This window comes from Dietzia sp. Alg238-R159, from assembly GCF_900537145.1.
Lineage (GTDB): Bacteria > Actinomycetota > Actinomycetes > Mycobacteriales > Mycobacteriaceae > Dietzia > Dietzia kunjamensis.
On the sequence record NZ_UNRI01000010.1, the window covers coordinates 1 to 53,736 of the forward strand.

Consider the following 53,736-nt stretch of genomic DNA (forward strand, 5'->3'; position numbering starts at 1 on the left):
CGGCGGGGCCGGGTGGGCCGGGCGGGCCAGGCGGACAGCAGCCTCGCCGCTCACAGCCGCGCCGCTCACAGCCGCGCCCCAACGTGGCGTCTCGCGCGCACCGCGGGGTGGGCGAGACGCCACGGCCAGGAGCGGCTGGTGAGACCCCGTGCATTTCCGGGAGCGAGACGCCATGCCAGGGGGCGGCTGCGCCGAGATGGGAGCACTGCGGCGAACGCGAGAAGCCAACCCCGAACGCGAGAAGCCAACCCCGAACGCGAGACGCCAGGCGCGGGAGCAGATGCCAGGCGTGCCGGGAGCCCAGGCGCGGGAGCCCAGGAGCCCAGGAGGCCCGGACGCGGGCCAGCTCAGGCCACTCGTCTGGCCGGGCCCGTCACCACCCGTCGTACCCCGGCGCCACGGTGGCCCACGGCGCGGCCGCCTCGAGCTGCCCCGACAGCCGCAGCAGCAGGTCCTCGCGCCCGTAGTCGGCGACCAGCTGCAGGCCCACGGGCAACCCGCGGTCGTCCGCGGCCAGCGGCAGGGAGATGGCCGGCTGCCCGGAGAGGTTGAACATGCTCGTGCACACCGAGAACGCCGAGGACCGCGTCCACATCGCCTCCGGGTCGGTCGGGTCGAGGTAACCCAGCTCCGGGGTGGTGGAGGGCAGCGTCGGCAGCATCAGCACGTCCACGCCACCTGGCCCGAACAGTTCCGCCACGCGCCAGCCGGTCCGGGTGGCGGTCTGCAGGGCCCGCGCGACGTCGGGGGCCGAGTGGGTCATGGCGTTGTCGAGGATCACCCGGGTCCAGGGCTCGATGTCGTCGTCGTCGAGGTCTCTTCCCAGTGCGGCGAGGCGCGCGTCGATGGTCGCCCGCAGCTGGGCGCCCATGATGGCGCCGACGGCCGACATCCCCTCCAGCACGTCGACGTCCAACTCCACCTCGCGCACGTCGTGGCCGAGCCCGGCGAGCAGCTCGGCGGTGTGATCGACCGCGGCGCTGCAGGCGGGGTCGGTGGGGAACGGTCCGGGCGCGACGCACAGCAGCCCGATGCGCAGGCGGCCGGGGTCGGCGCCGACCTCCTCGAGGAACGGGCGCGGCGGGGTGGGCGCACCGTAGGAGTCGCCGGGGCGGTGGCCGGCGACGGCATCGAGCAGGGCGGCGCTGTCGCGGACGGTCGTGGTCAGGGCGTGGTGGTAGGACAGTGGCGACGAGAGGGCGTCGGGGTGCGGCCACGTCGGCACACGCCCGCGGCTGGTCTTGAGCCCCACCAGTCCGCACATCGCGGCGGGAATGCGGATGGAGCCGCCGCCGTCGGTGCCGTGCGCGACCGGCACCATGCCCGAGGCGACGGCCGCCGCCGATCCGCCGCTCGACCCGCCCGTCGAGTACCCGGTGTCCCAGGGGTTGCGGCACGGGCCGTGCAGCAGCGACTCGGTGGTGGTGGACTTGCCCATCTCGGGCACGTTGGTCGTGCCGAGCACCACCATCCCGGCCGCCTTGTAGCGCTGCACGGCGGTGCTGTCCACGGTCGCCACGACGTCGGCGAGCAGCCGGGAGCCGTCGGCGGCGGGCAGCCCGGCGACGTCGGTGCCGAGCGCCTTGATGACGATCGGTACCCCGCGCAGCGGGCCTTCGGGCAGGCCGGCCTCCACCTCGGCGCGCGCGACGTCGAACCGGGTGGAGACCATCGCGTTGAGCTCGGGGTCGAGCCGCTCGATACGGGCGATCGCGGTCTCGAGCACCTCGGCGGCGCTGGTGGCACCGGCGCGGATGTCGGCGGCCAGGGCGAGCGCGTCGCGGGTCGGGGTGGGGGTGACGGTCACGGGGTGGCCTCTCGTGGGCGTGGGGATGGTGGGACGACGGTGATGACAGTGACGACGGGGACGACGACGGTGATGATGGTGACGACGGCGACGACGACGAGGTCAGCCCCAGCGGGACTGGCCGCCGTCCAACGGGATGGTCGCACCGCTCAGATACGAGGCCTCGCCGGAGCACAGCCAGGCGACGGGGCGGCCGATGTCGGCGAGGGGGTCGCCCACCCGGCCAGCGGGGATGCCGGCGACGAACTCGGCGGCCTCCTCCGGGTTGTTCTCCATCCACCAGTCGAGCCCGGGGCTGTGGGCGTGCGGGGCCACGTTGAGCGCGCGGATCCCCTCGGCGGCCCACTCGTAGGCGGCGGCGCGGGTGAGGGCGCGGACGGCTTCCTTCACTGCGGAATAGATGCCGTAGTTGGCGGCGTCCCAGCGCACGGCGGCGGAGGTGACGAGGTTGATGATCGTGCCGCCCCCGCGCTTGGCCATCTCGGGCCGGGCGAGCTTCATCAGGGTCAGCGAGACCCGGGGGCCGCCCTCGAAGGCCTTGCGGAAGTCGTCGTCGGGGTAGTCGGACAGCGGCAGGGGCATGGCCATGTTGGCGTTGTTGACGAGGATGTCCACCCCGCCGAGGCGCTCTACGGCTGTGGCGATGATCTGCTCCGGTGCGCCGTCGGTGACGATGTCGGCGGCGAGGCACTCGGCGGTGCCACCGGCGGAGCGGATCTCCTCGGCGACGCGTTCGAGCTTGTGCATCCTGCGACCGACCAGCAGGACCGCCGCGCCGGATTCGGCGAGGCCGAGCGAGATGCCGCGGCCGACGCCCTGTCCTCCGCCCGTGACGATCGCGACCTTGCCGGCCAGGCGGTTGTCGCGGTCGGCGCCGGGCCGTGCGGCCGCGCCCGGCTGGTCGGTGCCCGCCCCGGGCGTGTTCTGGGTGTTCTCGGTCATGGGGTCCTCCGTGGTTGATCGGGATCTCGGTGGGCGGCGATCACGCCGTGATGATGGTGACGAGGCCGGCGACCACCACGAGGGCGATCACCGACGAGCGGAACACGTGGGTCGGCAGGCGTGTGGCGATCGCGATGCCGAGCTGGTTGAACGCCACTCCGACGACGACGCAGGCCGCGAGCAAGGTGCTCTTCGGGCAGCATGCTCACGGTCTGCACGCCCAGCCAGGCACCCGGGAGGCTCGCCCCGCCGAGGATGGCGACGCGTCGCCACTCGATGTGCTGGCGGAGTTGGTAGGTGACGCCCACCCTCGTCACCAACGCCACCACGAGATTGACCACGACCGTCTCGGTCAGGCCGATGCCCGCCATGAGCATGAACGGGGTCGCCATGAGCGACGTGCCGAATCCGGTCATCCCTCCTATGACCGAGGCCACTGCCACGCACACGGCCGCGACCCAGATCAACTCCATGACGGTCCGTCCGACCTCCTACCGGTGCCCGGTGCTGCTAGTCGGCGCTCGACGGTGCGAGGTGGTTGTCGTTGAGCTGGAAGCTGGGCACGTCCTTGAGGTTGATCATCGCCTCGTAGGTGCGCTTGTAGCCGGTCTTCGTGATCATCCAGCGCCCGTCGATGCGGGCGTAGGTGTCGGAGTAGAACGCGCTGCCGAAGATCATCGTGTCGAAGGCGGGGACGATCACCCGGTCCTGCAGGTACCAGCGGCCGGTGGCGGTGTCGCCGTCGACCTCGATCTCGGGGTGGTGGGCCTGGTGCTCGGTGATGACGTCGTTCGTCATCTGACCCTGCAGTCCGGAGACCACCTCGTCGCGGCCGGTGTAGGACAGGCGCTTACCGTAGGACGCGGTGACATCGGGCGCGAGCGTCTGGGCGAGCTCGTCCCACAGCCGCAGGTCGACGCAGCGGAGGTAGCGGTACTTGAGTGACTTGATGGCGTCGATGTCGTCGCGGCGGTCGGGAGTGCTCATCGCTGGCCTTTCGCAGGGGGTCGGGGCGCGCGTGTCGCGCGCACAGCAGCGACTGTAGTCAATTGTGTACAGTTCGGGAATGGAAACCGGGAAGAATGCCGTCGGAGGCGCGCCAGGCGCCCCGAACGGGGACGGCAGCCGTGGCGACGACGACAACGCGGGCAGCCCGTCCCCCACACGCCCGACCGGCCGCGACGAGGTCCGCTCGGCGGTCATGCGGGAGGCCCGCAGATTGCTGTCCGATCGCGGTCCGAACGTCCCGCTGCGCGATATCGCCGACGCGGCGCAGGTCAATCTCGGCCTGATCCACCGGCACATCGGGCGCAAGGACGCGCTGCTCACCGAGGTGATGCAGGATGCGGTGCGTTACGGTGCCGCCCGCCTGGAGGACCTCGACGACGCCGGTGAGGCCGCGCGCGGGATGCTGCTCGGGGCCTCGTCGCACCCGGAGATCAGCCGGCTGCTCGCGTGGCTGGCCCTGGACCGCGAGGCGGCGTTCCCGCCGATGCTCGACCCGTCGCAGCGTCCGGCGGCCGCGTTGCGGCGGATGACCTCTCCCCCGCCCGCCGGCGACGTCGAGCTGCTGCTGGTCTTCACCGCCGTGTACGCCTGGCCCGTTCTCCGGGGCGCGCTGCTCGACGCGCTGGACATCCCCGAGGCCGATCGCGAGGGCATCGACGAGCGGCTGGCGGATCTGCTGGCCCGCGTCATCACCGGCGACCGCTGAGGCCCCCGCCCGGCCCCTCAGCGGTCGGCAGGCCCGTAGGGTGTGGCGTACTCGGCGGGTGTGGCCTGCTCGGCGGCGGGTGCCGGTTCGGTCGGCCCCTGGTCGAGGCGGAACGGCGGGTACTCGTCGCGCAGCAGCAGAACGTACGACGCGACCCGGTAGACCCAGCGGTTGAGGCCGACGTTCAGTGCGAACAGGCCCGGTAGGTAGCGCCCGGTGAACAGCAGGCCGATCGCGGCGATCAGCACCAGGAGTCCCAGCAGGGTGAACCCGGCGCTGGTGCCGTCGTTGTCGGTCGAGGCGTCGACCGCCGCCGCGCCACTGCCGGTGATGATGCCGACGATCAGCAGGTGCGGGATCACCAGTAGCCACCACTTGACCAGCACGAGACCCCGCGACAGACGTTCGGGGTAGACGACGTCCAGATCGGCGGGGTAGTCCGCCCGGCCCAGCGCGAAGGGCGGGTACCGGTCGGTGCCCAGGGCGGCGTAGGCGTAGAAGCCGACCCGCCAGTGCCACCGCATCGCGCCCACGATGAAGGAGAACCACGAGCGCGGGTAGCGGCCGGTGAACAGGATCGCCAGGCCCGCGGCCACCGTGACCACGACCGCGGCTAAGCCCAGGACCGCCAGCACGATGTAGTGCGGAATGGCCAGCGCCCACTTGATCAGCCACAGTGCGCGGGAGACGCCCGGATCCAGATGGCCGGTCAGCCGCAGCGGATCGGGGCCGGTCAACCGGCCCGTGACATCAGCGCCCGGGACGCCCGCGGTTCGGCGTTCGACGTCGCGCCCCAGCCCGGCGGCGCCGAGCAGGATCAGCGGGATCCCCAGCACCAGACCGACGATCCCGGCGATCAGCGTGGCCGGGTTCGCGAATCCGAACAATTCGGTGTGGGCCCCCGCCTGCACGTCCACCCACACCGGGCGGCTGCCGTCGCTGTTCATCACGACGATCGCCCAGTTCCCGGACCGGAGGTCCACATTGAGGGTCTGCTGGGTGGAGCCGGTGACGGAACGCTCCCAGAACCGCTCGTCGGCGGGAGGGCCCGGCACCCGCGTCCCGGGGACCTCGTCGACATCGCCGTTCTCATCCGAGCGGGTCGACCAGTCCGTCGCGTCCATGCCGTAGCCGTCGGCCCACGGGTCGGTGCCGAACACGGCGTGGGGCACATCCCGGAGATACTCGTCGACGGCATCGGCGGGCGCCATGCCGAGGAACACCCGTTGTCCCGGGACGACGGGGGTGGCGCGGACCCGGACGCTGATCAGGTCCTCGAGATCGAACGCACCCGAGGAGGCAGCCTGGTCCTCGTCCAGGTTGAGGGTGAACGGGGCCGTGATGATCGCGTTGCCGACCGAGCGGAACTGCTCGGTCTCGGTGTACGCATACCGCCCGTCCCGCTGTGAGGCCTCTGCTGCGGCGAGCAGGATGCCGGCCGCCGTGAGTCCCAGGCCCAGCGCCGTGAGCAGCACCCCGGCGACGAGCATGATCCAGTTGAGTGGACGGGTCCCCTGCCCGGATCTGGGCGTGGCCGTCGAGCCGGGGTTCGGATCGGAGTGGGACGGAGCGGGTTGCGGAGCACCCATAGCGGTTCCTCAGGAGTAGGTGTCACGACACTCGTCTGGATCGACGATGCCGTCGTAAAGATGACTATATCGTTATATTCGCAGTGTAACTGCGTCGATTGTGTGTTGATTTCCCGTCCGGCCTCGACCCCCTCCGCCGCACCCGGCGGTGGCCTAGGGTGACGGGGTGATCCGCCGCCTCGTCTCCCGCGCCTTCTGGTTCTTCAGCCGTTGGGAGTTGTCGACCCGACCGGCTCCGGATCGACCGACGGTGTTGCTGGGTGCACCGCACACGTCCAACTGGGATTTCGTGTTCATGCTCGGTATCGCCTGGCGACTGGGCATCGACATGCACTGGCTCGGCAAGGCCAGCCTCTTCACCGGGTGGCGCGGGCCGATCATGCGGGCGCTCGGTGGGGTTCCGGTCGATCGGGCGAACCCCGCCCGGGTCGTCGAGGACGTGGTCGGGCAGGTCCACGCGGGCGAGACGTTCGGCCTGGTCGTCGCCCCGGACGGCACCCGCGGCGGGCACACGCACTGGAAGTCGGGTTTCTACCGGATCGCCCGCGAAACCGGCATGCCGGTGACGCTGGGCTACGTCGATCGCAGCACCATGACGACCGGGCTCGGCCCGACGATCGATCTGACCGGCGACGTGGCCGCGGACATGGACACGATCCGTGCCTTCTACGCGGACAAGGCCGGGTTCCATCCCTCAAAGCGGGTCGAGCCCCGTCTGGTCGACGAGCGCCGGGCGGCGGGCACGGATGCCGACCTGCCGCAGGAGCAGCTCGACTGACGTCCGGACTGCTGTCGGGTTCCCGGCCGCGCTCGTCGGTGCGGGATACTGGCTCCATGGACGGCCTGCGCGTGACTCCGGGGCCCGGCGCGCCCCGTGGCCTCACGGTGCCGGCGGGAGACCTGGTCGAGCGCTTCTCGAGGTCGTCGGGCCCCGGCGGCCAGCACGTCAACACCGCCGATTCGCGCGTGCAGCTGAGCATCGACCTGGGCACCACGACGGCGTTGGACGAGGTCCAGCGCGAACGGGCCCTGCGCACCCTCGCCCCGAAACTGTCCGGCACGGTCCTCACCGTCAGCGTCGAGGAGAACAGGTCGCAGCGGCGCAACCGGGCGACGGCACGCCGGCGCCTCGAGGAGCTGTTGCGCGAAGCGGTGGCGCCGCCGGTCGCCAGGCGTGCGACCCGACCCACCCGCGGTTCGCAGCGGCGACGTGTCCAGCATGAACGCCGCCGGGCCGAGATCAAGCGCAATCGGAGGCGCCCCGAACACGACTGATGCCCAGCCGTAGGTTAGGTCAGGTCAGGCCAGGCCCGTCGCGGGGAGCGAGACGAACCCCCGGGTGAACGGCGAGAGCGCCCGAACCGCCGAGTCCCGGTCGACCCCGACCGTCGGGTGCGCGGCGTAGAGCTCCTCCACCGCGATGCGTGCCTGGAGCCGCGCGAAGTGCGAGCCGATGCAGAAGTGCGGGCCGCGGGCGAACCCGAGGTGCCCGCTGATCTCGCGCGTGATGTCGAGCTGCCCGGCGGTCGGACCGAACTCGCGCTCGTCGCGGTTGGCCGAGCCGTAGAGCATCATCACCTTCTCCCCCGCCGGGATCGTCGTCCCGCCGACGGTCACCTCGCGGGTGGTCGTCCGCGCGAGCGCCTGCACGCTCGACTCGAAGCGCAGGCACTCCGAGAGCGCGCCGGGGATCAGCCCCGGGTCGGCCGCGAGCATCTCGCGCTGCCGCGGATGGGAGTCGAGCAGCGCGACGGTGTGCGAGATGAGGTTGCCGGTGGTGTCGTTGCCGCCGGCGACGATGACGAAGCAGAAGCCGAGGATGTCCCAGTCGTCCAGCCGCTCGCCCTCGATCTCGGCCTGAGCCAGAGCGGAGATGAGATCGTCACCCGGGTGGGCCCTCCGCTCGGCGATGAGTTCACCGAAGTAGGCGAACATCTCCGCCACCGCGTCCACCGCCCCGCCCTCGAGACCGGCCGGGCGGAATCCCTCCTCCTGCAGGGTCGTCAGCGCACTGACCCACGGGCCGAACAGCGGGCGGTCCGCTGTCGGCAGGTCGAACAGGTGGGCCAGCACGAATGTCGGGATCTGCGCACTGAAGTCGCGGTGGAGATCGACCACCTCGTCGTCGTCGTACCTCTCGGCCATCTCCGCCAGCCGCCCACGGACGAAGTCGCGGATCCGCGGCTCGGTGGCGGCGACGCGCTTCGGGGAGAACGCCTTGGCCAGCAGCCGCCGCTTCCCGGAGTGCTCGGGCGGGTCCATCATGACGATGGTCGGGGCCAGCCCCAGCTTCTCGATCTCGTCGCGGTAGAAGGTCAGCCCGCTGGCGGAGGAGAACGTCCCGGGATCGCACACGGCGGCGTCGACGTCGGCGTAGCGGGACAGCGCCCAGAAGTCGGGGTGGGCGGTGGTGCCGTCGCCGCGGTGATGGTGCACCGGATCGGTCTCGCGCAGCAGCCGGTAGCCCGGGTAGGGGTCGGCGAGGTGCGCGGGGTCGAACGGGTTGAACGTGGGGGCCGTCGCGGGCTGCTGCATCATGGCGCCATTTAACATGGACTGTTAAACAATGGGAAGGGCCCCTCTAGACTCGAGCGCGTGCCCCGCCCCACCACCCCGCGCTCCACTACCCCCCGCCCCACCACACCCCGCGCCACCGCCACCCGGGACGCCCTCTACCTCGCCGGGCTGCGCCGCTTCGCCTTGGACGGCTGGCGGACGGCACGGGTCCGCGACATCGTCGCCGATGCCGGCCAGGGCAACGACTCCGCGATCAACTACCACTTCGGCGGCCGCGCGGGACTGCTCCGGGAGGTCCTGGACCGCGGCGTCCTGCGGATGGAGGCCGAGCGACGCGCGGACCTGCGAACGTGGGTGTCGTCGCCTCCCGACCTCGCCGAGATCGTGCGGGCGGTGGTGTCCCCGTTGGCGGACCTGTTGGACGACGACGAGGGCCGCTGGACGCTCCGGGTGATCGGCCAGCTGGGAGCGCTCGCGGAGGTGGGCCGGACGGTCAGCACCGGTCCGGTCGCGGACACCGCACTGCAGGATCAGCTGGAGATGCTGGTCGCGGCCGCGACGGCGGCGTGCGGCCCGGACCTGGCCCGCCACCGGGTCCGGCAGTTCATCGTCATGCTCACCGCCGAACTCGCGGCGCGGGCCTGCGATCCGCCGGAGGTCGGTCCCCCGCACGGCACCTATGTGGCGGACCTGATCGACGGGTTCGCGCGAGGGCTCGCGCGGCCTGCGCCCCGCCCCTGAAGGACACCTCCGAGCCCCCCACCAGGCGTTATATCGTCTTGATCTCAGACCTTGCGCCACCGGGCGGGATCAGTAGCGTGGGGGTATGAGCACTTCCGAGATGATCACGTCCCATCCGAATCCGACCGACGGCCTCGACGTGGACCTGCTCGCCGAGGCCATCGACGCGGCCGCGTCCTGCGCCACCACCTGCACGTCGTGCGCCGACGCGTGCCTCGCCGAGGAGTCCGTCGCCGACCTGCGCGACTGCATCCGCACCGACCTCGACTGCGCGGATGTCTGCGCCGCCACCGCCGCCCTGCTGAGCCGCCGAACCGGCAGCAACCTCGAGGTCGTCAAGGCGCAGCTGACGGCGTGCCGGACGGCCTGCGCCGCCTGCGCCGACGACTGCGAGCAGCACGCCGAGATGCACGAGCACTGCAAGCACTGCGCCCGGGCCTGCCGGCGCTGCGAGAAGGCCTGCGCCGACCTGCTCGCCGCGATCGGCTGAGCCCCCGGTGGCAGCCGGGCGAGCCGTCTGGACCGGCGGTCACTTCCGGCCTCCCAGTTCGTAGGCCGATTCATCCAAGTGCGTGAAGTAACGCTTACCAAACTTCCGGCGATGTTACTCCTGGGAGAAGGGGTGGTGAGTGTCTCCCGCAGTCGCACTGAGCCGATCCGCGGCGGTGCCTTGCCGAGGGAGACACGATGGTCGGTTTCAGGCGGTCCAGACACAGAGATCGCCGCCCTGTCGGAGACGACGCCGCCACACGACAGGCCCCTTCCCCGGCTCACGGCACCACTGAACGCGCTCCGCGCCCGGGCTCCCCTCCGGGGCTCGGCTGGGCCGTCCTGGGTGTGGCGCTCCTCCTCGGCCTGTTCTTCCTGGTGCCGCTGGGCCTGGAGCGATCGGCTGCGGTCGTCCCGACCACATCCGCCGACCCCGTCCCGCAGACTCCCGGTCCGCAGACCTGGGTCCTGTCGTCGACCGTCGCCGATCCGGGCCCGAACGCCGGTGACTCCGAGGCCGAGCGCGACCCGAAGGGCGCCCGCGCCACCGGAGAAGACAGGGGCGGCGTCGGCGACAGCGACGATTCGGCGTCCGTGATCATCCGGGCCCCCGCCGCCGGCCCGACCCCTGAACCCGGCGCCGTTTCGGCGACCACCACGGCGCATTCCGCCGCGCCGCCGGGCGGGTCCTCGCTGACGTCCGCGACCGTGCCGACGATGTCGACGTGTCCGCAGCCCACCCCGACCGGGCTCGCGCCGAGGCTCGCGGAGAAGCTGGGTGCGGATCTCGGTTCGACCTCCGGCACCGGCGACGGCACCGCCGGGGCGTGCGCGGGCTGACCTGCGGCGAACTAGAGCCCGTACTCGATCAGCGGCTTGCCCTGGGCGTCGACGAGCACGGTGAGCCCGCCCCCGCTCCCACCGGCCGAGCGCCACAGGTAGCAGACGCCGGTGCGGGTGTCGCGCAGGATCTCCGCGGTCCCGCCGAACCCCATCGACTCGGAGTGGATCTTCTCGAACCGCTTGTCCTTTTTCGCCATACGCCCATCGTGGCACCGGCGGGGTGTGCCGGACAAAGGTACGACGACGACGAGGTCAACCCGCCCCGGGATCCGATTCAGGAGTCGATGTGGCGGAACAGTCCGCGGGTGGCCTCGGCGACGGCCCGGTCCGGAGCACGGAGTTCGAACGGGATGGCGGGGTGGGTCTCGTTGTCGCGGGTGCGCACCCGGGCCTCGGTGGTCTGCGGGCGTCTGCGACCGCCGATCAGGTGAACGGCGACGACCATTCCCGCGAACACCATGACGGTGAACAGGGCGGGCAGCATCCAGGTGGTGCGGGACATCAGTGCGGCTCCGGCGGCGAGTTCGGCGGATGCGACGGCGGTGTTCAACGACGACCCGATCGTCAGCAGGCCTGTCCCCAGCGCGAGGGTCGCGGCGGTGAGGCCGAGTCCGACGAGGGCGGCCGTCGTGATCGTGCTGCGGCGACGTGCGGGGACCGTGCTCATGATGGATCTCCTGTCTGGGCGTCTATACAGGATTCGGAGGCCCCCGCATTCCGGATGGGTGGCGGACCGGAATGTTCCCGAGATTCACACTGCCGCCCCCCGGATCCGCACCGCGGCCCCTCAGGGTGACCCGGATTCGACCTTGAGATCGGCCCTGACCGGTGTCAACGGGGCGGTGTCGGGGGTTATGTTGGAGGGCGTCCCATCCCGCCAGCGACCCCTCGAATCGAGCCAGCATGAACGAGCAGCACGCGCGGCGACCGGACGGGCCGTGGTCCGAGGACTGGCTCGACCGGTCCGAGACGCCGGGGCAGGCCAACCCCACCGAGCAGTTCCCCACGGCGCAGTTCCCGCCCGCCGAGCAGCCTGAGCCCCAGCGCTACGAACCCCAGCGCTTCGCCCACCCGCACCAGCCGGCCCAGCCGTACGCGCGACCGCCCGAGCCGCTGGCCCACGAGGGTGGGTTCCCGTACGGCATGCCGCCCGCCGCGCCCTACGGTCCGACCGCCCCGTATGGCCCCGGCCAGCAGTTCGGGTACGCCGATCAGTACATCCCGCAGCACCTGCACGTGGCGCCGCACCAGTTCCCTCAGGGCCCCTACCCGCCCCAGTTCGGTTATCCGCCGATGCAGCAGACGGTGTACGTGCACGGCGGGCAGGTCAGGCGCGTCAACCACGCCCTGCACCTGATCCTCACGCTGCTGACCTTCGGGTTGTGGCTGCCGGTCTGGATCATCCTGGCGATCGCGGGTTCCTGACCGGCTCCCGCCTCAGCCGTCGGCCTGCCACCGCCCGGTGATGAGCGCGGTCAGCTCTTCGACCCACTCGTCGTCCAGCGCGGCGTCAGGGCTCACCAGCAGCCGGAAGATCGCCGCACCCGCGACGACCTCCGCCAGCACGGGCAGGTGGTCGTCGCTCCGGCGGGCCCGACCGAAGCGCGATTCGAAGGCTGGCAGGTTTCCGGCGAGCCGGGCGATCATCCGGGCGTGCAGGTCGGGATCGGCCACGGTGTCGGCGATGAGGCCGGGCAGGGCCACGCGCACCTCGGGCCGGTCGAACAGCACGCGGACGGTCTCCACCAGCGCGCGGATGTCGGCCTGCGGATCCCCGACAGCGGCACCAGCCCCGCCGGCGCTGCTCGCCCCGCCGCCCGCGCCGTCGGGTGGCTCGAACGCCGGGATCACCTCCGCCTCGAGCACCGCCTCGTGGACGAGCTGCGCCTTGCTCGACCAGCGGCGATACAGCGCGGCGGTGGTCGTGCCGGCGCGCGCCGCGATGGCGGACAGCGTCAGCGCCGGGTAGCCCGTCTCGAGGATGAGTTCGCGGGTGGCGGTGATGATCGCGGCGTCGATCCGGCCGTCGCGCGGCCGCCCGGGCGCGGACTTCGCTGATCCGCCACGCGCGGTGTCGCCGTCTGCTGTCATGGTCTCACCCTAGTTCCGATACGCCGAACATCGTATTCCCGCCGCCGACGCGAGACCGCGAGACGCCGCCACCCAGCACCTCAGGGAGAGCCCCGTGCATCTGAGCCCGCTCGACGAGTTCCCCATCCACCAGACGCCCGCGCCGCTGACGTGGCCGGCCACCTCGGACCGCAACTTCTACGACCGCTCCTACTTCAACGTGCTGGACCGCGAGGGCCGCTTCATGGTGCTCACCGGGATCGGCTACTACCCGCGCCTGGGCGTGAAGGACGCGTACTTCGTGGTCCGCCGCGGCGACACGCAGACCGCGGTGCGGATGAGCGACGCCATCGACGATGACCGCCTCAACCCCCACGTCGGCGGGTACCGGCTGGAGGTGATCGAGCCGCTGCGGGAGATCCGGCTGACCCTCGAGCGCACGGAGGGCATCGCCGCGGACCTCACGTGGCGCGGCCTGTTCCCCGCCGCACTGGAGGACCCGCACTCCATGCTCACCGACCGGCGGGTGACGCTCCAGGCCAGCCGGTTCGCGCAGGTCGGCTCGTGGGAGGGGTGGATCGAGGTCGACGACGACAAGATGGAGGTCACCCACTCCTCGTCGGTCGCCGCCCGGGACCGCTCGTGGGGTATCCGCCCGGTGGGCGAGGCCGAACCGGCCGGCAGGCCCGACACGGCCTTCCGGGGCATGTGGTGGTTGTATCTCCCGCTGGCGTTCGACGACTTCCAGCTGTTCCTCATCCTGCAGGAGGACCCCGACGGCCACCGCAGCCTCTACGACTGCACCCGCCGCTGGGCCGACGGCCGGGTCGAGCAGCTCGACGGCGTGCGCGTGGCGGTCGAGTACACGCCCGGCACCCGAATCCCGACGGGCGTGCGGGTGGAGTTCATGAACCGCGCGGGTGAGCGGATCCGGCTCGAGGTGGAGTCCCGGCTGTACGCCCCGATCGCGTTCGGCTCCGGCTATGGCGGCGACTCCACGTTTGCCCACGGCAGCTGGAAGGGCGAGAACTTCACCGACCGCGTGACCTTCGACCTGACGGACCCGCAGGTCATGGCCGGGGCGGCGTTCAGCCTCATCGACCACGTGGGCCACGCCGTCTGCACCGAGGCCGACGGCACCCGACGCGAGGGTGCGGGCCTGTTCGAGCACGGGGTGATCGGCCCGCATCACCCGTCGGGGTTCTCGGACTGGACGGATGTGGCGAAGTGAAGGTCATGACGGCACTGTTCTCCCCGACCGACGCGGTCCGGCGCGCCGAGGAGCTCAGGGAGGCGGGCGCGTCCGGGGTGTTCACCTTCGAGGGCCCGCACGACGTGTTCACCCCGCTCGTGTTGGCCTCGCAGGTCGGCGGCCTGGACCTGATGTCCAACGTGGCGATCGCCTTCCCCCGCAACCCCATCCAGCTCGCGCACCAGGCGCACGACCTGCAGACGCTCAGCGAGGGACGGTTCGTCCTGGGCCTGGGCACGCAGATCCGGGCGCAGATCGAGAAGCGCTACGGCACCGAATTCGACCGGCCCGTCGAGCGGATGAAGGACCTCGTGGGCGCCCTGCGGGCGATCTTCCATACATGGGCCACGGGCGAGCGACTGGACTTCCGCGGCGAGTTCTACCGCCACACCCTCATGACCCCCACGTTCGTGCCGCCGCCCACCCCGTACGGCCCGCCGCCCATCTACCTCGGTGCGCTCGGCCCGCGACTGACGCGCGCGGCCGCCGAGGTCGCCGACGGGCTGCTCGTGATGCCGTTCGGCACCACCCGGTTCCTCCACGAGCACACGATGCCAAGGGTTCGGGCGGGCCTGGCGGCCGCCGGGCGGAGCGAGGAGGAGTTCGAGGTGGTGCCCGAGGTGATCGTGTCGGTGACGGACGGACAGAACGACGACGAGCACATGTCCACCCGCCGCCTGTTGGCGTTCTACGGCTCGACGCCCGCCTACCGACCCGTGTTGGACGCCCACGGCTGGGGCGATCTGCAGCCCGAGCTGAACGCCATGAGCAAGCAGGGGCGGTGGCAGGAGATGACCTCGCTCATCAGCGACGAGATCCTGCACACGATCGCCGCGTGCGGTTCCCCGGCCGAGGTCGCCGCCCACGTCCGTGACCGCGTGAACGGCGTCGGCGACCGCGTGTGCCTGTACCAGACCGGGCCGATCGCCACCGATGCGCTCGCGCAGATCGTCGACGAGTTGGCGGGCCGGCCATGAACACCGTCGAGTTCGAGCAGGTCACCGACGACAGCTACGGCGGTAAAGCCGCAGGTCTGGCCGAGCTCATCCGACTGGGCCTGGACGTACCGCCGGGGTTCGTCATCGCCGACGCGGGGGCCGACCTCGTCGTCGTCGACACTCAGTCCGACACCACCGTCCCAGCCCACACCACCGTCCCAGCCGACACCACCGCCCGGTGGTACCGCCGCATGGCCGAGGCGGGCGCGATCCCGGTCGCGGTGCGGTCCTCGGCGGCCGGGGAGGACGGCGCGCAACAGTCCTTCGCCGGGCAGTACGACACCGTGCTGGGCGTGGACTCGGCCGAGGCGCTGGCCGAGGCGGTGCGGACGTGCGTGGCGTCGGCGGCATCGGGGCGCGCGACGGCCTACCGCGGCGCCGGGCCCGACTCCCCTGCCACCGACTCCCCCGCCACCGACTCCCCCGCCACAATGCACCTGGTGGTCCAGCAGATGGTCGACGCGCGGGCGGCCGGCGTGGTGTTCACCGCCGACCCCACCACGGGGCGGCGCGACCTCGTGGTGATCGACGCCGTCGCCGGGCTGGGCGAGTCCCTGGTCGACGGCACCGCCTCCCCCGACCACCTGGTCCTCGACGCCGCCGGCACCGTGGCGGTGAGCGAGGTCGGCGAGCGCCCGGTGCTCCTCGGCGAGGACATCGAGGCGATCCGGTCCGACGCGCTGACCGCCGAGCGGCACTGGGACCGGCCGATGGATCTGGAGTGGGCGATCGACCGGGAAGGGCGGCTGTGGTGGCTGCAGGCGCGGCCCGTCACCACGCTGCCCGCGGACCTGGGCGGGATGGATTCGACACTCGCCGGCAGCGACCACGTGTACACGCGCTGCAACATCGGCGAGATGATGCCGGGGGCGTACTGCCCGCTCACCGCGTCGGTGTCGGGGTACGCGATCGACCACGCCATGCAGTTGATCCAGGTGGTCGCCCGCGCGCAGCCGAGTTATGAGCAACCGTGGCTGCAGGTGGGCTACTTCTCCGGGCACATGTTCCTCAACCTCACCGAGGGCACCGCGCTGAGCTCGGGACTGCTGGGCAATTCGCTGGAGCAGTTCTCCACGTCGATCTGCGGGCGGGTGGTCGACGAGCTCGTGCCCAAGCCGCCGCAGCCGTTCCCGCGGCGACTCGGTAATACGGTTCGACTGTCGACGTTCGCCCTCACCGCGGGCCCGGCCGTGCGGGGTCTGGGCGAGCAGATCGGCGCGTTCGAGGTCCCCACCGGCTGTGACCCTCTACGGATGTGGCGGCAGCTCGAGGACGGGATGCGGCTGTACTGCGAGCTGACGTTGACGCACGTGCGGTCCTCGTCCCGGGCGGCGGTCGCGGCCAACGTGCTCGAGAGCACGCTCGTACGGCAGGCCGTGGCCGCGGGTGGCAGCGAGGACGACGGCCGCGCCGAGGCCTCCCGGCTCATGGCCGGCGCCGCGGATGTGGAGAGTGCGCTCATGCTGGCCGAACTCGACGCCGTGGTGCGCGCGTTGGCCGCGGACCCCGGCGCCGCCGAGCGGTTTGTCGGCGCGGATCCCGGCGCGGCGGTGGAGGCGGTGCTCGCCTCGGCCGACGGGTGGGGTGTCGCGCTGCGGCGGTTCCTGTTACGCCATGGTCATCGCGGGTATCGCGAGCTGTGCATGCGAGACGCGTCGTGGGCCGACGATCCCGAGGGGTTGGGCGCGATCATGCAGGTCATGGTGCGGTCCACGCTGGAGCGAGGTGGGCAGGCCCCGGCGACCGCGGCGGTCCCGGAGCCGGAGTCACGCGCGATCCGCCAGCTGGCGCGGTGGGCCCGGGCCGGTGCGCGGGGCCGCGAGGAGACCAAGTCCAAGATGGCACTGATGGCGCACTCCTTGAAGCGCGGTTATGGGCATCTGGGCGAGGTGCTCTCGGCGTCCGGGCGGCTGCCCGATGCGGATCTGGTGTTCTTCTTCGACCGGCCCGAGCTGGCGCGGATCGTCGGCGCGCCGGGTCCGGTGACCGGTGGACTCGGGAGTCACGGCTCGGACGGCAGCGTGTCGGCCTCCCCGGAGGAGCTGGTCGCGCAGGCTGTCGAGCGCCGGGAGGCGCTGGCGTTCCAGGACGCGCTCGAGTTCCCGGACGTGTCGGTGGGCCGGCCGACTGCGTTGATCGCCCGGCCGCCGCGCGAGGCTGAGGACGGCGAGATCGTGGGCCGTCCGGCGAGCCGCGGAACGGTGGAGGGCGTGGTGCGGGTGGCCCGCTCGATCGTCGATGCCCGCGAGGTGCAGCCCGGCGAGATCCTGGTTGCGCCCGTGACGGATGTGGGCTGGACGCCGTATTTCACTGTGATCGCGGCGCTGGTCACTGACATCGGCAGTTCTGTCTCTCACGGCGCGGTGGTCGCCCGCGAGTACGGCCTGCCATGCGTGGTCAACACCATCGACGCCACCCGAACGCTGCGCACCGGCGACCGCGTCCGAGTGGACGGCGACCGCGGCGTGGTAACGCGACTGGAGGGGTGAGGGTCCGGCGCTCCACTACTGCGCCGCAAACTGCGCGGTCAGGTCAGAACGGTGGTGGGTCGATGAGTTCGTCGAGGCGTTCGTGGAGTAGGGCGCGGATGCCTTTTTCGATGTCGCTGTGGTGGGGTTTGTTGCGGGCCCACCAGCGGCTGGCGCTCTCGGGGGTGGCGCTGGCGGGGGTGGCTTTCTCGGGCGTGGTGTCGGTGGCCGCGCCGGTGCTGGAGCTGGAGGCGCCCGTCCCGGTGCCGGAGGCGGGTGGGGCGGGGTCAAAGGTGCGGGCGCGTTCGGCGTTGCGGCGTTCGGTGCGGTGGCGCGCGGCGCGGCGCGACCAGAACGTCGGCTCCGCGTCGGCCTKCTCGTCACCGGTGGGCCCGGGGCTGCGGCGTTGCTGCCGGGTCCACGCCTCGGTCTCGGCGCGGGCCTGTTCACGCCGGTACTCGGCCAGTGGGCCGGAGGGTCGGGTGAGCATGGTCGARCCGTCCGGGGTGCGCACCAGCAGGGTGCCGTCGGGCTGYAGGTCGTAGATCCAGTCSGAGAAGGTCTTGAACCGGTGATGGCGCCGGCACATTGCGGCGAGGTTKSCCTCGATGGTGTGCCCGCCCCGCTGGGGGTCGGCGTGATCGAACGGCACCACATGGTCCAGATCACAGGCCTCGGCCGGGATCGCACAGCCGGGGTGGCGACAGGTGCCATCGCGCAGCCGGATCCGGCGGGCCAACTGGGCGCTGGGCCGGTATTTAAGGGCGGTGCGGGCGTCATCGGCGGCGCCGATGCGCGGGTCGATGGGTTCGAAGGTGGCTCCGTCGCTGGTGGCGAGCATGTCGAGCAGGGCCTGCAGGGCGGCCTGGCCGGTGCGGGTGAACTCCACTCGGGCGCCGCCGGCGTCGCGGGCGGTGTTGCCGGTGGCGATGACGGTGACCTTCGGCCGCAACGCCACCCCGGCACCCGGCGCGCCGGGACGGCCGGGGCGGGCGGGGGTGCCGGCTAGGCCGGGATCGCCGCACACCAGGGACATCAGGGCGTCGGCGCGACGCTCGGCGATCGAGTAATCCTCGACCTCGCCAGAGCCGCCGGTGCCGGTGTCGGTGTCGGGGTCGGCGGTGTCGGCTTGGATGTTGGCGGCGGCTTGGGCGTCGGCGTACTTGTGGTCTTTCACGCGTTGGTCGAGGGCCTCGGCCAGGACGGCGGCTTCCTCGGTGGCCAGGATCGCCGAGACACTGGACATGCCGTCGACGCCCTTGTGGAACCGCACCCCGCGGGTGCGGGCCGCTTCCTGACGGCGCAAGCGGATGCCGTTGGCGTCGTAGCGGGCGATGATCGCATCGACGTTGCCGCGGATGGCTTTCTCGCCCATGCGCACCCCGCCCTCGATCGCGGCGAGATACTCCTCGACGACCTGCCGCTGCACCGCCTCGAGCACATCGACGTGGACGGTGGCCATCTGCGAGGCCAGTATATTCGCAGCCTGCAGATCCAGCCGCCCCTGCGCCATCGCGGAGAGGATCGCCGGATACCGCAGGTGCAGATCGAGGGCGAAGGTGATCATCCGTTCGGCCCGGCCCGTCGAGATCGCCATCGCCGACACCACATACCCGGCCGCGACATCGATCGGATCGAGCACCGCATGACCGGGCCGACACTCACCGCCGCCCGCCCCGGACTCCTCCCGACGCTGGCATTCGACAAACAACTCGTAACAGGCCACGAACCGGCGCGCCGCCGCACGATTCTCGCCCATCCACCCCTCCCGCGCCGCCGCCCGCAGTTCCGACATTGCAGTGGGCGCGGAGGGCGAGACAAAGGGGGAGGAGTCGCCGGACGGGGACGGGCCACCGGCCGCGGTGTCTGCGTTTCCGCCCATGTGCTCCACCCCCTGACCGCCTGGCTACCTGGTATCGAATCTGTGTTCTATACTACGCACACCCATTCGAACACGCAAGGGTCGAATCACTACACTTCGCCACCCGGGGCCCATCCCTCTCGACTGGCGCAGAAGAACCCAGCCAGCAGGGTGGACTCGTCGCAATAGGCTGCCTCCATGCTGCCGGTCACCCCTCGGAGCATCGACCACAACAGCCTCACGACCCGGGACGATGCCAGCGAGACGATCTTTCGTTGCCGCCGCCCCTGGCGCCGCCCGCGGGAGGCTGCTAGAGGTGGAGGCACACGCCCCTGCGCCAGGAGGAGGACGAGATGATCGCCGAGGACCGTATCGACCCGGACGAGTACACCCCGGGCCCGGATTCAGTCACCGCACCCGAGGAGTACGAGCCCGAGGTGACCGTCGAGGACCCCTTCCGCGAGGCAAATCCGGCCGACGTTGCCGAGCAGGCCATCGAGCTCCCCGCCGACGACGGCGACGGCGAAGCGGTGGGTGACGACGACGAGGTCGCCTGACCCTGCGCTCCGCGCCTGAGCCGGGCGCGGAGCGTGCCGAACCGGCAAGGGGTGCAGCCAAGGTGACGAATCCGCCGTTGCGCCGCCCTGCCGGTGCCGCTAACCTTGCAGCACCAGAAGGGGAGTATCCCTCACACGCGTCGTCGTCATTCCGGCCCTCGGGCCCGGCGGCGCGGGCCGACCAGGCCGGGAGAGACCTTCGATCACCCACTGATCGAAAGGTCCCCGATAATGCACACCCCTCTCTGGCTCTGGCTCGCGGTCATCGCCTTCATCGTCGTGATGCTGGCCATAGACCTCGTCGCCCACCGCAAAGCACATGTCATCGGCGTCAGGGAAGCCGCGGTGTGGTCTGCCGTCTGGATCGCCCTCGGCGTCGGCTTCGGCGCGATCGTCTGGGCGGTCTGGGGCGCGGACTTAGGCCAGCAGTACTTCGCCGGGTATCTCATAGAGAAGTCCCTGGCAGTGGACAATGTCTTCGTCTGGGCGATCATCTTCGCCCACTTCGCGGTGCCCGCCCAGTTCCAGCACCGGGTCCTGTTCCTCGGCGTCCTGGGCGCGCTGGTATTCCGCGGCATCTTCATCGCCGGCGGCGCGCTGCTCATCCAGAACTTCTCCTGGATCCTGTACATTTTCGCCGCATTCCTGCTGTACACGGGCTTTCGCATGATCCGCCAGCGCGACGAGCACCTCAACCCGGACCAGTCCCGCATTCTCGCGGCCTTCCGCCGGCTGGTGCCCATGACGGACACGTTCCACGGTCAGCGGCTGCTGGTCCGTAAGGGCGGGCTGATCATGGCCACTCCCCTGTTGGCTGTGCTGGTGCTGGTCGAGACGACCGATGTGGTCTTCGCCGTCGACTCCATTCCCGCCATCTTCGCGGTCACCGACGAGGTGTTCCTGGTCTTCACGGCCAACGCGTTCGCGATCCTGGGCCTGCGCGCGATGTACTTCCTGCTGGCGGATCTGGTCCACCGGTTCGTCTACCTCAAGATCGGGCTGGCACTGGTGCTGATGTGGGTCGGCGCGAAGATGCTGCTCAAGATCGACGTCTTCTACATTCCGACCCCCATCTCGCTGGCCGTGATCGCGACCATCCTCACCGTGTCGGTCGTGGCGAGCCTGCGGGCCACGCGTGGTCACGAGCGCCAGAGCCCGCCGACACCGGCCGAGCCTCCGTTCCGCATCGCCACCGCCGAGGAGGACGCGCAGCTCGAGCCGCTGTTCCGTCGCGGGCGGACGCGCGGCGTGTCAGAGGACTCCCCCGCCGCGACACCACGCTGACCGTTGCCGAAGAGCGTCCCGCGCACACCCCGCGACAAGCGGGTGCGCGGGACCCTCTCGAGCCCCAGCCCGGGTACGCGTGACGCCTTATGACTTCCGGTTTTCGGGAGTAGGGTCGGCAACAACGCCGGTGATCCTCGTCACTAGCACGGGCCGCACCGGCACCTCTACGAAAGGGCCGGTCATGAGTGTCAACAGTTTCGGTTCGAGGGATTCGCTGGCAGTCGGGGGCGTGGACTACGAGGTCTACCGACTCGATCAGGTCTCCACCGCGGTCCCGCTCCCCTACAGCCTCAAGGTCCTGCTGGAGAATCTCCTGCGCAACGAGGACGGCCGAGTGGTGACGGCCGAGCAGGTCGAGGCACTGCGGGAGTGGACTCCCCAGTCCCCGCCGGAGCGGGAGATCCAGTACACGCCCGCCCGGGTGCTGATGCAGGACTTCACCGGGGTGCCGTGCGTGGTGGATCTGGTCGCGATGCGCGATGCCATCACCGACCTCGGCGGCGACCCCAAGAAGATCAATCCGCTCATCCCCGGCGAGCTCGTGATCGACCACTCGATCATCGCGGACGTATTCGGCCGCCCGGATGCGTTCGAGGTCAATGCCGAGCTGGAGTTCGGCCGCAACCAGGAGCGCTACCAGCTGCTCCGGTGGGCGCAGGAGTCGTTCGCCGACTTCGTGGTGGTCCCGCCGAACACCGGCATCTGCCACCAGGTCAACCTCGAATACCTGTCCCGGGTCGTCTTCACGCGCGAGGGGACCGACGGTATGACCCAGGCCTACCCGGACACGCTCGTCGGTACCGACTCCCACACGCCGATGGTCAACGGTCTCGGCGTGCTGGGCTGGGGCGTCGGCGGCATCGAGGCGGAGGCCGCGTTGCTCGGCCAGCCGATGAGCATGCTGATCCCGCAGGTCATCGGGCTCAAGCTGACCGGCGAGTTGCGGGAGGGCACCACGGCCACCGATCTCGTCCTCACCGTCGCGGAGCTGCTGCGCCAGACCGGCGTGGTGGGCAAGTTCGTGGAGTTCTTCGGCCCGGGCGTCGCGGCGGTCCCGCTGGCCAACCGGGCGACACTGGGCAACATGAGCCCCGAGTTCGGCTCGACGTGCGCCATCTTCCCGGTAGACGACGAGACGCTGGACTACCTGCGGCTGACGGGTCGGTCGGAACAGCAGATCGAGCTGGTCGAGGTCTACGCCAAGGAGCAGGGCCTGTGGCACGACCCGGACAACCCGGCCGAGTACAGCGAGGTCATCGAGCTGGACCTGGGGACGGTGGTCCCGTCGATCGCCGGGCCCAAGCGGCCGCAGGACCGCATCGCGCTGGGCGATGCGCCGGCCGTGGTGCTGGGCAATCTCGACGAGGAGAAGAACCGGTCGGAGAAGGACGACGGGAGTCTGGATGACGCCTCGGCGGACTCCTTCCCCGCCAGCGACCCGGTCTCCCCCGGTTCCACTACGGCGAAGAACGAGCCTCCCCGCCACTACTCCGAGGAGCAGCTGACCGCCAACGCCGAGCTCGGGTGGCCGAGCGATCCGGCGGAGATCATGATCGACGGCGACGAGTCGCCGGTGATCTTCGACCACGCGGACGTGGTCATCGCGGCGATCACCTCGTGCACCAACACGTCCAACCCCTCGGTGATGATCGGAGCGGCGCTGCTGGCCAAGAAGGCCGTGGAGCGTGGTCTGAAGCCCAAGCCGTGGGTCAAGACGACGTTGGCCCCCGGGTCTCGGGTCGTCACCGACTACTACGACCGGTCCGGCCTCACCCCGTACCTGGAGGAGCTCGGGTTCGATCTGGTCGGCTACGGCTGCACGACGTGTATCGGCAACTCCGGGCCGCTGACCCCGGCGGTGAGCAAGGCGGTCAATGACAAGGACCTCAACGTCGCCGCGGTCCTGTCGGGCAACCGCAACTTCGAGGGCCGCATCCACCCCGAGGTCAAGATGAACTTCCTGGCGTCCCCGCCGCTGGTCATCGCCTATGCGCTGGCCGGGACGATGCGCAAGAACCTTCTTGAGGACCCGCTCGGAACGGGCTCTGATGGCGAGCCGGTCTACCTCCGTGATGTGTGGCCCAGCTCGGCGGAGATCAAGGAGGTCGTGGACGCCAATCTCGAGGCAGACATGTTCACCAAGGGCTACGCCGACGTCTTCGACGGGGACGACAACTGGCGCGGCATGGACGTGCCGGGGGGTGACAAGTTCGACTGGATCGAGGACTCCACCTACATCCGCCGGCCGCCGTACTTCGACGGAATGGCGGTCGAGCCCGAGCCGATGCGGGACATCACCGACGCCCGCGTCCTGGCGCTGCTGGGCGATTCTGTGACCACGGACCACATCTCACCGGCCGGGGCGATCAAGCCCAGTTCGCCCGCGGGCGAGTACCTGCAGCAGCAGGGGGTCGAGCCGGCGGACTTCAATTCGTACGGGTCGAGGCGCGGCAATCACGAGGTGATGATCCGTGGCACGTTCGCCAACGTCCGGCTGCGGAATCTGTTGGCGCCCGGCACCGAGGGCGGGGTCACCACCCATTTCCCCAGCGGTGAGCAGACCAGCATCTATGACGCCTCGAACCGCTACGCCGAGGAGGGCGTGCCGTTGGTGGTGATCGCCGGGGCCGAGTACGGGTCCGGGTCGTCGCGGGACTGGGCGGCCAAGGGTACGTCCCTGCTGGGGGTACGGGCGGTGATCGCGCAGTCGTACGAGCGGATCCACCGCTCGAACCTCATCGGGATGGGCGTCCTGCCCCTGCAGTTCCCCGAGGGCGAGTCCGCCGAGAGTCTCGGCCTCAAGGGCGACGAGTTGTTCTCCATCACCGGGCTCGAGGGCCGGGACAGCGTTCCGGAGGAGGTGACGGTCCGGGCCGGCGAGGGCGACTCGGCAGTCGAGTTCACGGCGAAGGTCCGCATCGACACCCCGGCGGAGGAGGCGTACTACGAGCACGGCGGCATCCTGCCGTACATGCTCCGGCAGATGCTCTGATCCCACGCCCCACCCCACGCCCCGCGACCCAGCCCACCGTCGCGAAGAGCGTTGGGGCCGCCCCGGCACCGGAAGTCTCGACGACAACGACAACGACGACGACGAGGTGGGCGACCGCCGACGACCCGCAGTTGCGGAGAGAGCCGAACCGGCCCACGCCGCCCGCGACAAGATGTGGTCGATCCGGCCAGCGCCGCTGCTCGGCGCAGGTAACGTCCGACATCGTGCAGCCCTCGCCGGATCAGGCTTCCGAGAACCCGCCCGACCAGCCCGAGGTCATCCTCGATCGCCACGGCGAGATCGCCGTGATCCGACTCAACCGCCCGGCCAGGCTCAACGCGGCGACCTACGAGAACCTGACGGACATCATCACCGCGTTGGACAACTGCGATGCGGACGACGATGTGCGTGCTGTGGTCCTCACCGGCACGGGCCGGGCGTTCTGCGCGGGGGCCGATATCTCGGGCGGGGGCGACGCGTTCGCGGCTGATCCCGATGTCGACACCGGCGGGGCCCCGCCGGACACCGGCGGTCAGGTCGCGCTGCGCATCTTCCGCATGACCAAGCCGGTCATCTCGGCGATCAACGGGTCGGCCGCGGGGGTCGGGGTGACCATGACCCTGCCGACGGACGTACGCATCGCCGCGGACACCGCCAAGTTCGGGTTCGTGTTCACGCGCCGAGGCCTGGTCCCGGAGGCGTGCTCGACGTGGTTCCTACCCCGCATCGTGGGGATCTCCACCGCGATCGAATGGGCTGTGGGCGGCAAAACGATCCTCGCCGCCGAGGCCTTGGAGAAAGGGCTGGTGAGCGAGGTGCTGCCCGCCGATGAGGTTCTCCCGCGCGCCTTCGAGGTCGCGCGCGAGATGACGCGGGGCACGTCGCCGGTGTCGGCCGCACTGACCCGCCAGCTGCTGTGGCGCATGCTCGGCGCGCCCGGTCCGGAGGTCGCCCACCGCGCCGAGTCGATCGGCATCTACACCCGTGGTAAGTCCGCCGATGTGCGCGCCGGCGTCACCGCGTTCCTCGCCAAAGAGCAGCCGGAGTTCCCGGACCGCGTGTCCGACGGCCTGCCCGACCTCTTCTCCTGACCCCGGCCGCTCTCGGGCCCACAACCGATAGGACCCCACCATGACTGCTGACGACCTCACGGGTCGCGTCGCGATCGTCACCGGATCGACGGCCGGACTCGGTGCCAGGTTCGCGCACGTACTCGCAGGCGCGGGCGCGACTGTGGTCGTCACCGGGCGGCGGGCCGAGCGGATCCGGGAGGTCGTCGAGTCCATCGGCCGGAGCGGGGGCAAGGCACACGGCGTCCGGCTCGACGTCACCGATCCCGCCTCGATCGAGGACTGCCTCACCGGAGTCACCGAGCAGATCGGCCTCCCGCAGATCCTCGTCAACAACGCCGGCATCCCGGACGCGCAGCGTGCGCACAAGATGTCGTTGGAGCTGGTCGACGCCGTGCTGGACACCAATGTCCGCGGCCCGTGGCTCATGGCGACCGGTGTGGCGCGCCGCCTGATCGAGGCCGGGGTGCCGGGGCGGATCGTCAACATCACGTCGATGAGCGCCTACCAGTACGACGGCAACGGAGCAGCGCTCTACTCCACCACCAAGGCCGCGGTCAGTCGGATGACGGAGGCCCTGGCCGTGGAGTGGTCGCGCAGGTTCATCAACGTCAATGCGATCGCCCCGGGGGTCTTCGCCTCGGAGATGACCGACGGCATGCTCGCCCGCGTGGGCGACATCGCGCCCGGGCTCCCCCGTCAGCGCCTCGGCCAGCCCGAGCAGATCGATTCGACGCTGCTCTACCTGGTGTCCGACGCGTCGGAGGCGGTCACCGGGACCGTCATCAAGATCGACGACGGGCAGCTCCCCCGCTGACCCCCGCTGACCCCTCAGCCGACGAGCAGGCCGCTCACGCCTCACACTTCGTCAGATCCGTCTCCAGGAGTTCCTGTCCGACCGGGGTCACGTAGGTCGCCATCAGGACCACGTCCTCCGTACCGTGATTCCGGCTTTCATAGATCGAGCCCGCTTCCTCGATGTTCGAGTCCCCGACGCGGTAGATGCGGGAGCCGCCGGGGTGGCCATCGGAGTAGTGCGTGAGTTCGCCCTGCTTGACGACCGCGATCAGAGATCCGTGGTGGCAGTGTTCGCCGGTGCTCGCCCCCGGCTCGATCGTGATCTCGCGGAAGGTCACCGATACGCCGTCGTCGCCCCCGTCCACCTGGAGGTCGACGGGGCGGGACTGCCGGCCCTGCACGATGTCGACGGCCAGGAAGGGCTGCGACCCCGCGATCGTCGAGGCGGGCGGGAGCGGCTCGGTCGGGTTCACGGTCCTCACCTCGGGCGTCTCCGCCGTCGGGTCGTCGGGACTGCACGCGGCCGTGGCGAGGACGCAGACACCGGTGAGTATCGAGATGGACGATCTGGTCAGTCTGTGGGGCATACCTGCTGATCCCTGAGTCTGCTCGGACCGAAGGGGGATTCGGTCAGCTGAACAAACGCTATCAGCGAACGGGCCCCGAGTTCGGCCATCATCGTTCTTCTACCGAGGTCGGGGCCGAGCGGGCGTCGATCGCGACGGCCTGTAGGCGACGGCCTGAACGACGACGACGACGAAGTCAGCCCCTCAGCGAACCGCCGCCGGCTCGTGGAAGGCCGAACCGGTCGCGCGACCCCGCTGCTAGCGTGGGTTCTCACTCTCACCGACCCAGGAGTTGCCGTGCCCCTGCCCCACTTCGCGTGTCGGAGTCTCGGCCTCGCGGTCGCCCTGATCGGCGCGGTGAGCGCGCTCGGCACCGCCACTGCTGCCGCCGATCCGGACGCCGCGGGACTGCCCGCCGCGGCGCCTCCGGTGCCCCGCGGGATGCCGCAGGTCGTCAGCGACGTGCTCGGGCCGGAGGACCCGGCGTTCTGGAACCCGGCGATCCCGGGGACGAGGGTCCTGACCCCGCTCGAGCCGCGCGCCGAGGTGATCTGTGCGACGGGTTTCGTGCCGGTCATCTCGTGTTCGACCATCAACAGGTGGGACTTCGACTCGAGGCAGCGTTCGCTGGAGTTCGTGGACGTGCCCGCGATCGGTGGGCCGCCCCTACGGGTGTGGTTCGACGTGCCCCGCCTGGGCGACGGGTCCACGCGCGAGCCGGTGAACCGCGCCGTGACCTGGTGGCTGACGGATCGCACGCTCTCGTAGCCCGTTCACCTAGCCCACGCCCCGAGCGGCCCACTGACGGGGCCGGGCCTCAGTCCTCGCCGACCGAGACGGTCACCTCGATGTTGCCCCGCGTGGCCCGGGAGTACGGGCACAGCTCGTGGGCCAGCTTCGCGAGTTCGTCGGCCTTCTCGGCCTCGACGCCGGGGATGATGACCTCGAGGTCCACGGCGATGTCGATGCTCTCCTCGCCCGAGCGCACCAGTGACACCCGCGCGCCCACGGACGAGCCGTCGATCGTGACCTTCTCCGCCCGCGCCGCGCTCTGCAGGGCGGAGTGGAAGCAGGCGGCGAACCCGGCGGCGAACAGCTGCTCGGGATTGTTGCCCTCGCCCGAGCCGCCGAGTTCCTTCGGCGGAGCCATCTCCAGGTCCACGGCCTTGTCGGCGGTGGCGACGTGCCCGTCCCGGCCTCCGCCGGTGGAGAGGGCTTCGACGGTGTAGAGCGCATCGGACATTCAGGGATCTCCTCGGTTGGGGGCGTGTAGGTGTGGCCCAACGTACGCCCCCGGCGGCTACTCGGCTCTCCCTGCGGGTCGGTATACCCGGCCGAAGCTGCGGGGGCTGTCGGAGTAGATCTCCACGAGTTCCCAGTCGATCCGCCTGCCTCCGGGCACGTCGAAAATGCGGATCCCGTCGCCCAGGAACACCGGCGCCACGAACACCTGCAGTTCGTCGATGAGGTCGTGCTCGAGTGCCTGCCGGGCGATGTCGGCGCTGATGATCTGGATGTTCCGGTCCCCGGCGATCTCCTGCGCTCGGCTGATCACCTCGGTGATGTGGCAGTCCAGAGCCACCACACTCGGGTCGTCCGCCAGTTCCTCGGGCCGGTGGGTGAGGATGAACTCGGTTCCGGACCACGCCCCTCCGTACGCCTCGCTGGTGAGATCGTCTCGCTCGTCACGCTGGGCGCGGGCGGCGTCGTACCCGTCCCGGCCGGCGATGATCACCGCGACGTCGGCGGCCATGCGCTCGACGGTGCCCTCGGCGAGCGGCTCGGCGGCCTCCATCCAGCTCATGTCGTGCCCCGGCCCGGCGATGAACCCATCGATCGAACAGGTGAAGCCCCACGCGACGACGCCCATCACGTCACCGTCCTCAGAGTCCCGCCGCGGCCGCGTACCCCGCTGCGAGCTGCCGCAGGGTGGCGTGGTCCTGTCCGAGCAACCCCGTGGGTGAGCGGCGGTCCGGCAGCGAGTCGGCCGGCGCTGTCCACCACGCGGTGGCGGCCTCGGGGTAGTGGCCGGCGTCGAGCATCCGGTTGATCATGGCGACGATGTTGTCCGGGTCGCGCGGGTCGAAGTGGTCGAGCTGGAACCGCGGGTAGACCCAGCGTCGGTCGCCGCGGAGCACGATGAGCCGGCCGTCCCTCGCGAAGGTCCGCAGCGCATCTGCGGGTGTGGAGCCGGGGACCACGCCCCGCTCGATGAGGATCTCGCATGCCTCGGTGGAGCAGGCGTGGGGTACCTGCAGCACGGCGCTGTGCACTGCGGAGGCGATCATCGCCCGACGGGCGGCAGCGGCGGGGTCGGCGGGCGGCCGGAACGGATCCCCTATCGGGAAGCGCGCTGCCCGGAGGGCTCCGTCGACCTGGTCGGCCACCCTGGCGAACGTCCTGCGCCGCCTCAATTCCCGCAGCATGACCTCGGTGAAGTGTCGGTCGTCGAGATCCCGCAGGGCACGCTCCGCGGTGTCCTCGGACACGGATCTCCGTGACGTCGTCCGGTTTTGAAGAGTCATCGCGGGCACCTCGCCTTCTCCAGCGAATTCTAGGCCGCGGGGTCGCCCGCAGCGAGGGGGTGGGCCGACTCGAAACATGCTGGAAACGTGGCCGCCGGTACGGGTCTCAGGACTCCGCCCGCCGCAGCTCGGCTGCCTTGCGGGCCAGGTACCGGCGCTCGGCCACCGACGTCGCCTCGGTGGCGGCGACGCCGTACAGCGCGGCGGCCCCGCCGGTGTCCCCGGCCAGTTCGTGGAGGTACGCCTGCGCGGCGGTGCGCCGGGGCAGCGACTCCGGCAGGTCGACCAGCGCCGCCAGGCCGGCGTGCGGGCCGACGGCGTGGCCCACCGCGGCGGCCCGCCCGAGCCGCGCCACGGGGTTGTCGCGCAGGGCGAGTAGCTCGTCGTACCACTCGACGATCTGGACCCAGTCGGTCTCGGCGGTGCTCGCGGCGTCGGCGTGCAGAGCGGCGATCGCGGCCTGCGCCTGGTACTCCCCCAGCTGGTCGCGTGCGAGCGCTGCCTGCAGGATCGCGACACCTTCCGCGATCGCTCGCGCGTCCCATCGGGTGCGGTCCTGCTCGGCGAGGGGGATGAGCTCGTCGTCGTCGTCGCCGCCGTCGTTGCTGTCACGGCCGGCCCCGCCGCTCCTGAACCGCGCGGCGCGGCGCGCGTGGTGCAGCAGCATCAACGCGAGCAGGCCCCGCACCTCGGGGTGGTCGATGGCCGCCGACAGCTGCCGGGTCAGGCGCAGGGCCTCCTCGGCGAGGTCGACCTCGCCGGTGTAGCCCTCGTTGAACACCAGGTACAGCACCCGCAGGACAGTGGCCACCTCGCCGGGCCGGTCGAGGCGCTCGCCGGCGAGGGTGCGCTTGGCGCGGCTGATCCGCTGCGCCATGGTCGCCTCCGGCACGAGGAACGCCCGCGCGATCTGGCGGGTGGTCAGCCCACCCACCGCGCGGAGGGTCAGCGCGATCGCCGACGGCATCGGCAGCGACGGGTGGGCGCACAGGAAGTAGAGCCAGAGGGTGTCGTCGGTGGGGTCCGGAGGCACGAGCAACGACGACGACAGCGACAACGACGAGCCCGGCCCCTGCTCCTCCGCCGCCCGCTGCTCACGACGCCGACGGGCGCCCTCGGAACGGACGATGTCGAGGAATCTGCGCCAGGCCACGGCGGTCAGCCAGGCGTGGGGGTCACGCGGTGGGTCGTCAGGCCAGACGCGCAGTGCCTCGATGAGCGCCTCCTGGACGGCGTCCTCGGCCGTGGCGAAGTCGGCTCCGCGGCGGATGAGGATGCCGATGACCTGCGGCGTCAGCGTCCGGAGGTCCGGGGCGGTCATGGCACCGGCTCGTCTAGGCGTGGCCGGTGCGCGGGCTGTTCTTCTGCAGGCGGTCGATGTGCTCGGAGGCCTCGGCCTTCGTCAGCGTCGCCGGGAGTTCCTCGCCGGCCTCGCGGGCGAGGGTATCGAGGTAGCTCTTCTGCGCCTCGGTCATGGGCTCGTCGCCGGTGACCCAGTCGTCGGGGTCACGCTGCACCGAGCTGCCGTCGGTGGTCCGGCCCTCGGGGACGGGCGAACCGAGGGTCTCCTCTGCGCGGTTCTGGTTCTCGTCGGGCATCGGGGTGGTCGCGTCCGGGTTGGTCATGCCCGCACGGTACGCCCGCGCTCCCGGTCGAACCACCGGCCAGTGCGGGGTGCCCGACGCCAGAATGGGGATGGTCACTGGGACCTGCTGGGGATACGATGTGGGAAACAAGGTGGGATTCAGCAGTGACAGCCCACACGTCAGGGAGCATCACGATGGCGATACTTCATCGGCGGCCGGATCTCGCCGCGTTCGAAGAGGCGAACCGGATGACGAACGCCGAGCTCGTCGGTGCACTCCGGCCACTCCTGGGTGATCGGTTGGTCGCCTACTTGGGGCAGGTCAAAGAAACCCGTGCGGTACGGGGATGGGCCGACGGCACCCGACAGATCGCCGGGCCGGAAACCGTGGAACGGCTTCGAATCGCCTACCGGATCGCTCGAATGATCTGCGAGCGCGATTCCCCGGCGGTCGCCCAGGCGTGGATGCAAGGACTCAATCCGCTTCTCGATGACAGGGCCCCGGCTCTGCTGCTCCGCGATGGTGACGTCGGAGAAACCGGCCCGATGGTGCTCGCCGCCGCGCGTCAATTCGTATCGGTCGGATGAGCCGCGAGACGGTAGTCCGTACCGACGCCGGCGACATAGTCGTCCGGAGACACACCGCCATAACAGTTCACCGCGTGGGATTCGCTCCCACACCGTGGCAGTGGACCGATTGGGCTTACGCCGAGGACGGCCGATTCGATGGACGGTGGGACGACCCCGGAGGCTCCTGGCGGACCCTCTACGTGGGCGAGACCCGGCTCGCCTGCCTTCTGGAGCTCCTCGCGAGGTTCAGGCCCAGCTCGCGGGTGTCCGACGAACTCGCGGAGATAGAAGTCGACGGGGAAGACGAATTCCCGACCATCGAGGCGGGCACGATTCCACCCGACTGGTGCGAGGTGCGATGCAGTGGAACAGCGATGATGTCAGGCAGCTTTGCTGTTCCTGGTGATCACCGCTCGCTGGCCGCTCTGCGATCAAGGTTCAGAATGACCGCCCTCGGACTCGGGCTCGACGACCTCGATGCTGCGGCGATCAGGGACGCGAGACCCCGCACCCTCACACGGGGAATCGCCTCCTGGCTCCACGGGGTCACGGACGTAGACGACGTCCCACTCGACGGAATCGAATTCGCCTCCCGACACGGGGACGACCTCACCTTGTGGGCGATCTTCGAACGCTCCCGAGATGGGGACGTGTCGGCCATCCTGGCGCCGCGCTTCGACAACGCGGGTCTCGGAACGGGTGACGCAGACCTTAATCGCGCGATGGAGTTGCTCGGCCTGCGCTGGGCCGACTGAGGCGGACCGGCCGCGGTCAGTCCTCGATCTCCGTGGGAGCGGTGAGCAGGGGCCGCTGTTCGAGCCACTCGCGGATCGGTTCGCCGCCCGGGCCCGGCGCCGCGGACAGCTCGGACGCGAGCGCCAGGGCCCGGTCGTAGTCGGCCACATCGATGATCATCCAGCCGGCGATCAGGTCCTTGGTCTCGGCGAAGGGGCCGTCGGTCAGCGGCGGGCGGCCCTCGCCGTCGTACCGCACCCACGTCCCCGACTCCGACAGTGCGTGGGAGTCCACGTACTCCCCGGAGTCCCGCAGTCGGTCCGCGAAGTCCTCCATGTACCGGAAGTGGGCGGCGACGTCGTCGGGGTCCCATTCGCCCAGCGGCGGATAGGTGGGCTCCTCGGGTGCGGAGCCGCGATAGTGCTTGAGCATCAGGTACTTGGCCATGACAGAACCTCCTCGTGCTGTGCGACCCAGTGTGGTCGCTTCACCGGGGAGACGGAACAGGTCGCGGGTTCTCGACATCGGGGCCGCCGCCCCCCGCCATAGCCCGACCCGTCACCGATCCGCCGCGCCGGGCGGCGGGTTTCTAGTAGAACTTGTTCCCGTAATCAATTTAAGAAACCGACTTAAGGATGGGCATGGGAACTCTGGACGGACGGGTGGCCGTGGTGACCGGTGCCGGGATGGGCATCGGCCGGGGGATCGCCGGGGCGCTGGCCCGCGAGGGCGCGTCGGTGGTGGTGGCCGAGATCAACGAGGCCGCCGGCACGGACACCGCGCAGTGGCTGCGGGACGAGTGGGGTGCGCAGGCCGAGTTCGTGCGCACCGATGTCACCGACAAGGAGCAGGTCCTGGCCATGGTGGACGCCGCCACCGACCGCTTCGGCCGCCTGGACATCCTGGTCAACAACGCCTGGCGGGGATCGGGGTTCGCCCGCCTGGAGAACATGACCGACGAGAAGCTGCGCGCGGGCTTCGACATGGCCGTGATGGCCGCGTTCTGGGCGATGCAGGCGGCCCTGCCGGAGCTGGAGAAGCGTGGCACCGGCCGGGTCATCAACCTGTGCTCGCTCAACGGCGTCAACGCACACATGTACTCGGTGCAGTACAACGCGGCCAAGGAAGCGCTGCGGACCCTCACCCGCACGGCCGCCCGGGAGTGGGCGCCGCGTCAGGTGTGCTGCAACGTCATCTGCCCCGGCGCGCAGAGCGAGGCCTATCGGCGGGTGACGGAGGCCGATCCGGAGATGGCGGCGGGCATGGCGGCGGCCAACCCGATGGGCCGCGTCGGCGACCCGCTCGCCGACATCGGCCCGGTGGCGGCGTTCCTCGCGGGCGACGCCAGCCGCTACCTCACCGGCAACACCCTGTTCGTCGACGGTGGGGCGCACATCAACGGTGTGCAGTGGGCGCCGTCGGTGGACTGAGTAACGACGACGACGAGGGCCTTCAGCAGCAGGACGTGCCCGCGGTCTCGGCCTCCTCGGAACGGGTCGAATCGGCCGGGTCGTCGAGGTGCTGCGGACTCGTGCCGAAGGTCTCGGAGTCGGCGAGGACGGTGTAGACCTCCCACTTCTCCCCCGCCGGTCCGGTGACCCACACCTTGTCCTGGGTGGCGAAGCAGCAGGTGGTGCCGATCTCCTCGTCGGTGAACAGACCCTCGTCGGTCAGACGGGCGATCTCGGCGTGCACCTTCTCCGACGACTCGACCTCCACGCCGAGGTGGTTGATGGAGCCACCCTTGCCGGGGTTCTCGAGCAGGACGAGCTTGAGCGGCGGCTCGGCGATCGCGAAGTTCGCGTAGCCCGGCTTGAGCTTGGCGGGCTGGACGCCGAAGAGCTTCGAGTAGAACGTCACCGCCTCGTCGAGGTCGTCGACGTTGAGGGCGAGTTGAGCGCGGGACATGGTGACCTCCACCTGTGCGACGTATATCGAATTAGTTCGACCCCGCCAGAATGCTCCCGCTCTTCGATATATGTCAAGAGGGTCGCTAGGATCGGCTCATGCCCAAAGCGCTCCCGGTGATCGACGTCAGCGGACCCATCTGTTGCGAGCCCGTGTCGGCCGCCCCCATGAGCGATGCCGCCGCCCTCGAACTGGCGCTGCGCCTCAAGGCCCTCGCGGACCCGGTCCGCCTCAAGCTCGTGTCGATCCTGCTCACCGACAGCGGCGACGGCGTGTGCACCTGCGATCTCGCCACGGGTGTCGACCTGGCCGAATCCACCGTCAGCTACCACCTCGGGCAGTTGCGCAAGGCCGGCATGGTCGACTCCGAACGCCGCGGCATGAACGTCTACCACCGGGCGCGCGCCGAGTCGCTCGACGCCCTGCGCGGGGTGCTCGACCCGAACTGCTGCCGCTGACCGCCCGGCTGAGGCGCAAACCACCCCACGACCGTCGCGCCTCGGCGGACACTGTCTTGCGTGCACACGATCGAGGCAGAGGACTACCGGCGCGAGATCCTCGGCTACTGCTACCGCTACTTCGGCTGCTTCGCCGAGGCCGAGGACGCGACGCAGGAGACCATGCTCCGCGCGTGGAAGGCCCGCGACGGCGCCGGGTTCCAGGGCCGGTCGTCCCTGCGCACGTGGCTGTACTCGATCGCCACCCACGTCTGCCTGGACATGACCCGGGCTCCGCAGCGCAGGGCCCTGCCCGCGGACCTCACCGGACCCGGCCGCGTACCCGACGACCCCACGACGCTGACCACCCTGCCCGAGACCACCTGGATCGGCCCGGCGAGCGACGCGCACCTGGGGATCGACCCCTCTGCGACCGCGATCGAGCGTGAGTCCGTCCGGCTCGCCTTTGTCGCCGCCCTCCAGTACCTGCCGCCCCGGCAGCGGGTCGTCCTGCTCCTGCGCGACGTCCTCGACCACTCGGCCGCGGAGTGCGCCGAACTCCTGGGGATGACGCTCCCCTCCGTCAATTCCGCGCTCGCCCGGGCCCGGAAGACCCTGTCCCAGCACGAGACCGCGCTCCCCGGGCCGACGGAGAACACCTCGTCGTCGTCCTCGTCGTCACGGTCGCCACTGCCGTCCCGCCCCGACCCCCACGTGGACGCGCGCCTCCTCGAGCAGTACGTCGCGGCGTTCGAGGCCTACGACGTCGACCGCCTGGTCGCCCTGCTCACCGACGACGCCGAGTTCACCATGCCGCCGTTCGAACTCTGGCTGCGCGGAGCGGAGGAGATCGAACGGTGGTGGCGTGGTCCGGGCGAGGTCTGCCGGAACGCGCGCACGATCGTCACCTCCGCCAACGGCCGGCCAGCCGTCGCGGTCTACCACCAGGCCGGCGACCAGCGCTGGGAGCCGTTCGCGATCCACGTCCTCGACTCCGCCGCCGGCCGCATCTCGGCCATCACCCACTTCATCGGCGCGCACCACTTCGCCGAGTTCGGCCTCCCCGCACAGTTGCCGTAGGCCCGGACGCCGGCGCGCAGAAAAATCTCCGCGGCACCGATCATTTCCGCCGCCCCGTCCCGTCTACCCCTGTGAAGGCAACTCCCCCGGGCCACGAGCACCCGCTCGACCGGCCCCCGAAACCCCGCAGGAGGGATCATCATGAGCCGCACGATCACCGCGCACATGTTCTCCACGCTCAACGGCGTGTCCGAGCACGCGGAGCGCTGGCAGTTCGACGCGTTCGGGCCCGAGGAGATGCAGTCCATGCAGCAGATGACCGCCTCCACCACGGACCTGGTGCTGGGCCGGACGCTCTGGCAGGAATGGTCCGGGTTCTGGCCCACCTACGCCGACGACCCGTTCGCCCAGTGGGTCAACCCGGTCCGCAAGCACGTGCTCACCTCGACACTGACCGGCGACCTGCCGTGGAACAGCACGATCGTCTCCGGCGACCCGGCGGAGTACCTCGAGCAGCTGCGCACACAGCCCGGAGGCGACATCGCCGTCGGCGGCGGGATCGAGACCACCCGGCGACTGGTCCTGGCCGGCCTGATCGACGAGCTCACCCTCACCATCCACCCGGTGATCACCGGCGACGGTCGCAGGCTCTTCGACGACTCCGTCCCCACCACACGGCTGCAACTGCTGAACTCCACCCAGACCCCGGCGGGCAACATCGTCGCCACCTACTCCGTCCGCCCCGACACCCCGGCCACCTGACCGCCCCGCACAGCACCTGTCGCCCACCACGTACCCGCCACCACCCACCAGCAAGGAGCACCCCATGTCATTCCAGGCGTACCTCGACACGATCGAGACCAAGACCGGACTCACACCCCGGCAACTGGTCGACGCCGCCACCGAGAAGGGCTTCGGCCCCGGAACCAAGGCGGGCCCGATCCTCGCGTGGCTCAAGGAGGACTACGACCTGGGCCGCGGCCACGGGATGGCCCTGGTCCACGTCATCACCAAGGGTCCGAAGATCGACCCGAAGCACGTGGGGTCGGGGGGCTCCCACTCCGACGCCTCCGACACGCTGTGGCTGGACGGGGCAGCCACCAACCCCAACAGGTGACGGACGACTGGCTTGTGACAGGGCTGGCGGGCGACGCGAGCGCCCGAGGGGTACCTCCCCGACGAGCTCCCGGAGGGATGGTCTAGAGTTCTTTCTCGCAACGCGGTGAGCGAGAGCGAGCCTGCGGAGCGATGCGGATGTGGCGCAGCTGGTAGCGCATCACCTTGCCAAGGTGAGGGTCGCGAGTTCGAATCTCGTCATCCGCTCTCTCGGAAGTGACGACGACGAGGTCGTTCATTTCCCTCTGGACGCACACGCGCCGGGATAGACCGAACCGGCCACATTCGCAGTTACCTCAACCAACGGCCGTGCGCCGCTCTACCCTCCTGACATGAGTCGAGGCGCGTCCCTCCTGCGAATCACCGTCGCGTACGTCATCGCCATCGCCGCCGGGCTGGCGTGGCTGGTGTGGGGTCCGGACACCGGGCAGTTGTGGCTGGACGGGCTGATCGCCGACCTCGTGGCGACGCTGGTCATCTTCGGGTTCAGCCGCATCTTCCGGAACTCCAGCACCTACGACGCCTACTGGTCGGTCATCCCGCCGCTGCTGGCGTTCTACTGGTGGGTCGCCGCCGATGCCGGCGTGAACGACGTCCGCTGGTGGCTCATGATGGCTGTGCTGGTGGCGTGGGCGATCCGCCTCACCGCCAACTGGGTCCGCACCTTCCCCGGGATGCATCACGAGGACTGGCGCTACCCGCTGGTCCGCGAGAAGGCCGGGAGGTTCGGCCTCGTCGCCGACCTCATGGGGATCCACGTCTTTCCCACCCTGGTGGTGTTCGCGGGCGTCATCCCCGTCTACGTGGTGGCCACGCGCGCCGGGCAACCACTCGGCTGGCTGGACATCGTCGCGTTCGCCGTCGGCATCGCCGCACTGGCACTGGAGACGATCGCCGACCTGCAGATGCACCGCTTCCTCGCCACCCGCACGCCGGGCCAGGTCATGCAGACCGGGGTGTGGTCGTGGTCGCGGCACCCGAACTACGTCGGCGAGTGCGGCATCTGGCTGTCGATGGCCCTGTTCGGTCTGGCCGCCTGGCCCGGCGCGTGGTGGGTGTTCGTCGGCGCCGCCGCGATGCTCGCCATGTTCCTCGGCGTGAGCATCCCGATGATGGAGCGACGCAGCCTCGAGCGCCGCCCCGAGTACGACGACGTCATACAGCGCGTGTCCCGGTTCCTCCCGCGACCGCCCAGGAAGGCCACCGCCCGCGTATGACGCGGCGCCGCATATGACCCGGCCCCGCGCGTGACCCGCCCCCGCGTCGTGATCGTCGGCCTCGGCGACACGGGCGTCCTCACCGCCATCGCGCTGCACCGGTATGCCGACGTCGTGGGAATCACCGCCACGCCGGAGTTCGTCAGCGGCCAGGAGCTCGGCCTGCGCCTGGCCCGGCCGGAGGAGTGGGAGCGGGACTACCGCATCGCCTACCGCCGGTTCCGCGGCCTCGACCGCACGCGCATCGTGCACGGCACCGCGACCGGCCTGGACACCCGCGAGCGGCTCGTGCGCGTGACCCTCGCCGATGGAACCCGTGCCGAGGAACCGTACGACGTCGTCGTCGTCTCCACCGGGGTGACCAACGGCTTCTGGCGCCACCCCACCCTCCGGGACGCGGCGGACGTCGACGCCGAGCTCGCCTCTCCGCACCAGCGCCTCGCGGCGGCCGGGTCGGTGGCGGTGATCGGCGGCGGCGCGGCGGCGGTGAGCGCGGCCGCGCAGGTGGCCGAGCGGTGGCCGGCCACGGCCGTGGACCTGTGCTTCCCCGGTGAGCGGGCGCTGCCCCATCACCACCACCGCGTCTGGTTGCGCGTGCGGTCCCGCCTCGAGCGCCTCGGCGTGGGCCTGCACCCGGGTCACCGCGCGGACCTGCCGCCCGACCACGAGACCCGCCACCTCACCGGCGGGCCCGTCACCTGGACCACGGGGCAGCCGCCGGCCGACGCCGACGTGGTGATCTGGGCGATCGGCCGCGTCACCCCCAACACCGCGTGGCTTCCGGACGGGATGCTCGACGACCGCGGGTTCGTCGCCGTGGAGCCGACTCTGGAGGTCACCGGCTATCCGGGCGTGTTCGCCGTGGGGGATGTCGCGGCCACCGACCCGCTGCGCACCTCCGCCCGCAACCGCGGGCACGTCCTGCTCGCGCGCAACATCCGGGCGCATCTCGCCGGCCAGCCGTTGCGCGACTACCGCCGGCCGCCGCGCCGATGGGGTTCGGTGCTCGGTCCGCTCCGCGACGGCCTGATCGTGTTCGCGCCCACCGGCCAAGGCGTGCGCGTGCCGGCGCGGGTCAACGACGTCGTGCTCCAGCGCCTCATCACCCGCCAGGGGATCTACGGCGGGGTGCGGCGCCGGCGGCGGTGACGTGGCCGCGCGGGCATACGCAGGCGCCCACCAGCCCGGCCACACGGCACCCCGTAGTGGACACTTGGCCCATGACCATCCGCACTCCCCTGACGCCCGAGCTCCTGCGCGGTCACGAGTACCTCGAGACGACCTCGCGCGGGCTGCGACCGCACCGGCTTCCGGCCTGGGTCGGCGCCCGGTTCCCCGATCCGCAGTTGCTCTCGGTCGAGGCGCAGCCCTCCGGGGTCCGGGTCGCGGTGGTCACCGACGCGGAGAGCATCGAGCTGGTCACCCACCCCACCCGCCTCGTCTACCGCGGTATCCAACGCCCCCGCGGGAGCATCGATCTGGTGGTCGACCACCGACTCGTCGCGAGCGACCAGCTCACCGGCGGCGACGCCATCGAGACGGACCTCCAGACCGGCGTGACCGAACTCGTGCCCGGCCCACCGCACCTCACGCGGTTCACCGGGCTGGGCGCTGGCGAGAAACTCGTCGAGCTGTGGCTGCCGCACAACGAGCAAGTCGAGCTCCTCAAACTCCGGACGGATGCCCCGGTGACACCCGCACCGACGGACAGGCGCCGCTGGCTCCACCACGGGAGCTCGATCAGCCACGGCTCCAACGCCACGTCGCCGGCGCGGACCTGGCCCGCCCTCGCCGCCCGACTCGGGGGCGTGGACCTGCGCAACCTCGGCGTCGGCGGCAGCGCGCTCGTCGACCCGTTCATGGCCCGCGTCATGCGCGACACCCCGGCCGACCTGATCAGCCTCAAGCTGGGCATCAACGTCACCAACTCGGATTCGATGCGGCTGCGCGCGTTCGTCCCCGCAGTGCACGGGTTTCTCGACACGATCCGTGACGGGCACCCCACCACCCCGCTGCTGCTCGTCTCGCCGATCTACTGCGGCATCCACGAGGACACCCCGGGTCCCGGCGCGTTCGATCCGGACACCTTCCGCACGGGCGAGGTGCGGTTCATCGCGACGGGCGAGACCGGGGACACCGCGCAGGGGCGGCTGACTCTCCGCGTCATCCGGGACGCACTCGCGTCGATCGTGGAGGCCCGGGACGACGAGAACCTCCACCATCTCGACGGCACCGCGCTGTACGGATCCGCGGACGCCGCCGAGCACCCGCTCCCCGACGCCCTGCACCCCGACACCGCCACGCATGAGCTGATCGGCACGCGCTTCGCCCGGCACGCGTTCGGGAGCGGGGGCCCCTTCGCTCCCGGCGATCGCACCCGTGGCGATTCGTGTACACACGGGCTATGACGACTACGCCCCCGGATCCGGATCCCAGCGACTCCCCCGACCTCGACGCGGGCGGCTCCCCCGTGGGTCCCACGACGCCGGACTCGGATTCCACCTCCCTGGCCTCCGACAGCGCTCGCACCGGCCAGAGCCCGACCAAGTCGAACTCCCGCGTCGGCATCGTGGTGCTGCTGGCGATCATCATCCTGGTGGTGCTGGTGATGGTCTTCGGGCTCGTCGGGCGGATGTTCGGACTGGGATGACGACTGGGATGACGACGACGACAAGGGCCGCGGCAGAGTTCGATCCTGCCGCGGCCCTCGGCGCTCCGGGGCTCAGCTCCCGGCGACTGCGCCGATCAGCTGACCGACGTCGATGTTGTTGATGAGGTCGGCGGAGAACACCGCGGGGTCGGCGCCGATGTCACCCAGCGCGCTCGAGCCGGAGGTCAGCGACCCCAGGCCGAGTCCCTCGAGGCTGCCGGTGACGGCCTCGGCGGGGTTGGGCTCGCGGATGGTGACGCAGGTGTTGATGGGGTTGGCCACCTTGCGGCCGTCGGCCAGGACGAGGTTCGTGGCGGCGCCGGTGTTGAGCACGTCGCCGGGGGTGGCGTCGTCGGGCACGCGGTAGGTGGTCTCGAGGGTGGCCTTGGCGTTGCCGGCGGTGGTCCATCCGGCCCCGGAGTGGCGGACGGAGTTGGTGGCGGAATCGCGGGTCACGTCGTCGGTGACCGTCGACCACGTCTGGCCGCCGATGAGGAACCAGACGCTCTCCCGCGCCCGGACCAGCTCGAACCCGGCCGGATGGAAGTCGTCGATCCGGCCGACCAGGGCCCCGGCGCCGCTGACGGTGGTCCGGAACGTCACGGTCCCGCCGGGGGCGGCGGTGCCGTCGCCCACGACCTCCTTGGTGAGGTGGTAGTCGGTCCACAGGGTGGAGGAGTCGTTGTACGTCACGGTCTGCGAGGTCGCGCACTCGGTGGCGGTGGGCTCGGCGGTGACGGGCTCGGCACCGGCGACGCCGGCCCCGGTTCCCGCGGCGAGTCCGGAGGCGACGAGTAGCGCGGCCGCGCCGGTGGCGAGGGATCGGAGGGTCCGTGATGTCATGTGATTCCTGTCTTCAGGCTACGGCCGCGGGGCCGCTCGATGCGGGCGTGGTGGCCGGCAGGTGAGCTGGTGCTCGCCACGTGTCGGCGCTCCTGATGGTAGGTCGAAACCCGCCGTTTTGGACGGTTGTCCTGGTCTTGACGGTGTCAACCTCGCGGCCGATCCCCGGCCGATCGCCGGGCCACGCCGGCCGGGCCGCCGGACGCCGGCGAAGCGGCGATCGGTCGCGACCGGCCGAGGCCGCCGCTACGGTCGAGCCATGCCTCAATTCACCGTTCCCGGACTGTCCACCGCCGACTCGGCCACGCTCGCCGACACCCTGCAGAAGCGCTTGACGGCGTGCAACGACCTGCACCTCACGCTCAAGCACGTGCACTGGAACGTCGTGGGCCCCAACTTCATCTCGGTGCACGAGATGCTGGACCCGCAGGTCGAGCTGGTGCGCGGCTTCGCGGACGTGCTGGCCGAGCGCATCGCCACGCTGGGCGGTTCGCCGGTGGGCACAATGGGCGCGAACGCCGATCACCGCTCGTGGGACGACTACTCCCTCGGCCGGGACACCGCGCAGGCCCACCTCGGTGCGCTCGACAAGGTCTACGACGGCATGATCTCCGACCACCGCAAGGCCATCTCGGTGGCCGGCGACGTCGACCCGGTCACCGAGGACATCCTCATCGGCCAGACCGCGGAGCTCGAGAAGTTCCAGTGGTTCGTGCGCGCGCACCTCGAGAACGCCGCTGGCAGCCTGCCCACCGCTGACGACGCCTCGGAGAAGGCCGCCGCCAAGAACGCCTCCGCCTGAGCCGCCACGCGCGCTGAGCGGCCACGCGCGCTGAGCGGCCACGCGCGCTGAGCCGTCGGGCCGGACCTCTCCCCGGGGTCCGGCCCGCTGGCGTCTCTGGACAACCGGTGCCTCTGGACAGCCGGGGGATACTTGTGACGGACGTCACTCGTCCGGTGCGTCCTCCGGCGATTCAGCGAGGTGCGCAGCCATGAAGGCAGTCGTGTTCGAGTGTTTCAAGACCTTCCCCGTACTCAAGGATGTCGATCGGCCCTCCCCGGGCCCCGGCGAGGTCCTGCTCAAGGTGGCCGGCTCCGGTGCATGTCATTCCGACGTTGGGCTGTTCCACGATTTCCCCGGCGACCCCACGGGCTTTCTCACCCCGCCGTTCACCCTGGGCCACGAGGTCTCGGGCTGGGTGGAGGAGCTGGGCCCGGGGGTCACCGGGCTCACGAAGGGCGATGCCTACCTGGTCTACGGCCCGATCGGCTGCGGCCGGTGCAAGCCGTGTTCGCGCGGACAGGACACCTACTGCCAGGACGTGCCGTCGGTCGGCTACCTGGCCACCGGCCTGGGGCGCGACGGCGGCATGGCCGAGTACATGACCACCTATGCCCGCAACCTCGTCCCCCTCGGCGACGCCGACCCCGTGGCCGCGGCCCCGCTCGCCGACGCCGGCCTGACCCCGTACCACGCCATCAAGCGCGCGATGCCCCACCTCACCACGCCCGGGGCGACCGCGCTGTGCATCGGCCTGGGCGGTCTGGGCCTGGTCGGGGTGCAGATCATCAAGGCGCTCACCGGGGCCACCGTGTACGCCACCGACACCAAGCCCGACGCCGTAGCCGCCGCGGAGGCCGATGGCGCGATCCGTGTCCCGACCGACGGCGCCGCCGAGAAGATCAGGGAGCTCACCGGCGGGCTCGGCGTCAACGCGGTGTTCGACTTCGTCGGCGCCGCCCCGACCCTCGAGCTCGCCGCGGCCTGCGTCGCCCAGCAGGGCTCGCTGACGGTGGTGGGCCTGGCCGGCGACGACTTCGCCTGGAACGCCTTCAAGCTGCCCTACGAGGTGAACTTCTCCTCCACCTACTGGGGCACTCTCGAGGACCTCCACGAGGTGGTGGAGTTGTACCGGGCGGGCAGGATCTCGCCGGAGGTCCACGTGTATCCGCTCGACCGGGCCCTGGAGGCCTACCAGCAACTCGTCGACGGCCAGATCAGCGGGCGGGCGGTGATCGCGCCGCACGGCACGTAGCCCCGCGAGGAGACCACGCCCACCGCCCGCCCGCCGCAGGAGCCAGCCGGCTCTAGCGGTTGTCCCGCTCGCAGGCGATGCCGTCGTCGTCGCCGTCCATCGACGGGTCGTAGTACTCGCTGCCGCGGTGGATGGGGGCCACTCCGAGGTCCCACGCCTCGCGACAGCCCGAGAGCCGACGGGCCGGCGTGGTCGCGGGCGCGCTCTCGACCGGCGCGGGCATGAACTGCGGGGCCCAGACCAGCGGGAACGGCAGGAGCGGCAGGGTGGCGGCGTCGAATCCCATCGGGACCGGTACGACGATCGGTGCGATGTCCGGTACGGCGATGACCCCTGATCCGACGGGGATCTCGGCGGCGACGGCGGAGGGGGCGGCGCCGAGGGCGACGAGAGTCGCCAGGCCGAGAGCGGTGAGGGAACGACGGATCATGGTGTGAACCTCGAGGGGGAAGGCCATGGGAGTGGCGTTGAGTAGTGAGCTCAGATTAACCGAGGCATGTTCACGTCGCTGACCGTTTCGCGCGGACGCATCACACGAGCATGCGCCGGGAATGCGACCGCGAGAGTTCGTAGGTCTTGACGATCCAGAACATCGCGAAGGCGTAGAGCGCGGCGGTCTCGACCAGGAACAGCCACAGGGTGGAGTCCATCAGCCAGGCGATGAGCAGCGCGAGGGACGGGAAGAGCAGGACCAGCACCACGAGAATCCGATAGCCCAGGCGATAGCTGCGCTGCAGCTCCGCGTTCGGAATGGAGGCGATCGTCTCCTGCCCGTAGAAGAAGATCGACAGTGCCGCCAGGACGAAGAATGACGTGGCCGCCACCGCGTGGGTGACGCTCACCGCGTTCAGCCCGGGCAGGGCCGGGTCCTCCGTCGGGAAGAGGGCGACGACGATCGCGAGCGTGCCGGCGGCGTTGAGCAGCCAGTTCTCACCACGCGTATAGCCGCGGTACGCCACCAGAGCGACCCCGATCGCCACCAGGGTTCCGACGAACAGCCCGCGGGCCGGCGTGTAGTAGAAGGAGCTCAGCGAGTCCATCATCGGAAAATCGGGGTCGAGGGTGACCCACACCAGAAGTGCCACGGGAAGGCCGATGGCCGCGCCCGCGATCACCATCCGGAGCACGAAGTACGTCTCCACGATGTAGGCCGCCGGGGCCTCGCAGAAGGTCGCCCGATCACCCGGGGCCTGCCGACCACTCTCTGACTGCTGCACGCGCACACCTCGAATCCGACTCGGCCCCGCTGTGGTCTCAGCCTCGCAGTCGGGTACCCGTCTTGGTGTAGATCCGGTTGAGGTGCCCCTCCACCGTCCGCTTGGACAGGTGGAGTTCGGCGGCGATCTCGGCGTTGGTCAGTCCCTGCCCCACCAGGTCGGCGATCTGGGATTCGCGGCGGGTCAACGAGACCCCGGCCGGGACCGAGACCGCCGGGCCACCGACGCGGGTGAGGCCGGCCAGCGGCCCGCCCAGCTCGGTGGTCGCGAGCATCCGCTCGGCCTGGGAGTGGAACTTCGATCCCGGCGACGCTGCGTCGCGGGCACGGTCCGCGGCGACCGCCGCCACCATGTGCAACCCGTACGTCCGGGCCCGGCGGGCCGCGTCCAGCAACAGCCGGGGGTTGCGGGCAGACATCGCCACCGCCAGGTCGCGGACCAGCACCGGCACGTCGCCGGTGACATCCACCTCGGCCAGCGCCCGACAGATCTCCGGGTCCGCGGTGAGGACCCCGGCCATGGCGGCGCGGGTGGCTGCGCCGTTCAGCCCCTCGTCGATCAGCGACCGGACGACCTCGCCCGCCTCGCCGGGGCGCCCCAGGCAGATCAGCACGCCCGCCTCCACGCCGCGGATCTCCGGACCCACCGGCGAGTTGGTGTACCCCGGGATGGCGCGCATCCGCTGCAGGTACTCCTCCGCGGTGGCGGCCTGTCCGGACATCGCGGCGGCCAGCGCGTACAGGGACAGCGAACGGGAGTGGAAGTCCTCGGGACCGTCCACCTCGATGATCGCGACCGCGTCGGACGCCGCCCCCACCGCGGCCGGGAGGTCCCCGGCGGCGAGCGCGATCTCGGCGTCGACCAGCCGCCGCACGCCGTGATCGACGCGCACGTGATCATCCTGCTCGACCGCGATGACGGGCGCGAGCTCGGCGAGCAGCGCGTTGATTCCGAAGCCGTGCAGCATCACCGACACCAGCGCCGCGAGAAACTCCTCGGACGCCCACGCCTGGCCGCCGACCGACCGGGATCGGCGGGCCTCGCGCCGAATCACGGCCAATGCGGCCTCGGACTGCCCCATGGAATCGAGCGCGAGGGCGTGGATCGGCTCCAGGCGCCGCTCCCACTCGGGCGGCAGCTCAGCGGTGAGCTCGGTGTAGGCCCGGCCCGCCTCGCGGTAGCGCCCCGAGTAACTCAGGTGCACCACGGTCAGCGCCTCGAGCACCGCGCGCCCGGGGTGCCCGTCGGGAAGCCACTGGTGCGCTGACTCGATCAGCGGCAGCGACTGCTCGGGACCCCGGTCCCGGTAGTGCGCGAGGTCCGCCCGGGCCGTGACGTTCTCGATGAGCACCCGGGTGTGGTCGGCCCCGCCGGGATCGTCCCGCAGGCAGGCCAGCGAGCGGTCGAACATCGCGGCGGCGTCGGGCAGCCGGTCGAGCAGGCGCAGGCACGAGCCCGCGATCAGCGACAGCTCGGCCTGCTGCAGCGACGCTGTGGTGAGCGCGGAGCGCTGGGCGGCGTCGTGGAGCTCCACCCCGGTGCGGTAGTCGTGGCCGTCGAGGGCGGCGCGGGCAGCGGCCACCACACATCCCGCGTCGACGGGGCGGGCGTTGACCAGCGCCCACAGGATGATTCGCGGGTCCGGTTGGAAGGGAGCCGCCATGCCGGTGATCTCGCCTGAAGCCCGCCCGCCGGCCCGGTCGTCGGCCCGCTCGCTGGCCCGGCCTGCGTCACGGCATGCGGCGCGATCGAGCACGGCCGCGTAGACCTTGCGTCGCCGCCGGTGGTCGGCCCCGGCGCGCAACGCCCTCGCCAGAATGGGCGGCTGCACCGACAGCACCTCGACGCCGCCCTCGTGCCGCTCGAACAGCAACCCACGGGCGAGGAGATCGCTCACCACGTCGTCATCGTGCAGCCGAACCAGGTCGTCGAGCGGGATGCGTCGGGCGAGGGCCGCAGTGGTGAGGGGGCCGAGGTCCGCGGCGGCGGTGCGGGGGTCGATCCACAGGTGCGGGTCGACGGCGACGCCGGCGATCGCGGTGGCGGGATCCTCGACCAACTCCAGCCGGTCGCGGGTGCGGCGGGTCAGCCGGCGGGCGGCCAGGTCGTCGTAGGTGGCGCGCAGCGCCGTGAGGTTGCCGTGCGAGGACGCCCACAGTGCCTCGACCAGCCGCGCCGACACGGGCATACCGACGGCCTCGGAGACCACCATCTCCGATTCGCCGCGTGTCAGCAGGCGTAGTGGAAGCCGGGTGGTGCGCGTGCTCACCTCGTCGTCGTATCCGGGAGGCAGTGCCGCACCCACCCTGGCCGATGCCACCAGGACCGCACCATCGGGGACCTTGCGGGGCGGCGCACTCAGGCGATCCAGGTCGTCCCACACCACCACGGGGACCCCGGCGGCGCGGAGACCTGCGGCGATGTCGGCCGCGCACCGGCTGGCGCCTGCACCCGGAGGCCCCACCACGAGCACGCCTCGCCGCGTGTCGACGCATCGCGCGGTCGCGCGTGCCACGGTGTCGGACCGCACCGCCGCACGGGTCGTGTTCCACGCGGGCACGGGACCCTCCTCGCTGCGCCGAAAAAATCAGGTGTGACGCACTCTATCGACACCTGTCTGCGGCGGTACACGCTATAGGCAATCTGTTCCGTTCTCGTGGAGAGGTAACCGCATGACCCGACCGTCGACCGTCACCGCCGCGTCGTGGATCTGGCTGTTCTGTGGCCTGTTCAGCACGCTCACCATCACCGGCGTGCTGGCGGCGACCGACCTGCTCGGGTTCGTCGTGCCGCTCGGCGGCACCGAGGACGCGTCGACCCCCGCCCCGGGGGTCGCATGGATCGGCGCGATCATCGCGATGGGCGTGGTGTCGGCGATAGTCCTGCAGGTGGTGGCCGCGGTGAAACTGCGCGACGGCGAGCGGTGGGCGCGGGCGCTGCTGACGATCGCGGCAGGCCTCACGCTGGTCACCGCGCTCTGGGACATCACCCTGTGGTCGGCGTGGGTGCTGCTCGGGGCCCACCTGGTGGCGTTCGTCCTGGCGTACACCGACTCCGCCACCGCGTACCTCGAGGTCCGGTCCCCCGACCCGGCGTGGGCGCCGGTCTACGCGTAACCCGGGCAGGCGGGTCGCTGGTCACACCGGCTGCCTACTGCTCACACTTCGCGAGATCCGTCTCCTCCGTCGGCATCCCCTCCGGAGTGAAGTGGGTGACCATCACCACCAGGCCCTCCGACCCCTCATTGACCGTCTCGTGCACGTACCGAGGGTCTTCGACCACCGAATCGCCGGCGCGGTAGACGTGGACGCCGCCGTGGTAGGCGTCGGCGTAGTGGGTGAGCTCGCCCTGCTCCACCACCACGAGCAGTTGCCCGTGGTGGCAGTGTCGGCCGGTGCCGACCCCGGGCGCGAGGGTGATCCTGCGATGCGTCACCTTCACCCCGTCGGCGCCGCCGTCCACTGCCAGCTCGATGGGCTCGTCCTGCCGGCCTTCGACGATGTCCAGGGCGCGGATGGTATCCCGCTTCACTACAGGAGGCGCGGTCGATTGCGGGCTGCACGCGGCCGTCGCCAGCACGGGTACTGCGACGGCGAGTGCGACGCCGCCTCGGATCGATGGGCGCGTCATGGTCACTCCCCCGCGTCCGCTCGGACGGTCTCGACTCACAGGCTCGGCTCCACGCTAACGCAGGTCGGACTCAGAGTGAAGGAACAATCACGAAAGCGGCCGGGGACCGCCGAGCGCCCCCGAGACCTACCCAGTCCGCTGCCGCCCCGCCAGCTTGTGCCGGTCGAGTTCAGTCATCCCGCCCCAGACGCCGTAGAGCTCGCCGGCCTCGATCGCGAACTTCCGGCAGGTCTCGAGCACGGCGCAACCGGCGCAGATCGCCTTGGCTGCGTCCTCCTTGCGACGACGCACACCCTTGGGCTCGTCTTCGGCGCTGTAGAAGAGGTCGGGGTCCCCGACGCACGCTCCGTCGTCCCTCCAAGCCCAGTACTCCGATGTGGGTTTCAGATTCCTGAACCGTGGCACTCGTACTCCTGTCGCGGAAGGCGGAAGATCAACGACGAAGTGTCTCCCGGGACCACCCGGGCGCGCCTCACCCTTAGGGGTGTAATCGCTGGCGCGGCCGGTTGTCGTCCGTTGCTAGGCTCTGCACATGCCGATCAGGGTCACAGTGGTCAATGACTACCTCGTCGTCGTCGCCGGGGTGAACGCCTTCCTGGCCCCCTACTCCGACCGGATCGAGATGGTGGAGAAGGAGATGGTCACCAGCGGCTCGGCCACGGTGGACGTGGCCCTGTACGACTCCTTCGCCTCATCCCTGGGCAAGGACGACCGCCTCGAGAACCTCCTGCAGGATCCGACCATCGCGACGGTCGCCGTCTACTCGTTCACCTCGGACCCGGCCGCGGTCCGAGACAGCCTCGACGCGGGCGCCCACGGGTTCCTGTCCAAGTCCCTGACCGCTCCCGAGCTGGTGAGCGGCATCGAGCAGATCGCCGCCGGGAACCGCGTCACCCTGACGGGAACGGGCCTGCCGATCATGGGTCCCGACAAGTGGCCCGCCAAGGAGGCCGGCCTCTCACACCGTGAAGCCGAGGTGGTCAGCCTGATCGTGCAGGGGCTGTCCAATGATCAGATCGCCGAGCAGTGCTACCTCTCGCTCAACACGGTCAAGACCTACGTGCGTTCGGCCTACCGCAAGATGGACGTCACCACCCGGGCGCAGGCTGTCGCGTGGGGCATCGAGAACGGCCTCAAGCCGGACCGGTAAGACTGGGGGCGAGGACGACGACAAGAACGACGACGACAAGGTCACCTGCCCGCCCCACCGACGCAGATGCCGGGTCGGGCGCCGGAGCCGTCTATCTCACACGTGACGGGACGGATCCATTCGCTGGTGGAGGAGCCGGATGACATCCACAGTGCCTTCCGTCTCCACATAGAACACGACGTGGCTGCCGATCGCGTAGCGACGGTACCCGGGGCGGATCTCGTCGCAGTCGCGTCCACGCGCCGGCTCCTCGGCGATGCGTTCGATCGCCGCTCGTATCTCCGATATGTACGTCTCGGCTTGCTGGATATCCCAGCGTTCCCGGGTGAAATCCCAGATCTCGGACAAGTCGCTCTGGGCTGCGGGGGTGAGCCGATAGCTCTTCATGCCCGCTTGGTCGCGATGAACGCGTCGAAGTCGAACTCCTCCGGCGCACCGCTCTCCTCGCCGGCAATGAGCGCGCGGCGCAGCGCGGCGAGCTGGGTTTCGTGGTCCTCGAGGAGCCGGAGCCCTGCTCGGACGACCTCGCTGGCTGAACGGTAGCGACCGGAATCGACCTCGCGAGCGAGGAAGTCGATGAAGTGTTGGTCCAAACTGATGGAGGTGTTCTGACCCATGCGGCAACGATACCAATAATTGGTAACACCGCGGCTCCGGATTCAGCTCCGGCCACGCCGATCGAGCGGGACCACGGTGGGCGTTCCCGTCACCGGGTCGGCCGCGATCAGGCACGGGAGCCCGAAAACCTGCTCCACCAGCTCGGCGGTGAGGACCTCGGCCGGGGCGCCGGTGGCCACCACGCGGCCGTCCTTCATCACGACCAGGTGCGTCGCGTAGCGGGCGGCCTGGTTGAGATCGTGGAGCACGGCGACCACCGCGCGCCCGGTCTCGTGCTGGTCTCGGAGCAGGTCCAGCACGTCGTACTGGTGCGCGATGTCGAGGTAGGTGGTGGGCTCGTCCAGCAGAAGAATGGGCGTCTCCTGGGCCAGCAGCATGGCGATCCACACGCGTTGCCGCTGGCCGCCGGAGAGTTCGTCGACGAACCGGGTCGCCAGATCGGACACGCCGGTGGAGGCCATCGCGTCGGTCACAGCGGTGTCGTCGGAACGGCTCCACTGGCGTAGTGGGCTGTGGTGCGGGTGTCGGCCCCGGGCCACCAGGTCATCGACCCGGATCCCCTCCGGGGTGACGGCGCCCTGCGGCAGGAGCCCGATCCGGCGGGCGACCTCCTTGGTCCGCAGCCGGTGCAGGTCGTGTCCGTCGAGCAGGATCCGTCCCTCGCCGGGGGCGATCACGCGGGCCAGCGCCTTGAGCAGCGTGGACTTGCCGCAGGCGTTGGGGCCGACGATCACCGTGAACGCGCCCTCGGGCAGTTCCAGGTCGAGGTCGGTGGCCACGACCCGGCGTTCGTACGCGAGCCGCGCCCCCTCCACCGTGAGCCCGCGCCCGCGCCCGCGCTCGAGCTGGGCGCCGGCGCCGGCATCACGGTCGAGGGAAGTTGGGCGCATCAGCCCAGGATCTCCTGGACGTCGTCGAGGATCTCGCCGGCGCCCAGGACGCCGATGCCGACCATCCAGGTCTCGTCCTCGACCTCGTAGGCCTGGCCGGACTTCACAGCGGGCAGGTCGCCCCACAGTCCGGTCACGGTCGCCATGGTCGTCGCCGACGGGTCGCCGCCGGGGTTGGTGAAGAACACGACGTCGCCGGTGATCTGCTCGTACAACTCCGGGGAGAGCTCGGCCATGGAGTATTCGTTCCACTCGCGCTCGCCCAGGTCGAAGCCCATCTGGGACAGGATCGAGCCGGAGAACGTCTCGGGTCCGTAGAGGCGGAAGTTGTCCGGGCGGAACCGGACGATCGACAGCGTGGTGCCCTCGGCGCCCACCTGCTCGCCGACCTCGGCGATGCGGGTGTCGAGGTCGTCGATGAGCTGCTCCATCTCGTCGTCCTCGCCGACGGCGGCGGCGGTGATCCGCGCCTGCTCCTGCCAGTCGGTGCCGGAGTTCTCGGAGTACACGGTGGGCGCGATGCCGGAGAGCTCGTCGTAGATGGCCTCGTGGCGGACCTTGGCGCCGATGATGAGGTCGGGGGCCAGCGCGGCGATCGCGTCGATGTCGGGCTCGGAGGTCAGGCCCACGATCTCGGCGTCCACGCCGCCGAGGTACGGCGGGGCGCCGGTGCCGGCGCCGGACTCGGTGATCCCGACGGGGGCGTGGCCGAGCGCGACGAGCGCGTCGAGGTGCGGGGAGTCGAGGACGACGACCCTCTCGGGCGTCCCGTCGATCACGGTCTCGCCCATCGCGTGGGTGACGGTGTAGGCGTCGTCCGAGGAGGCCTCGGCGGTGTCGCTGCTGCCGGAGCACGCGGACAGGGCCACCGCGGAGGCGAGGGCCATGGCGATCAGGGCGGGCGCCGAGCGGCGCCGGCGTGAGATTCTGGTCATGGCTACAGATCAAACCACACAGGCAAGGCTAACCTAACTGCGAGTCTGGTCTAGGGTTCCACCGTGGCCCCACGACCTCTCCCCGACTCCGACGCCGACGGACGGCCCGCGGTGCCGGCCCCCGACCGGGCAGCCGCCCCGGCAGCAAGCGCTGCCCAGCCACCCCGCCGCGGGACCGGGTTGGTTCCCGGACTGATCGTGGCCGTGCTGGCCCTGGCGGCCGCCGTGGTGGCCAGCCTCGCGATCGGCGCACGCCCGATCCCGCCCGCCGAAGTGGTGGGCGCCCTGCTCGGGCAGGGCACGCAGAGCGTGGTGGGGATCGTCGGCGAACTGCGGGCCAACCGGACCGTGCTCGGGCTGGTGTGCGGGGCGGCGCTCGGCGCGTCCGGGGCGCTCATGCAGGCCGTGACCCGCAATCCGATCGCCGACCCGGGAATCCTCGGCGTCAACGCCGGCGCGACGCTCGGGGTGGTCGCCGGAGCGACGCTCACCGGCGGCCTCGGCCTGGCCTCCACGGTGTGGTTCGCACTGGCCGGCGCGGGGGTGGCGTCCGCGATCATCCTGCTCCTCAGCACCTCGGCGCTCGCGGCGTCCTCCCCTGTTCGGCTCACCCTGGCCGGCGTCGCGCTGGCAGCGGTGCTGTCCGGTCTCAGTCAGACGTTCGTCGTGCTGGACGAGACCGTCCTGCAGGCGTACAGCTTCTGGCAGGTCGGCTCGCTCACCGCGCGCTCGATCGACGAGGTCGCCGGCGTGATCCCGCTCGTCCTCGCGGGCGGGGTGATCGCCCTGCTGCTCCTGCGCAGCCTGGACGCGCTCGCCCTGGGCGACGATTCGGCGGTGGCCCTGGGTGTGCGACCCGGGTGGGTGCGGGTGTGGTCGCTCGTCGCCGTCGCGCTGCTCGCCGGGACCGCCACCGCGCTGGCCGGACCCATCAGCTTCGTCGGACTGGTGGTGCCCCACCTCGTCCGCGGTCTCGTCGGCCCGAGCCTGATCCGGGTGGTGCCGCTGTCCATGGTGGTGGCCCCGGCATTGTTGCTGGTGGCCGACGTGGTCGGCCGCGTGATCGCGGGCGGCTCGGAGACCCCGGCGGGCGTGGTCATGGCGTTCATCGGCGCGCCGCTGCTGGTGGCGTACCTCGCCGCGGGCCGACGGGTGGGTGTCGCATGACGCCGTCCGCGCGCGCCGGGCAGGCCCTGCCCAGCGGCGAGCGACTCCTCACCGCTGGCGGCTTCTCGGTCCGGCTGCACCTGCGGACGGCGTGGGTGACCGCGGCCCTCGCCGTCGTCGTCGTCATCCTCGTGGCCGCCTCGCTCATCGTCGGCGAGTACGCCATCACGGTCCCCGACGCGGTCGCGACCCTGTTCGGCGACGCACCCGACCGCACCACCGACTTCTTCATCCACGAACGCCGCCTGCCCCGGTCGCTGGTCGCGGTGGCGGTCGGCGCGGCACTGGCGACCTCCGGCGCGCTGTTCTGCGCGCTCACCCGCAACCCGCTGGCCAGCCCGGACATCATCGGCATCACCCAGGGCGCGTCGGCGGGCGGGGCGACGGTGATCCTCGTGCTGGGCGGTGGGATGGCGCAGGTGGCCACGGGCGCACTGGTCGGCGCGGCGCTCACCGCCGGGTTCATCCTGGCGCTGACGTGGTGGCGAGGGCTCAGCGGCGCGCGCCTGGTCCTGCTCGGCGTGGCGCTGGGCGCCCTGGCGATGGCGTACGTGGCGCACCTGCTCTCCCGCGGTTTCGTGGCGAGCGCGGTCACCGCCCAGATCTGGCTCACGGGATCGCTGCAGGGTCGCGGCTGGTCCGAGCTCTGGCCGCTGGCGTGGGTGCTGCTCGTGGCGTCGGTGGTCATCGCGAGTCGGTCCCGGGCCATGCGCGCGCTCGCACTCGGCGACGACGTCGCGGTGGCCCTGGGCGTGCGACTGCGGAGCACGCGGCTGGTCCTGCTGGCGGCGGCCACGGTCCTGGCCGGGGCGGCGGTGGCGACGGCCGGGCCGATCTCGTTCGTGGCGCTGGTGGCTCCGCACCTGTCGCGGCTGCTCACCCGCAGTGATCGGGTCCTGCCGGCGGCGCTGCTCGGCGGGGTGCTG

Annotated in this window: 61 protein-coding genes, 1 tRNA gene and 1 pseudogene (1 of these 63 only partly in view); 34 read left to right on the plus strand and 29 right to left on the minus strand. The window is 70.8% G+C overall.

Annotated elements, in window-relative coordinates; genetic code table 11:
* Positions 1-373 precede the first annotated feature (373 nt).
* The 5 genes and pseudogenes from G6R20_RS16245 to G6R20_RS16260 form a co-directional block, all read right to left on the minus strand.
* Positions 374-1,807 carry an amidase gene (locus G6R20_RS16245; protein ID WP_163377007.1) on the minus strand — a complete coding sequence of 478 codons (1,434 nt, stop codon included), beginning with the start codon at positions 1,805-1,807 and terminating at the stop codon, positions 374-376.
* 102 nt (positions 1,808-1,909) lie between these two features.
* Positions 1,910-2,749: an SDR family oxidoreductase gene (locus G6R20_RS16250; protein ID WP_240341524.1), complete on the minus strand. Its 840-nt coding sequence runs from the start codon at positions 2,747-2,749 to the stop codon at positions 1,910-1,912.
* Between the two features lie 40 nt (positions 2,750-2,789).
* Positions 2,790-2,933 (minus strand): hypothetical protein, encoded by a 144-nt coding sequence (locus G6R20_RS18905; RefSeq protein WP_240341531.1) that lies wholly within the window; start codon positions 2,931-2,933, stop codon positions 2,790-2,792.
* A gap of 55 nt (positions 2,934-2,988) precedes the next feature.
* Positions 2,989-3,222: pseudogene (locus G6R20_RS19145) on the minus strand (TSUP family transporter); the annotation flags it as partial.
* A gap of 37 nt (positions 3,223-3,259) precedes the next feature.
* Positions 3,260-3,736, minus strand: a complete 477-nt coding sequence (locus G6R20_RS16260; protein ID WP_096906942.1) for a nuclear transport factor 2 family protein — start codon at positions 3,734-3,736, stop codon at positions 3,260-3,262.
* Between the two features lie 79 nt (positions 3,737-3,815).
* Between G6R20_RS16260 and G6R20_RS16265 the strand changes: the two genes are divergently transcribed.
* Positions 3,816-4,463: a TetR/AcrR family transcriptional regulator gene (locus G6R20_RS16265; RefSeq protein ID WP_227022230.1), complete on the plus strand. Its 648-nt coding sequence runs from the start codon at positions 3,816-3,818 to the stop codon at positions 4,461-4,463.
* A 17-nt stretch (positions 4,464-4,480) separates the two neighbouring features.
* On the opposite strand, the gene G6R20_RS16270 is transcribed toward G6R20_RS16265, so the two are convergent.
* Positions 4,481-6,052 carry a DUF4389 domain-containing protein gene (locus tag G6R20_RS16270; protein ID WP_240341525.1) on the minus strand — a complete coding sequence of 524 codons (1,572 nt, stop codon included), beginning with the start codon at positions 6,050-6,052 and terminating at the stop codon, positions 4,481-4,483.
* Positions 6,053-6,218: 166 nt separating this feature from the next.
* Here G6R20_RS16270 and G6R20_RS16275 point away from each other — a divergent pair, with 166 nt between their 5' ends.
* Both G6R20_RS16275 and arfB read left to right on the plus strand, forming a co-directional pair.
* A complete protein-coding gene (locus G6R20_RS16275; RefSeq protein WP_163377008.1) occupies positions 6,219-6,830 on the plus strand; it encodes a 1-acyl-sn-glycerol-3-phosphate acyltransferase in 612 nt (203 codons plus the stop codon).
* Positions 6,831-6,886: 56 nt separating this feature from the next.
* A complete protein-coding gene (arfB, locus tag G6R20_RS16280; RefSeq protein WP_163377009.1) occupies positions 6,887-7,327 on the plus strand; it encodes an alternative ribosome rescue aminoacyl-tRNA hydrolase ArfB in 441 nt (146 codons plus the stop codon).
* A 24-nt stretch (positions 7,328-7,351) separates the two neighbouring features.
* Here arfB and G6R20_RS16285 read toward each other — a convergent pair whose 3' ends face one another.
* On the minus strand, positions 7,352-8,590 hold the full coding sequence (locus G6R20_RS16285; protein ID WP_240341526.1) for a cytochrome P450: 1,239 nt from the start codon (positions 8,588-8,590) through the stop codon (positions 7,352-7,354).
* 57 nt (positions 8,591-8,647) lie between these two features.
* On the opposite strand from G6R20_RS16285, the gene G6R20_RS16290 reads away from it, so the two are divergent.
* The 3 genes from G6R20_RS16290 to G6R20_RS16300 all read left to right on the plus strand — a co-directional run bounded on the left by G6R20_RS16290 (position 8,648) and on the right by G6R20_RS16300 (position 10,639).
* Positions 8,648-9,310: a TetR/AcrR family transcriptional regulator gene (locus G6R20_RS16290; RefSeq protein WP_163377010.1), complete on the plus strand. Its 663-nt coding sequence runs from the start codon at positions 8,648-8,650 to the stop codon at positions 9,308-9,310.
* Positions 9,311-9,395: 85 nt separating this feature from the next.
* Complete coding sequence (locus tag G6R20_RS16295; RefSeq protein WP_067716409.1) at positions 9,396-9,800, plus strand: four-helix bundle copper-binding protein; 405 nt, start codon at positions 9,396-9,398, stop codon at positions 9,798-9,800.
* A 347-nt stretch (positions 9,801-10,147) separates the two neighbouring features.
* Positions 10,148-10,639, plus strand: coding sequence for a hypothetical protein (locus G6R20_RS16300; protein ID WP_163377011.1), 492 nt, complete (start codon positions 10,148-10,150; stop codon positions 10,637-10,639).
* A gap of 11 nt (positions 10,640-10,650) precedes the next feature.
* On the opposite strand, the gene G6R20_RS16305 is transcribed toward G6R20_RS16300, so the two are convergent.
* Complete coding sequence (locus G6R20_RS16305) at positions 10,651-10,839, minus strand: DUF6440 family protein (protein WP_067716403.1); 189 nt, start codon at positions 10,837-10,839, stop codon at positions 10,651-10,653.
* A gap of 77 nt (positions 10,840-10,916) precedes the next feature.
* Entirely contained in the window at positions 10,917-11,309 is a 393-nt protein-coding gene (locus tag G6R20_RS16310; RefSeq protein WP_163377012.1) for a hypothetical protein, read from the minus strand.
* Between the two features lie 236 nt (positions 11,310-11,545).
* Between G6R20_RS16310 and G6R20_RS18915 the strand changes: the two genes are divergently transcribed.
* Positions 11,546-12,067, plus strand: coding sequence for a hypothetical protein (locus tag G6R20_RS18915; protein WP_240341527.1), 522 nt, complete (start codon positions 11,546-11,548; stop codon positions 12,065-12,067).
* Between the two features lie 12 nt (positions 12,068-12,079).
* Here the strand turns inward: G6R20_RS18915 and G6R20_RS16320 are convergent, their stop codons facing one another.
* On the minus strand, positions 12,080-12,733 hold the full coding sequence (locus tag G6R20_RS16320; protein ID WP_163377013.1) for a TetR/AcrR family transcriptional regulator: 654 nt from the start codon (positions 12,731-12,733) through the stop codon (positions 12,080-12,082).
* Between the two features lie 94 nt (positions 12,734-12,827).
* Here G6R20_RS16320 and G6R20_RS16325 point away from each other — a divergent pair, with 94 nt between their 5' ends.
* The 3 genes from G6R20_RS16325 to G6R20_RS16335 are packed head-to-tail and all read left to right on the plus strand — an operon-like array spanning position 12,828 to position 17,451.
* The gene (locus G6R20_RS16325) at positions 12,828-13,943 is read left to right on the plus strand and encodes a hypothetical protein (protein WP_163377014.1); all 1,116 of its coding nucleotides are present in this window, start codon (positions 12,828-12,830) and stop codon (positions 13,941-13,943) included.
* Positions 13,940-14,941 carry a TIGR03617 family F420-dependent LLM class oxidoreductase gene (locus G6R20_RS16330; protein ID WP_163377015.1) on the plus strand — a complete coding sequence of 334 codons (1,002 nt, stop codon included), beginning with the start codon at positions 13,940-13,942 and terminating at the stop codon, positions 14,939-14,941. Before G6R20_RS16325 ends, G6R20_RS16330 begins: the two co-directional genes overlap by 4 nt.
* Positions 14,938-17,451: a PEP/pyruvate-binding domain-containing protein gene (locus tag G6R20_RS16335; RefSeq protein ID WP_163377016.1), complete on the plus strand. Its 2,514-nt coding sequence runs from the start codon at positions 14,938-14,940 to the stop codon at positions 17,449-17,451. The genes G6R20_RS16330 and G6R20_RS16335 overlap by 4 nt, the downstream gene beginning before the upstream one ends.
* Before the next feature lie 43 nt (positions 17,452-17,494).
* On the opposite strand, the gene G6R20_RS19060 is transcribed toward G6R20_RS16335, so the two are convergent.
* Positions 17,495-19,312 (minus strand): HNH endonuclease signature motif containing protein, encoded by a 1,818-nt coding sequence (locus G6R20_RS19060; RefSeq protein WP_163377017.1) that lies wholly within the window; start codon positions 19,310-19,312, stop codon positions 17,495-17,497.
* Between the two features lie 332 nt (positions 19,313-19,644).
* Between G6R20_RS19060 and G6R20_RS16345 the strand changes: the two genes are divergently transcribed.
* The 5 genes from G6R20_RS16345 (at position 19,645) to G6R20_RS16365 (ending at position 26,014) form a co-directional block, all read left to right on the plus strand.
* On the plus strand, positions 19,645-19,848 hold the full coding sequence (locus G6R20_RS16345) for a hypothetical protein (RefSeq protein ID WP_067716139.1): 204 nt from the start codon (positions 19,645-19,647) through the stop codon (positions 19,846-19,848).
* Between the two features lie 231 nt (positions 19,849-20,079).
* Positions 20,080-21,132, plus strand: coding sequence for a TerC family protein (locus tag G6R20_RS16350; RefSeq protein ID WP_163377018.1), 1,053 nt, complete (start codon positions 20,080-20,082; stop codon positions 21,130-21,132).
* A 184-nt stretch (positions 21,133-21,316) separates the two neighbouring features.
* A complete protein-coding gene (locus G6R20_RS16355) occupies positions 21,317-24,127 on the plus strand; it encodes an aconitate hydratase (RefSeq protein WP_163377019.1) in 2,811 nt (936 codons plus the stop codon).
* Between the two features lie 224 nt (positions 24,128-24,351).
* Positions 24,352-25,218, plus strand: a complete 867-nt coding sequence (locus G6R20_RS16360) for an enoyl-CoA hydratase-related protein (RefSeq protein ID WP_163377020.1) — start codon at positions 24,352-24,354, stop codon at positions 25,216-25,218.
* A gap of 40 nt (positions 25,219-25,258) precedes the next feature.
* Positions 25,259-26,014 (plus strand): SDR family oxidoreductase, encoded by a 756-nt coding sequence (locus G6R20_RS16365; protein WP_163377021.1) that lies wholly within the window; start codon positions 25,259-25,261, stop codon positions 26,012-26,014.
* 34 nt (positions 26,015-26,048) lie between these two features.
* Here G6R20_RS16365 and G6R20_RS16370 read toward each other — a convergent pair whose 3' ends face one another.
* Positions 26,049-26,582, minus strand: a complete 534-nt coding sequence (locus G6R20_RS16370; protein WP_163377022.1) for a cupin domain-containing protein — start codon at positions 26,580-26,582, stop codon at positions 26,049-26,051.
* Between the two features lie 276 nt (positions 26,583-26,858).
* On the opposite strand from G6R20_RS16370, the gene G6R20_RS16375 reads away from it, so the two are divergent.
* Complete coding sequence (locus tag G6R20_RS16375; protein ID WP_163377023.1) at positions 26,859-27,329, plus strand: hypothetical protein; 471 nt, start codon at positions 26,859-26,861, stop codon at positions 27,327-27,329.
* Between the two features lie 49 nt (positions 27,330-27,378).
* Here the strand turns inward: G6R20_RS16375 and G6R20_RS16380 are convergent, their stop codons facing one another.
* From G6R20_RS16380 to G6R20_RS16400, 5 genes are all read right to left on the minus strand, one after another.
* Positions 27,379-27,804: an organic hydroperoxide resistance protein gene (locus tag G6R20_RS16380; RefSeq protein WP_067716123.1), complete on the minus strand. Its 426-nt coding sequence runs from the start codon at positions 27,802-27,804 to the stop codon at positions 27,379-27,381.
* 57 nt (positions 27,805-27,861) lie between these two features.
* The gene (locus G6R20_RS16385) at positions 27,862-28,431 is read right to left on the minus strand and encodes a dihydrofolate reductase family protein (protein ID WP_163377069.1); all 570 of its coding nucleotides are present in this window, start codon (positions 28,429-28,431) and stop codon (positions 27,862-27,864) included.
* Between the two features lie 13 nt (positions 28,432-28,444).
* On the minus strand, positions 28,445-29,050 hold the full coding sequence (locus G6R20_RS16390; RefSeq protein WP_163377024.1) for a hypothetical protein: 606 nt from the start codon (positions 29,048-29,050) through the stop codon (positions 28,445-28,447).
* 142 nt (positions 29,051-29,192) lie between these two features.
* On the minus strand, positions 29,193-30,407 hold the full coding sequence (locus G6R20_RS16395) for a DUF6596 domain-containing protein (protein ID WP_163377025.1): 1,215 nt from the start codon (positions 30,405-30,407) through the stop codon (positions 29,193-29,195).
* A 13-nt stretch (positions 30,408-30,420) separates the two neighbouring features.
* Complete coding sequence (locus G6R20_RS16400) at positions 30,421-30,711, minus strand: DUF3072 domain-containing protein (protein ID WP_159147892.1); 291 nt, start codon at positions 30,709-30,711, stop codon at positions 30,421-30,423.
* Positions 30,712-30,866: 155 nt separating this feature from the next.
* On the opposite strand from G6R20_RS16400, the gene G6R20_RS16405 reads away from it, so the two are divergent.
* Together G6R20_RS16405 and G6R20_RS16410 are read left to right on the plus strand one after the other, a co-directional pair.
* Positions 30,867-31,259 carry a hypothetical protein gene (locus tag G6R20_RS16405; protein ID WP_067716113.1) on the plus strand — a complete coding sequence of 131 codons (393 nt, stop codon included), beginning with the start codon at positions 30,867-30,869 and terminating at the stop codon, positions 31,257-31,259.
* On the plus strand, positions 31,256-31,996 hold the full coding sequence (locus tag G6R20_RS16410) for an RES domain-containing protein (RefSeq protein ID WP_083249499.1): 741 nt from the start codon (positions 31,256-31,258) through the stop codon (positions 31,994-31,996). Before G6R20_RS16405 ends, G6R20_RS16410 begins: the two co-directional genes overlap by 4 nt.
* A 16-nt stretch (positions 31,997-32,012) precedes the next feature.
* Here G6R20_RS16410 and G6R20_RS16415 read toward each other — a convergent pair whose 3' ends face one another.
* Entirely contained in the window at positions 32,013-32,423 is a 411-nt protein-coding gene (locus G6R20_RS16415; RefSeq protein ID WP_163377026.1) for a YciI family protein, read from the minus strand.
* 194 nt (positions 32,424-32,617) lie between these two features.
* Here G6R20_RS16415 and G6R20_RS16420 point away from each other — a divergent pair, with 194 nt between their 5' ends.
* Complete coding sequence (locus tag G6R20_RS16420; protein WP_163377027.1) at positions 32,618-33,406, plus strand: SDR family oxidoreductase; 789 nt, start codon at positions 32,618-32,620, stop codon at positions 33,404-33,406.
* A gap of 22 nt (positions 33,407-33,428) precedes the next feature.
* Here G6R20_RS16420 and G6R20_RS16425 read toward each other — a convergent pair whose 3' ends face one another.
* Positions 33,429-33,884, minus strand: a complete 456-nt coding sequence (locus G6R20_RS16425) for an ArsI/CadI family heavy metal resistance metalloenzyme (protein WP_163377028.1) — start codon at positions 33,882-33,884, stop codon at positions 33,429-33,431.
* A 98-nt stretch (positions 33,885-33,982) separates the two neighbouring features.
* Between G6R20_RS16425 and G6R20_RS16430 the strand changes: the two genes are divergently transcribed.
* From G6R20_RS16430 to G6R20_RS16470, 9 genes are all read left to right on the plus strand, one after another.
* The gene (locus G6R20_RS16430) at positions 33,983-34,342 is read left to right on the plus strand and encodes an Rv2640c family ArsR-like transcriptional regulator (RefSeq protein WP_163377029.1); all 360 of its coding nucleotides are present in this window, start codon (positions 33,983-33,985) and stop codon (positions 34,340-34,342) included.
* A gap of 60 nt (positions 34,343-34,402) precedes the next feature.
* Positions 34,403-35,401: an RNA polymerase subunit sigma-70 gene (locus tag G6R20_RS16435; protein WP_205475927.1), complete on the plus strand. Its 999-nt coding sequence runs from the start codon at positions 34,403-34,405 to the stop codon at positions 35,399-35,401.
* Between the two features lie 141 nt (positions 35,402-35,542).
* Complete coding sequence (locus G6R20_RS16440; RefSeq protein WP_163377030.1) at positions 35,543-36,103, plus strand: dihydrofolate reductase family protein; 561 nt, start codon at positions 35,543-35,545, stop codon at positions 36,101-36,103.
* A gap of 64 nt (positions 36,104-36,167) precedes the next feature.
* Positions 36,168-36,458: a DUF4287 domain-containing protein gene (locus G6R20_RS16445; protein WP_163377031.1), complete on the plus strand. Its 291-nt coding sequence runs from the start codon at positions 36,168-36,170 to the stop codon at positions 36,456-36,458.
* Between the two features lie 133 nt (positions 36,459-36,591).
* Positions 36,592-36,664 (plus strand) — tRNA-Gly (locus G6R20_RS16450).
* A gap of 125 nt (positions 36,665-36,789) precedes the next feature.
* Positions 36,790-37,674 carry a DUF1295 domain-containing protein gene (locus G6R20_RS16455; RefSeq protein WP_163377032.1) on the plus strand — a complete coding sequence of 295 codons (885 nt, stop codon included), beginning with the start codon at positions 36,790-36,792 and terminating at the stop codon, positions 37,672-37,674.
* A gap of 30 nt (positions 37,675-37,704) precedes the next feature.
* Entirely contained in the window at positions 37,705-38,823 is a 1,119-nt protein-coding gene (locus G6R20_RS16460; RefSeq protein WP_163377033.1) for an FAD-dependent oxidoreductase, read from the plus strand.
* A 71-nt stretch (positions 38,824-38,894) separates the two neighbouring features.
* The gene (locus G6R20_RS16465) at positions 38,895-40,082 is read left to right on the plus strand and encodes a GDSL-type esterase/lipase family protein (RefSeq protein WP_163377034.1); all 1,188 of its coding nucleotides are present in this window, start codon (positions 38,895-38,897) and stop codon (positions 40,080-40,082) included.
* Positions 40,079-40,324, plus strand: a complete 246-nt coding sequence (locus G6R20_RS16470) for a DUF6480 family protein (protein ID WP_163377035.1) — start codon at positions 40,079-40,081, stop codon at positions 40,322-40,324. The genes G6R20_RS16465 and G6R20_RS16470 overlap by 4 nt, the downstream gene beginning before the upstream one ends.
* Positions 40,325-40,396: 72 nt before the next feature.
* On the opposite strand, the gene G6R20_RS16475 is transcribed toward G6R20_RS16470, so the two are convergent.
* Positions 40,397-41,167 (minus strand): hypothetical protein, encoded by a 771-nt coding sequence (locus G6R20_RS16475; protein WP_163377036.1) that lies wholly within the window; start codon positions 41,165-41,167, stop codon positions 40,397-40,399.
* 259 nt (positions 41,168-41,426) lie between these two features.
* Between G6R20_RS16475 and G6R20_RS16480 the strand changes: the two genes are divergently transcribed.
* Together G6R20_RS16480 and G6R20_RS16485 are read left to right on the plus strand one after the other, a co-directional pair.
* Positions 41,427-41,969 carry a DNA starvation/stationary phase protection protein gene (locus tag G6R20_RS16480; protein ID WP_163377037.1) on the plus strand — a complete coding sequence of 181 codons (543 nt, stop codon included), beginning with the start codon at positions 41,427-41,429 and terminating at the stop codon, positions 41,967-41,969.
* Between the two features lie 190 nt (positions 41,970-42,159).
* Positions 42,160-43,203 carry an NAD(P)-dependent alcohol dehydrogenase gene (locus tag G6R20_RS16485; protein ID WP_163377038.1) on the plus strand — a complete coding sequence of 348 codons (1,044 nt, stop codon included), beginning with the start codon at positions 42,160-42,162 and terminating at the stop codon, positions 43,201-43,203.
* Between the two features lie 52 nt (positions 43,204-43,255).
* On the opposite strand, the gene G6R20_RS16490 is transcribed toward G6R20_RS16485, so the two are convergent.
* From G6R20_RS16490 to G6R20_RS16500, 3 genes are all read right to left on the minus strand, one after another.
* The gene (locus G6R20_RS16490) at positions 43,256-43,633 is read right to left on the minus strand and encodes an excalibur calcium-binding domain-containing protein (protein ID WP_163377039.1); all 378 of its coding nucleotides are present in this window, start codon (positions 43,631-43,633) and stop codon (positions 43,256-43,258) included.
* Positions 43,634-43,733: 100 nt separating this feature from the next.
* The gene (locus G6R20_RS16495; protein WP_240341528.1) at positions 43,734-44,420 is read right to left on the minus strand and encodes a hypothetical protein; all 687 of its coding nucleotides are present in this window, start codon (positions 44,418-44,420) and stop codon (positions 43,734-43,736) included.
* A 37-nt stretch (positions 44,421-44,457) separates the two neighbouring features.
* Positions 44,458-46,980 (minus strand): LuxR family transcriptional regulator, encoded by a 2,523-nt coding sequence (locus G6R20_RS16500; RefSeq protein WP_163377041.1) that lies wholly within the window; start codon positions 46,978-46,980, stop codon positions 44,458-44,460.
* Between the two features lie 112 nt (positions 46,981-47,092).
* On the opposite strand from G6R20_RS16500, the gene G6R20_RS16505 reads away from it, so the two are divergent.
* On the plus strand, positions 47,093-47,536 hold the full coding sequence (locus G6R20_RS16505) for a hypothetical protein (protein ID WP_163377042.1): 444 nt from the start codon (positions 47,093-47,095) through the stop codon (positions 47,534-47,536).
* 34 nt (positions 47,537-47,570) lie between these two features.
* Here G6R20_RS16505 and G6R20_RS16510 read toward each other — a convergent pair whose 3' ends face one another.
* Positions 47,571-47,951, minus strand: a complete 381-nt coding sequence (locus G6R20_RS16510) for a cupin domain-containing protein (protein WP_205475928.1) — start codon at positions 47,949-47,951, stop codon at positions 47,571-47,573.
* Positions 47,952-48,176: 225 nt separating this feature from the next.
* A complete protein-coding gene (locus tag G6R20_RS16515; protein WP_096906898.1) occupies positions 48,177-48,455 on the minus strand; it encodes a WhiB family transcriptional regulator in 279 nt (92 codons plus the stop codon).
* 127 nt (positions 48,456-48,582) lie between these two features.
* Here G6R20_RS16515 and G6R20_RS16520 point away from each other — a divergent pair, with 127 nt between their 5' ends.
* Positions 48,583-49,200 (plus strand): response regulator transcription factor, encoded by a 618-nt coding sequence (locus tag G6R20_RS16520; protein WP_163377044.1) that lies wholly within the window; start codon positions 48,583-48,585, stop codon positions 49,198-49,200.
* Positions 49,201-49,296: 96 nt separating this feature from the next.
* Here G6R20_RS16520 and G6R20_RS16525 read toward each other — a convergent pair whose 3' ends face one another.
* Genes G6R20_RS16525 through G6R20_RS16540 form a run of 4 tightly spaced genes read right to left on the minus strand, consistent with a single transcriptional unit; the run spans position 49,297 to position 51,643 of the window.
* The gene (locus tag G6R20_RS16525; RefSeq protein WP_163377045.1) at positions 49,297-49,587 is read right to left on the minus strand and encodes a type II toxin-antitoxin system RelE/ParE family toxin; all 291 of its coding nucleotides are present in this window, start codon (positions 49,585-49,587) and stop codon (positions 49,297-49,299) included.
* Positions 49,584-49,817 carry a type II toxin-antitoxin system ParD family antitoxin gene (locus tag G6R20_RS16530; RefSeq protein WP_132064192.1) on the minus strand — a complete coding sequence of 78 codons (234 nt, stop codon included), beginning with the start codon at positions 49,815-49,817 and terminating at the stop codon, positions 49,584-49,586. Before G6R20_RS16530 ends, G6R20_RS16525 begins: the two co-directional genes overlap by 4 nt.
* Positions 49,818-49,859: 42 nt before the next feature.
* Complete coding sequence (locus G6R20_RS16535) at positions 49,860-50,708, minus strand: ABC transporter ATP-binding protein (protein ID WP_240341529.1); 849 nt, start codon at positions 50,706-50,708, stop codon at positions 49,860-49,862.
* The gene (locus G6R20_RS16540; protein ID WP_163377046.1) at positions 50,708-51,643 is read right to left on the minus strand and encodes an iron-siderophore ABC transporter substrate-binding protein; all 936 of its coding nucleotides are present in this window, start codon (positions 51,641-51,643) and stop codon (positions 50,708-50,710) included. Before G6R20_RS16540 ends, G6R20_RS16535 begins: the two co-directional genes overlap by 1 nt.
* A gap of 63 nt (positions 51,644-51,706) precedes the next feature.
* On the opposite strand from G6R20_RS16540, the gene G6R20_RS16545 reads away from it, so the two are divergent.
* Entirely contained in the window at positions 51,707-52,810 is a 1,104-nt protein-coding gene (locus tag G6R20_RS16545; protein WP_240341530.1) for an iron ABC transporter permease, read from the plus strand.
* Positions 52,807-53,736, plus strand: the 5' portion of a protein-coding gene (locus G6R20_RS16550) for an iron chelate uptake ABC transporter family permease subunit (RefSeq protein WP_163377047.1). 126 nt of this gene lie beyond the right edge of the window; 930 of the gene's 1,056 nt are visible here — the first part of the coding sequence; the start codon lies at positions 52,807-52,809; its stop codon lies off the right edge, out of view. The genes G6R20_RS16545 and G6R20_RS16550 overlap by 4 nt, the downstream gene beginning before the upstream one ends.

What these genes read in the sequence shown, in the direction of transcription:
- G6R20_RS16250 (WP_240341524.1), bottom strand. Translation starts at nt 2,749, where the DNA reads ATGACCGAGAACACCCAGAACACGCCCGGGGCGGGCACCGACCAGCCG.
- G6R20_RS16260 (WP_096906942.1), bottom strand. Translation starts at nt 3,736, where the DNA reads ATGAGCACTCCCGACCGCCGCGACGACATCGACGCCATCAAGTCACTC.
- G6R20_RS16265 (WP_227022230.1), top strand. Translation starts at nt 3,816, where the DNA reads ATGGAAACCGGGAAGAATGCCGTCGGAGGCGCGCCAGGCGCCCCGAAC.
- G6R20_RS16270 (WP_240341525.1), bottom strand. Translation starts at nt 6,052, where the DNA reads ATGGGTGCTCCGCAACCCGCTCCGTCCCACTCCGATCCGAACCCCGGC.
- arfB (WP_163377009.1), top strand. Translation starts at nt 6,887, where the DNA reads ATGGACGGCCTGCGCGTGACTCCGGGGCCCGGCGCGCCCCGTGGCCTC.
- G6R20_RS16285 (WP_240341526.1), bottom strand. Translation starts at nt 8,590, where the DNA reads ATGATGCAGCAGCCCGCGACGGCCCCCACGTTCAACCCGTTCGACCCC.
- G6R20_RS16295 (WP_067716409.1), top strand. Translation starts at nt 9,396, where the DNA reads ATGAGCACTTCCGAGATGATCACGTCCCATCCGAATCCGACCGACGGC.
- G6R20_RS16305 (WP_067716403.1), bottom strand. Translation starts at nt 10,839, where the DNA reads ATGGCGAAAAAGGACAAGCGGTTCGAGAAGATCCACTCCGAGTCGATG.
- G6R20_RS16310 (WP_163377012.1), bottom strand. Translation starts at nt 11,309, where the DNA reads ATGAGCACGGTCCCCGCACGTCGCCGCAGCACGATCACGACGGCCGCC.
- G6R20_RS18915 (WP_240341527.1), top strand. Translation starts at nt 11,546, where the DNA reads ATGAACGAGCAGCACGCGCGGCGACCGGACGGGCCGTGGTCCGAGGAC.
- G6R20_RS16320 (WP_163377013.1), bottom strand. Translation starts at nt 12,733, where the DNA reads ATGACAGCAGACGGCGACACCGCGCGTGGCGGATCAGCGAAGTCCGCG.
- G6R20_RS16335 (WP_163377016.1), top strand. Translation starts at nt 14,938, where the DNA reads ATGAACACCGTCGAGTTCGAGCAGGTCACCGACGACAGCTACGGCGGT.
- G6R20_RS16345 (WP_067716139.1), top strand. Translation starts at nt 19,645, where the DNA reads ATGATCGCCGAGGACCGTATCGACCCGGACGAGTACACCCCGGGCCCG.
- G6R20_RS16350 (WP_163377018.1), top strand. Translation starts at nt 20,080, where the DNA reads ATGCACACCCCTCTCTGGCTCTGGCTCGCGGTCATCGCCTTCATCGTC.
- G6R20_RS16355 (WP_163377019.1), top strand. Translation starts at nt 21,317, where the DNA reads ATGAGTGTCAACAGTTTCGGTTCGAGGGATTCGCTGGCAGTCGGGGGC.
- G6R20_RS16365 (WP_163377021.1), top strand. Translation starts at nt 25,259, where the DNA reads ATGACTGCTGACGACCTCACGGGTCGCGTCGCGATCGTCACCGGATCG.
- G6R20_RS16370 (WP_163377022.1), bottom strand. Translation starts at nt 26,582, where the DNA reads ATGCCCCACAGACTGACCAGATCGTCCATCTCGATACTCACCGGTGTC.
- G6R20_RS16380 (WP_067716123.1), bottom strand. Translation starts at nt 27,804, where the DNA reads ATGTCCGATGCGCTCTACACCGTCGAAGCCCTCTCCACCGGCGGAGGC.
- G6R20_RS16385 (WP_163377069.1), bottom strand. Translation starts at nt 28,431, where the DNA reads ATGGGCGTCGTCGCGTGGGGCTTCACCTGTTCGATCGATGGGTTCATC.
- G6R20_RS16395 (WP_163377025.1), bottom strand. Translation starts at nt 30,407, where the DNA reads ATGACCGCCCCGGACCTCCGGACGCTGACGCCGCAGGTCATCGGCATC.
- G6R20_RS16400 (WP_159147892.1), bottom strand. Translation starts at nt 30,711, where the DNA reads ATGACCAACCCGGACGCGACCACCCCGATGCCCGACGAGAACCAGAAC.
- G6R20_RS16405 (WP_067716113.1), top strand. Translation starts at nt 30,867, where the DNA reads ATGGCGATACTTCATCGGCGGCCGGATCTCGCCGCGTTCGAAGAGGCG.
- G6R20_RS16410 (WP_083249499.1), top strand. Translation starts at nt 31,256, where the DNA reads ATGAGCCGCGAGACGGTAGTCCGTACCGACGCCGGCGACATAGTCGTC.
- G6R20_RS16415 (WP_163377026.1), bottom strand. Translation starts at nt 32,423, where the DNA reads ATGGCCAAGTACCTGATGCTCAAGCACTATCGCGGCTCCGCACCCGAG.
- G6R20_RS16420 (WP_163377027.1), top strand. Translation starts at nt 32,618, where the DNA reads ATGGGAACTCTGGACGGACGGGTGGCCGTGGTGACCGGTGCCGGGATG.
- G6R20_RS16425 (WP_163377028.1), bottom strand. Translation starts at nt 33,884, where the DNA reads ATGTCCCGCGCTCAACTCGCCCTCAACGTCGACGACCTCGACGAGGCG.
- G6R20_RS16430 (WP_163377029.1), top strand. Translation starts at nt 33,983, where the DNA reads ATGCCCAAAGCGCTCCCGGTGATCGACGTCAGCGGACCCATCTGTTGC.
- G6R20_RS16440 (WP_163377030.1), top strand. Translation starts at nt 35,543, where the DNA reads ATGAGCCGCACGATCACCGCGCACATGTTCTCCACGCTCAACGGCGTG.
- G6R20_RS16445 (WP_163377031.1), top strand. Translation starts at nt 36,168, where the DNA reads ATGTCATTCCAGGCGTACCTCGACACGATCGAGACCAAGACCGGACTC.
- G6R20_RS16455 (WP_163377032.1), top strand. Translation starts at nt 36,790, where the DNA reads ATGAGTCGAGGCGCGTCCCTCCTGCGAATCACCGTCGCGTACGTCATC.
- G6R20_RS16465 (WP_163377034.1), top strand. Translation starts at nt 38,895, where the DNA reads ATGACCATCCGCACTCCCCTGACGCCCGAGCTCCTGCGCGGTCACGAG.
- G6R20_RS16470 (WP_163377035.1), top strand. Translation starts at nt 40,079, where the DNA reads ATGACGACTACGCCCCCGGATCCGGATCCCAGCGACTCCCCCGACCTC.
- G6R20_RS16475 (WP_163377036.1), bottom strand. Translation starts at nt 41,167, where the DNA reads ATGACATCACGGACCCTCCGATCCCTCGCCACCGGCGCGGCCGCGCTA.
- G6R20_RS16480 (WP_163377037.1), top strand. Translation starts at nt 41,427, where the DNA reads ATGCCTCAATTCACCGTTCCCGGACTGTCCACCGCCGACTCGGCCACG.
- G6R20_RS16485 (WP_163377038.1), top strand. Translation starts at nt 42,160, where the DNA reads ATGAAGGCAGTCGTGTTCGAGTGTTTCAAGACCTTCCCCGTACTCAAG.
- G6R20_RS16490 (WP_163377039.1), bottom strand. Translation starts at nt 43,633, where the DNA reads ATGATCCGTCGTTCCCTCACCGCTCTCGGCCTGGCGACTCTCGTCGCC.
- G6R20_RS16505 (WP_163377042.1), top strand. Translation starts at nt 47,093, where the DNA reads ATGACCCGACCGTCGACCGTCACCGCCGCGTCGTGGATCTGGCTGTTC.
- G6R20_RS16520 (WP_163377044.1), top strand. Translation starts at nt 48,583, where the DNA reads ATGCCGATCAGGGTCACAGTGGTCAATGACTACCTCGTCGTCGTCGCC.
- G6R20_RS16525 (WP_163377045.1), bottom strand. Translation starts at nt 49,587, where the DNA reads ATGAAGAGCTATCGGCTCACCCCCGCAGCCCAGAGCGACTTGTCCGAG.
- G6R20_RS16530 (WP_132064192.1), bottom strand. Translation starts at nt 49,817, where the DNA reads ATGGGTCAGAACACCTCCATCAGTTTGGACCAACACTTCATCGACTTC.
- G6R20_RS16535 (WP_240341529.1), bottom strand. Translation starts at nt 50,708, where the DNA reads ATGCGCCCAACTTCCCTCGACCGTGATGCCGGCGCCGGCGCCCAGCTC.
- G6R20_RS16540 (WP_163377046.1), bottom strand. Translation starts at nt 51,643, where the DNA reads ATGACCAGAATCTCACGCCGGCGCCGCTCGGCGCCCGCCCTGATCGCC.